This is a genomic window from Pseudomonas sp. KT_2_4, from assembly GCF_041410225.1.
Classification (GTDB): Bacteria; Pseudomonadota; Gammaproteobacteria; order Pseudomonadales; family Pseudomonadaceae; genus Aquipseudomonas; species Aquipseudomonas paracarnis.
In genome coordinates, this window is the sequence record NZ_CP166962.1 from 1436205 (window position 1) to 1493875 (window position 57671).

At 60.2% G+C, this 57671-nt stretch carries 46 protein-coding genes and 1 pseudogene (2 of these 47 cut by a window edge); 29 read left to right on the forward strand and 18 right to left on the reverse strand.

The window, feature by feature from the left end; translation table 11 throughout:
• The 4 genes in view from AB9N64_RS06345 to AB9N64_RS06360 are tightly spaced (each overlapping or abutting the next) and all read left to right on the forward strand, a layout consistent with a single transcriptional unit that may run on beyond the window.
• Window positions 1-512 carry the 3' portion of a monovalent cation/H+ antiporter subunit D gene (locus AB9N64_RS06345; protein ID WP_014718933.1) on the forward strand. Its footprint begins 1171 nt before the window's first position, so 512 of the gene's 1683 nt are visible here — the last part of the coding sequence; its start codon lies off the left edge, out of view; the stop codon is at window positions 510-512.
• On the forward strand, window positions 509-997 hold the full coding sequence (locus AB9N64_RS06350; protein ID WP_014718934.1) for a Na+/H+ antiporter subunit E: 489 nt from the start codon (window positions 509-511) through the stop codon (window positions 995-997). The genes AB9N64_RS06345 and AB9N64_RS06350 overlap by 4 nt, the downstream gene beginning before the upstream one ends.
• Window positions 994-1272 carry a K+/H+ antiporter subunit F gene (locus AB9N64_RS06355; RefSeq protein ID WP_003192168.1) on the forward strand — a complete coding sequence of 93 codons (279 nt, stop codon included), beginning with the start codon at window positions 994-996 and terminating at the stop codon, window positions 1270-1272. The genes AB9N64_RS06350 and AB9N64_RS06355 overlap by 4 nt, the downstream gene beginning before the upstream one ends.
• Entirely contained in the window at window positions 1269-1607 is a 339-nt protein-coding gene (locus AB9N64_RS06360; RefSeq protein ID WP_020302326.1) for a Na+/H+ antiporter subunit G, read from the forward strand. The genes AB9N64_RS06355 and AB9N64_RS06360 overlap by 4 nt, the downstream gene beginning before the upstream one ends.
• Window positions 1608-1681: 74 nt before the next feature.
• Here the strand turns inward: AB9N64_RS06360 and AB9N64_RS06365 are convergent, their stop codons facing one another.
• Window positions 1682-2518, reverse strand: a complete 837-nt coding sequence (locus AB9N64_RS06365) for an IS3 family transposase (RefSeq protein WP_371360384.1) — start codon at window positions 2516-2518, stop codon at window positions 1682-1684.
• The gene (locus AB9N64_RS06370) at window positions 2515-2817 is read right to left on the reverse strand and encodes a transposase (RefSeq protein ID WP_014717988.1); all 303 of its coding nucleotides are present in this window, start codon (window positions 2815-2817) and stop codon (window positions 2515-2517) included. The genes AB9N64_RS06365 and AB9N64_RS06370 overlap by 4 nt, the downstream gene beginning before the upstream one ends.
• Window positions 2818-3105: 288 nt before the next feature.
• Here AB9N64_RS06370 and AB9N64_RS06375 point away from each other — a divergent pair, with 288 nt between their 5' ends.
• Both AB9N64_RS06375 and AB9N64_RS06380 read left to right on the forward strand, forming a co-directional pair.
• Entirely contained in the window at window positions 3106-4113 is a 1008-nt protein-coding gene (locus AB9N64_RS06375) for a hypothetical protein (protein ID WP_019819429.1), read from the forward strand.
• 452 nt (window positions 4114-4565) lie between these two features.
• Window positions 4566-5927 carry a toxin-antitoxin system YwqK family antitoxin gene (locus AB9N64_RS06380; protein WP_014718937.1) on the forward strand — a complete coding sequence of 454 codons (1362 nt, stop codon included), beginning with the start codon at window positions 4566-4568 and terminating at the stop codon, window positions 5925-5927.
• Between the two features lie 112 nt (window positions 5928-6039).
• Here AB9N64_RS06380 and cysS read toward each other — a convergent pair whose 3' ends face one another.
• A complete protein-coding gene (gene cysS / locus AB9N64_RS06385; RefSeq protein ID WP_032902823.1) occupies window positions 6040-7422 on the reverse strand; it encodes a cysteine--tRNA ligase in 1383 nt (460 codons plus the stop codon).
• A gap of 15 nt (window positions 7423-7437) precedes the next feature.
• Window positions 7438-9138, reverse strand: coding sequence for a glutamine--tRNA ligase/YqeY domain fusion protein (locus AB9N64_RS06390; protein ID WP_014718939.1), 1701 nt, complete (start codon window positions 9136-9138; stop codon window positions 7438-7440).
• 237 nt (window positions 9139-9375) lie between these two features.
• On the opposite strand from AB9N64_RS06390, the gene AB9N64_RS06395 reads away from it, so the two are divergent.
• Both AB9N64_RS06395 and lpxH read left to right on the forward strand, forming a co-directional pair.
• Entirely contained in the window at window positions 9376-9882 is a 507-nt protein-coding gene (locus tag AB9N64_RS06395) for a peptidylprolyl isomerase (RefSeq protein ID WP_371360058.1), read from the forward strand.
• Window positions 9879-10628, forward strand: a complete 750-nt coding sequence (lpxH, locus tag AB9N64_RS06400) for a UDP-2,3-diacylglucosamine diphosphatase (protein ID WP_060767014.1) — start codon at window positions 9879-9881, stop codon at window positions 10626-10628. Before AB9N64_RS06395 ends, lpxH begins: the two co-directional genes overlap by 4 nt.
• Before the next feature lie 133 nt (window positions 10629-10761).
• Here the strand turns inward: lpxH and AB9N64_RS06405 are convergent, their stop codons facing one another.
• Genes AB9N64_RS06405 through AB9N64_RS06420 form a run of 4 tightly spaced genes read right to left on the reverse strand, consistent with a single transcriptional unit; the run spans window position 10762 to window position 15427 of the window.
• Window positions 10762-12291 (reverse strand): DHA2 family efflux MFS transporter permease subunit, encoded by a 1530-nt coding sequence (locus AB9N64_RS06405; protein ID WP_020302329.1) that lies wholly within the window; start codon window positions 12289-12291, stop codon window positions 10762-10764.
• Complete coding sequence (locus AB9N64_RS06410) at window positions 12291-13490, reverse strand: efflux RND transporter periplasmic adaptor subunit (RefSeq protein WP_014718943.1); 1200 nt, start codon at window positions 13488-13490, stop codon at window positions 12291-12293. Before AB9N64_RS06410 ends, AB9N64_RS06405 begins: the two co-directional genes overlap by 1 nt.
• A 15-nt stretch (window positions 13491-13505) precedes the next feature.
• On the reverse strand, window positions 13506-14957 hold the full coding sequence (locus AB9N64_RS06415) for an efflux transporter outer membrane subunit (protein ID WP_020302330.1): 1452 nt from the start codon (window positions 14955-14957) through the stop codon (window positions 13506-13508).
• The gene (locus tag AB9N64_RS06420; protein WP_014718945.1) at window positions 14954-15427 is read right to left on the reverse strand and encodes a MarR family winged helix-turn-helix transcriptional regulator; all 474 of its coding nucleotides are present in this window, start codon (window positions 15425-15427) and stop codon (window positions 14954-14956) included. Before AB9N64_RS06420 ends, AB9N64_RS06415 begins: the two co-directional genes overlap by 4 nt.
• Window positions 15428-15612: 185 nt before the next feature.
• Between AB9N64_RS06420 and AB9N64_RS06425 the strand changes: the two genes are divergently transcribed.
• The 8 genes from AB9N64_RS06425 (at window position 15613) to AB9N64_RS06460 (ending at window position 28591) form a co-directional block, all read left to right on the forward strand.
• A complete protein-coding gene (locus AB9N64_RS06425) occupies window positions 15613-16581 on the forward strand; it encodes a fimbrial protein (RefSeq protein WP_137271345.1) in 969 nt (322 codons plus the stop codon).
• A gap of 54 nt (window positions 16582-16635) precedes the next feature.
• Complete coding sequence (locus AB9N64_RS06430) at window positions 16636-19422, forward strand: ATP-binding protein (protein WP_371360059.1); 2787 nt, start codon at window positions 16636-16638, stop codon at window positions 19420-19422.
• The gene (locus AB9N64_RS06435; protein ID WP_137271347.1) at window positions 19409-20596 is read left to right on the forward strand and encodes an EAL domain-containing protein; all 1188 of its coding nucleotides are present in this window, start codon (window positions 19409-19411) and stop codon (window positions 20594-20596) included. The genes AB9N64_RS06430 and AB9N64_RS06435 overlap by 14 nt, the downstream gene beginning before the upstream one ends.
• 86 nt (window positions 20597-20682) lie before the next feature.
• Window positions 20683-23835: a hybrid sensor histidine kinase/response regulator gene (locus AB9N64_RS06440; protein WP_137271348.1), complete on the forward strand. Its 3153-nt coding sequence runs from the start codon at window positions 20683-20685 to the stop codon at window positions 23833-23835.
• A 22-nt stretch (window positions 23836-23857) separates the two neighbouring features.
• Window positions 23858-24505: a response regulator gene (locus AB9N64_RS06445; RefSeq protein ID WP_137271349.1), complete on the forward strand. Its 648-nt coding sequence runs from the start codon at window positions 23858-23860 to the stop codon at window positions 24503-24505.
• A gap of 110 nt (window positions 24506-24615) precedes the next feature.
• A complete protein-coding gene (locus AB9N64_RS06450; protein WP_137271350.1) occupies window positions 24616-25203 on the forward strand; it encodes a fimbrial protein in 588 nt (195 codons plus the stop codon).
• Window positions 25204-25275: 72 nt separating this feature from the next.
• Window positions 25276-26025: a molecular chaperone gene (locus AB9N64_RS06455; RefSeq protein WP_137271351.1), complete on the forward strand. Its 750-nt coding sequence runs from the start codon at window positions 25276-25278 to the stop codon at window positions 26023-26025.
• Between the two features lie 85 nt (window positions 26026-26110).
• The gene (locus AB9N64_RS06460; protein WP_371360060.1) at window positions 26111-28591 is read left to right on the forward strand and encodes a fimbria/pilus outer membrane usher protein; all 2481 of its coding nucleotides are present in this window, start codon (window positions 26111-26113) and stop codon (window positions 28589-28591) included.
• Window positions 28592-29001: 410 nt separating this feature from the next.
• Here AB9N64_RS06460 and AB9N64_RS06465 read toward each other — a convergent pair whose 3' ends face one another.
• The 3 genes from AB9N64_RS06465 to AB9N64_RS06475 all read right to left on the reverse strand — a co-directional run bounded on the left by AB9N64_RS06465 (window position 29002) and on the right by AB9N64_RS06475 (window position 35130).
• Window positions 29002-32688, reverse strand: a complete 3687-nt coding sequence (locus AB9N64_RS06465; RefSeq protein WP_371360061.1) for a translocation/assembly module TamB domain-containing protein — start codon at window positions 32686-32688, stop codon at window positions 29002-29004.
• Entirely contained in the window at window positions 32688-34415 is a 1728-nt protein-coding gene (locus AB9N64_RS06470) for an autotransporter assembly complex family protein (RefSeq protein ID WP_333959430.1), read from the reverse strand. The genes AB9N64_RS06465 and AB9N64_RS06470 overlap by 1 nt, the downstream gene beginning before the upstream one ends.
• A gap of 64 nt (window positions 34416-34479) precedes the next feature.
• Window positions 34480-35130, reverse strand: a complete 651-nt coding sequence (locus AB9N64_RS06475) for an N-acetyltransferase (RefSeq protein ID WP_014718948.1) — start codon at window positions 35128-35130, stop codon at window positions 34480-34482.
• A 166-nt stretch (window positions 35131-35296) separates the two neighbouring features.
• On the opposite strand from AB9N64_RS06475, the gene xthA reads away from it, so the two are divergent.
• Together xthA and AB9N64_RS06485 are read left to right on the forward strand one after the other, a co-directional pair.
• A complete protein-coding gene (gene xthA / locus AB9N64_RS06480) occupies window positions 35297-36109 on the forward strand; it encodes an exodeoxyribonuclease III (RefSeq protein ID WP_333959431.1) in 813 nt (270 codons plus the stop codon).
• 197 nt (window positions 36110-36306) lie between these two features.
• Window positions 36307-37638, forward strand: coding sequence for a substrate-binding domain-containing protein (locus AB9N64_RS06485; RefSeq protein ID WP_371360062.1), 1332 nt, complete (start codon window positions 36307-36309; stop codon window positions 37636-37638).
• Between the two features lie 137 nt (window positions 37639-37775).
• Here the strand turns inward: AB9N64_RS06485 and AB9N64_RS06490 are convergent, their stop codons facing one another.
• On the reverse strand, window positions 37776-39005 hold the full coding sequence (locus tag AB9N64_RS06490; RefSeq protein WP_014718951.1) for an acyl-CoA dehydrogenase: 1230 nt from the start codon (window positions 39003-39005) through the stop codon (window positions 37776-37778).
• A gap of 151 nt (window positions 39006-39156) precedes the next feature.
• Between AB9N64_RS06490 and AB9N64_RS06495 the strand changes: the two genes are divergently transcribed.
• Genes AB9N64_RS06495 through AB9N64_RS06505 form a run of 3 tightly spaced genes read left to right on the forward strand, consistent with a single transcriptional unit; the run spans window position 39157 to window position 41451 of the window.
• Complete coding sequence (locus AB9N64_RS06495) at window positions 39157-40086, forward strand: LysR family transcriptional regulator (protein WP_014718952.1); 930 nt, start codon at window positions 39157-39159, stop codon at window positions 40084-40086.
• A gap of 53 nt (window positions 40087-40139) precedes the next feature.
• A complete protein-coding gene (locus tag AB9N64_RS06500) occupies window positions 40140-40532 on the forward strand; it encodes a MerR family DNA-binding transcriptional regulator (protein ID WP_003192195.1) in 393 nt (130 codons plus the stop codon).
• A 16-nt stretch (window positions 40533-40548) separates the two neighbouring features.
• The gene (locus tag AB9N64_RS06505) at window positions 40549-41451 is read left to right on the forward strand and encodes a hydroxymethylglutaryl-CoA lyase (RefSeq protein WP_014718953.1); all 903 of its coding nucleotides are present in this window, start codon (window positions 40549-40551) and stop codon (window positions 41449-41451) included.
• Window positions 41452-42092: 641 nt separating this feature from the next.
• Here the strand turns inward: AB9N64_RS06505 and AB9N64_RS06510 are convergent.
• Window positions 42093-43724: an AMP-binding protein gene (locus AB9N64_RS06510; RefSeq protein ID WP_019819446.1), complete on the reverse strand. Its 1632-nt coding sequence runs from the start codon at window positions 43722-43724 to the stop codon at window positions 42093-42095.
• A gap of 150 nt (window positions 43725-43874) precedes the next feature.
• On the opposite strand from AB9N64_RS06510, the gene AB9N64_RS06515 reads away from it, so the two are divergent.
• From AB9N64_RS06515 to AB9N64_RS06530, 4 genes are all read left to right on the forward strand, one after another.
• On the forward strand, window positions 43875-45038 hold the full coding sequence (locus AB9N64_RS06515; protein ID WP_371360063.1) for an isovaleryl-CoA dehydrogenase: 1164 nt from the start codon (window positions 43875-43877) through the stop codon (window positions 45036-45038).
• Window positions 45039-45050: 12 nt separating this feature from the next.
• Window positions 45051-46658, forward strand: a complete 1608-nt coding sequence (locus AB9N64_RS06520; protein WP_333959433.1) for a carboxyl transferase domain-containing protein — start codon at window positions 45051-45053, stop codon at window positions 46656-46658.
• Between the two features lie 132 nt (window positions 46659-46790).
• The gene (locus AB9N64_RS06525) at window positions 46791-47597 is read left to right on the forward strand and encodes a gamma-carboxygeranoyl-CoA hydratase (RefSeq protein WP_014718957.1); all 807 of its coding nucleotides are present in this window, start codon (window positions 46791-46793) and stop codon (window positions 47595-47597) included.
• Window positions 47594-49519, forward strand: coding sequence for a biotin carboxylase N-terminal domain-containing protein (locus AB9N64_RS06530; protein WP_371360064.1), 1926 nt, complete (start codon window positions 47594-47596; stop codon window positions 49517-49519). Before AB9N64_RS06525 ends, AB9N64_RS06530 begins: the two co-directional genes overlap by 4 nt.
• Here AB9N64_RS06530 and AB9N64_RS06535 read toward each other — a convergent pair.
• Window positions 49516-50151, reverse strand: a complete 636-nt coding sequence (locus AB9N64_RS06535) for a LexA family transcriptional regulator (protein ID WP_073453423.1) — start codon at window positions 50149-50151, stop codon at window positions 49516-49518. The genes AB9N64_RS06530 and AB9N64_RS06535 overlap by 4 nt on opposite strands.
• 187 nt (window positions 50152-50338) lie before the next feature.
• Between AB9N64_RS06535 and AB9N64_RS06540 the strand changes: the two genes are divergently transcribed.
• The gene (locus tag AB9N64_RS06540) at window positions 50339-50632 is read left to right on the forward strand and encodes a DUF6124 family protein (RefSeq protein ID WP_014718960.1); all 294 of its coding nucleotides are present in this window, start codon (window positions 50339-50341) and stop codon (window positions 50630-50632) included.
• A gap of 465 nt (window positions 50633-51097) precedes the next feature.
• Window positions 51098-52250 (forward strand): annotated as a pseudogene (locus AB9N64_RS06545) (M14-type cytosolic carboxypeptidase).
• Window positions 52251-52301: 51 nt separating this feature from the next.
• Here AB9N64_RS06545 and AB9N64_RS06550 read toward each other — a convergent pair.
• Both AB9N64_RS06550 and AB9N64_RS06555 read right to left on the reverse strand, forming a co-directional pair.
• Entirely contained in the window at window positions 52302-52841 is a 540-nt protein-coding gene (locus AB9N64_RS06550; RefSeq protein ID WP_003192209.1) for a cytochrome b, read from the reverse strand.
• Entirely contained in the window at window positions 52838-53920 is a 1083-nt protein-coding gene (locus AB9N64_RS06555; RefSeq protein ID WP_014718962.1) for a catalase family peroxidase, read from the reverse strand. The genes AB9N64_RS06550 and AB9N64_RS06555 overlap by 4 nt, the downstream gene beginning before the upstream one ends.
• A gap of 167 nt (window positions 53921-54087) precedes the next feature.
• On the opposite strand from AB9N64_RS06555, the gene AB9N64_RS06560 reads away from it, so the two are divergent.
• Entirely contained in the window at window positions 54088-54594 is a 507-nt protein-coding gene (locus AB9N64_RS06560; protein WP_014718963.1) for a sigma-70 family RNA polymerase sigma factor, read from the forward strand.
• Window positions 54591-55328, forward strand: coding sequence for an anti-sigma factor (locus tag AB9N64_RS06565; RefSeq protein WP_014718964.1), 738 nt, complete (start codon window positions 54591-54593; stop codon window positions 55326-55328). The genes AB9N64_RS06560 and AB9N64_RS06565 overlap by 4 nt, the downstream gene beginning before the upstream one ends.
• On the opposite strand, the gene AB9N64_RS06570 is transcribed toward AB9N64_RS06565, so the two are convergent.
• Window positions 55325-56245: a spore coat U domain-containing protein gene (locus AB9N64_RS06570; protein WP_014718965.1), complete on the reverse strand. Its 921-nt coding sequence runs from the start codon at window positions 56243-56245 to the stop codon at window positions 55325-55327. The two genes, AB9N64_RS06565 and AB9N64_RS06570, sit on opposite strands and share 4 nt — an antisense overlap.
• 77 nt (window positions 56246-56322) lie before the next feature.
• Window positions 56323-57671, reverse strand: the 3' portion of a protein-coding gene (locus AB9N64_RS06575; protein ID WP_168224557.1) for a fimbria/pilus outer membrane usher protein. Its footprint extends 1000 nt past the window's final position; only the last 1349 of its 2349 coding nucleotides appear in the window; the start codon falls outside the window, past its right edge; its stop codon occupies window positions 56323-56325.

Genomic DNA, 57671 nt, shown 5'->3' on the forward strand with positions numbered 1-57671 from the left:
ACGATGAGCAAAAAGCGGTGATCGGCCAGGTCATCCCTTGGACCATGGCCTTCCTGGGCCTGAGCTTTATCGCCTGCGCGCTGTTGATTATCGGCATGCCGCCGCTGTCCGGGTTTATCGGCAAGCTCAGCCTGTTGAGTGCGCTGATCAATCCACTGGGCCTGGGCAACGCCGTGGACGAGTCCATCCGCCCGGCGGCCTGGGGCCTGGTCGCGCTGCTGATTCTCTCTGGCCTGGCCTCGCTCATCGCTTTCGCCCGCCTCGGCATCCAGCGCTTCTGGACCCCGGAAGAACGCCCATCACCGCTGCTGCGCCGCTACGAGTGTGTGCCGATCTTCCTGCTGCTGGGGTTGAGCATCGCGCTGACCTTCAAGGCCGAGGCGCTGATGCGCTACACCCAGGCCACCGCCCAAAGCCTGAACAACCCGGAACACTACGTGATGGCAGTGCTCGCGACCCGCCCAGTGCCCAGCCCTGAAGCCAAGGCCGCCGCCCTGGAGGTGCAGCCATGAAACGTCTGTTCCCGGCTCCCTGGCTGTCGTTGGCGTTGTGGGTATTATGGCTGGTGCTGAACTTGTCGATCAGCCCCGGCAACCTGCTGCTGGGCGCACTGTTGGGCTTTCTTGCGCCGCTGATGATGGCGCCGCTGCGCCCGCTGCCGATCCGCATCCGTCGCCCTGGGGTGATCATCCGCCTGTTTTTCCGGGTCGGCCTTGACGTGATCATCTCCAACCTGCACGTCGCCTGGGGCGTACTCACTTGCGGCTCACGCCCACCGCGCTCGCGCTTTATCAAGATCCCCCTGGACCTGCGCGACGCCAACGGCCTGGCGGTGCTGGCGATGATCACCAGCGTGACCCCCGGCACCGTCTGGTCGGAACTGGCCCTGGACCGCAGCATCCTGCTGCTGCACGTTTTCGACCTGGATGACGAAGCCTCGTTTATCCAGCAATTCAAGCACGCCTACGAACGGCCCCTGATGGAGATCTTCGAATGAGCGCCCTGCTCGCCAATGCGATCCTGTTCAGCCTGTTCCTGTTCTCCCTGGCCATGGTGCTGACCCTGGTGCGCCTGTTCAAAGGCCCCTCGGCCCAGGACCGGGTACTGGCGCTGGACTACCTGTACATCCTGGCGATGCTGATGATGCTGACCCTGGGTATTCGCTATGCCAGCGACACTTACTTTGAAGCAGCGCTATTGATCGCGCTGTTCGGCTTCGTCGGCTCGTTCGCCCTGGCCAAATTCCTGCTGCGTGGGGAGGTGATTGAATGATGCCGTTATGGGTTGAGATTATCGTGGCGGCGTTGCTGTTGCTCAGCAGCCTGTTTGCCTTGATTGGCGCGATTGGCTTGCTGCGGATGAAAGAATTTTTCCAACGCATGCACCCGCCGGCACTGGCCTCGACGCTGGGGGCGTGGAGCGTGGCGTTGGCGTCGATCATCTATTTTTCGGTGCTCAAGTCCGGACCGGTATTGCATGGCTGGTTGATTCCGATTTTGCTCGCGATCACCGTGCCGGTCACCACACTGCTGCTGGCGCGAACGGCCCTGTTCCGCAAACGCATGGCCGGTGATGACGTCCCCGCCGAAGTCAGCAGCCGCCGCTGATTCTTCAGGCGAATTCAGTAAAAATGTGGGAGCTGGCTTGAACTGGTCAAGTAATCTTGGACACCGATTAAGGTTCACGCCACCAACCTTTCCTTCGCGACCGGCGACCGGTAGTCGTTGTAGCTGTGAGGCCTGCTGATGTTGTAGCGCGAGACATAGCGCTGCACGTCTGCCCGGGCCTCATGTTCCAGTTTGTAGCCCGTTTCAGGAACCCACTCTGATTTCAAACTACCAAAGAAACGCTCCATGGGGGCGTTGTCCCAGCACTCGCCTTTACGGCTCATACTTTGTCTAAATCCGTGTTTCATAAGCTCGTTTCGGAATTTATGACTGGTGTACTGACAACCTTGGTCTGAATGAAACAACACATCCTGGGGGCGGCCGCGTAGCTCAACCGCCATGCGTAGCGCTTCGCAGGTCAGATTGGCATCAGAAATCATCGAGAACGACCAACCCACGATCCTCCGAGCGTACAAATCCAGAACGGCGGCGAAGTACATCCATCGCTTGCCGACCTTGATGTAAGTTACGTCGCCACACCACACCTGGTTAACCGCCGTTACATCAAATTTTCGCTTGAGCACGTGCGGCGCAACCAATGCCTCAACGCCCGGCGACTTGTACTTATGGCGCCTGCGCTGACGACTAGCGATGCCAGCTTCGCGCATCAAACTGCGAGCCATATAACGTCCGATACGATGCCCTTTGGCTTTTAGCTCCTTGGACAAAGTACGTGCGCCGGCCGACTCTCTGGACGCCCTGTGGTGCTTGACCAGCGCGGCTTTGAGCTTGTCCCGTTCAGGATTTGCTCTGCCTTGGCGCTGGCGCCAGGCGTAGAAACTACTACGGTTGATCCCAAACGCCCGGCAACACCTTTTAACGCCGTATTGCTCGTCCAGCTCATCGATCAGCGTGAATGATCTTTGGCGTCCAAAAGCAGGAGAGCACTGGCCTTTTTTAGGATTTCAATGTCCAGGTCTTTCTCCCTGAGTAGGGCTTTGAGCCTCTGGATTTCTCGCTGATCAGCGGTAATTGCCTTGGCCCCTACCGGGGTCGAACCCAGGCGTTCTTTCTGCACTTGATCGACCCAGCGGCGTAGAGCAGTGGGGCCGATATCTAGGCTGGCACAGACCTCAGTAACCGGCTGGCCTTCATCCAGCACCATGCTGGCAGCCTTGAGCTTGAACTCACTCGAATAAGATTTACGCATATCCAAACACCTCAGATTTGGGCGCTATCATAACGCCCGATTGAAGTGTCCAAAATCATTAGGCCAGTTCAGCTTGCCTGCGATAGCGGTTTATCAGTTACAGCATCATTGACTGAAACTGCGCCATCGCAGGCAAGCCAGCTCCCACATTTGGTTTGGCGCCAGGCAAAAGAGCGGATACGCGCCACCAATTGCGCCAACTTAGCATCATCCCGCTACGCGCCACATCGGGAAGCGCCCGCTCGATCCAGCACTAAACCTTTCCCGTATAACATGAGAGAACAATAAATGTACTCGATCGACTTGGCACTGATGAAGCCCGGAGATATCGTTTTCACCACCGAAACAAGCCTCACAAGCAAGACAATAAGAAACTTTACCGGGGGCAACTATTCGCACGTCATGCTTTGCGTAGGTTATGGCAGCTGTATACATGCGGATAAAAAAGGGGGCGTTCATTCTTTTAATGCGCAGAGATTGCTTGTTGAACACCCGAATCAAATCGCCCTAAAACGATACAACCCGCATCTTTCACCTGAGACTTCGAAAATCATTGAGCAATATGCTCGATTAAAAATTGGCACAGTATATTCTATATGGGAGGCCGTGAAGGCGGCGCCCTTTTTCAAGAAGGAATGGCTTGGGCACTTAAAAGTCGAACTTGAAAAGCCTTCAAGTCTTCAATTTTGCTCAAGGCTGGTAGCGCAAGCCTACAGCCATGCGGGCCTGAAGCTATCGGCCACTCCATCCAGTTGCACTCCGGTCGAAATCTTCAACTCTCCAAGGCTCGAACTGGTTGAAAACGCAGTTATCCGAGTCCCTGAAGAGCTGGTAGCACTTGTAAACGACGAATCAAAGAACAAAATTAAGATACATACAGACACAATCAAAAGACTACTCGAAAGCGTTAGAAAACTATACGGAGACTCCATCCAAACTTTGCATGACCTCGAAGCCTTAGCCATTACCACTGAGGGTGCAGACGATATAATTTCCGACTTAACAATCAAATCTGGCTACTTAGAACTATGGAAGATTGACATCAAAGAAAACCCTTGGCGATACAGTCAAATCGAATTTGAAAAGTGGGCGACCGATAAACAGAATAGAACAGAGATCGCCCAAAACGAATTAGGCATGGCACAGCATCAGCTAAGCCGCCACTTAGAGTCTCTTCATATAACACGCGAAAACTATAAAAATTACCCAAACAAAACGCTCGGACAACTAATAGCACTATACGAAACCCTAGTAATGCTCGCAGTGAAGAAGACAGAATTATTCTCTCACTATTGAACGCATGCATCACACCTACAACAAGCCAAGTCTTCAATATTTATATTCAAAAACGCCCCGAACCAGTCGGGGCGTTTTTTTTTATTCAACGTGCAGCTTTCAACGGTCAGTCAGCCAACCGTCACGTCGTCCCACCCTTGCCGTCTTCCAACCCACACCATTGCGGTCAGTTGGGTAGACCCACCCCCTTTTACCGTCAGCTATTGAACACCCGCAAGCACTAACAACGTAAAGCACCGTGACATACTTCCCAAAGAAACATCCTACGTCCGCGCCAGAAACCCTCGCTTCTTTGTAGACAACGATTGACCCATAGTCTTCTCTTTGGTGCCCGATACTCCATTGAGCGTTTCTAGCGGGCACACCTTCCACTCAAACGTAAATCGAAGTCACGAACAGCCACCACCCAAAACTTTACCCTCTCTATACAAGTCAATTAATGGAAAATCGGGATGCAATTCGAATATAAGAAATTCTTAGTGACACTAGCACTCATCTCGAATGCAATATACGCTCAAGCCGAACAGACTCACCTATCGACAATTCTAAATATAAAAATGAATGCAACCTATCTCGACATAGATACAGAAACCCCGGACTCTTTCGGCGTAAAGCTCATGGCGGCAGTTCGTCTGACGCTTTCGACAGAACACAGTTGTGGCACTTCAAAACTGCATATCACACCGGACTCCATCGGCGTTCCTGTCGAACGTTTCCTAGCAGAAGTTAAGAAAATCAAAAAATACGCTGATGATGGAGCCGCACTATTTATCACCCATCAGGATTGTGATCGAAAAATACCAATGGCAACCAAATTCGCTACCTGCACGGGTGAAACATGCAGATCACTCACAGATGTGCTAATTGATGGAAAAATGTACTTAGACGAGAATTACCGACCCGTTCCAGCTGCGCGCAGTCTTTTTTTCATAGAGCAACCCCAAACTTATGACAAAACGCTAAAAGCCTGGAAAGTATATATCTACGATAAAAAAACCAAGAAGATTGCGGCTGATGGATTCGTCGACAATGAAGACTATGCTGCGAGCAAATTCATCCATAAATTTCGCACCTTTCATAGCAACGGCATGGTTTCGAGTTCTATTGAAATGAGTGCGCAGGGGCAACGTGAAGGAAAAAGTATTGTTCGCCACAAAAACGGAAAAATTGAAAAATCCATAAATTACAATAACGGAATTATCACTGACGGCGAGTACATAACTTACGACCCGACAGGAAAAATCAAGATCCGTGAGCATTATGCAAATGGAGTGCTAAATGGCCCAAGAGTCAAACTGTACGCTAACGGAAATCCTGAATCCATGGAAAAATATTTAGATGGCAGTCGCTCAGGAATATCAAATTATTACTATGAAGACGGCACACTAAAAAATATACAAGATTATGACCGCGGGCAGTTGGATGGCTGGGACGTCAAATACTTCGCAAACGGCCAGACCGAATCACAAACACTCTATACAAATCAGCACATTAGAATAAGCCACGAATGGAACATTGACGGTATAAAAGTCAGCCAATGGGAACAAGACGAAAATCATAACCGCCAAGGCGACGACATAGAATGGTATGACAACGGACAAAAAAGAAAGCACTCAATTTATAAAGACGGAAAACTACATGGAAAGATGCAAGGTTGGTCTGAGGATGGAACTCAACTTTATTCTACCGAATACGCACACGGCGAGAGAAACGGACAATCACGGCAGTGGGGCCGAGACGGGACGTTGATAGAAGACTGCCAATACCAAGCAGGAAAAATTTCAGAGCCGTGTTCGGTGAGAACTCCGCTCTGACTATGAAGGTCTTGGACAGGAATAGAGGTTTAATTCGAAAAACTTAGCAATATGCAAAAAAACGCCCCGAACCAGTCGGGGCGTTTTTCATTCAGCGTGCAGCTTTCAACGGTCAGTCAGCCAACCGCCACGTCGTCCCACCCTTGCCGTCTTCCAACACCACACCCATCGCGGTCAGTTGGTCGCGGATACGGTCGGATTCCGCCCAGTCTTTATTGGTGCGAGCCGCCAGACGCGCCTGGATCAGTGCATCTACCTCAGCGGCATCCACACGCCCTTCGGCACCCGCTTGCAGGAAGTCATCGGCTTCCATCTGCAACACGCCCAGCACGCTGGCCAGTTCTTTAAGGCGCGCCGCCAGGCCCGCCGCTGCGTCGATATCGGTCTCGCGCAAGCGGTTGATCTCGCGCACCATCTCGAACAGCACGGCGCAGGCTTCCGGGGTGCCGAAGTCGTCGTTCATCACTTCGGTGAAACGTGCCACGAAGGCTTCGCCGCCTGCAGGTGCCACCGCGGGCAGGCCTTTCAACGCGTGATAGAAACGCTCCAAAGCGCCCTTGGCGTCCTTGAGGTTGTCTTCGGAGTAGTTGATGGCGCTGCGGTAGTGGCTCGACACCAGCAGGTAACGCACCACTTCCGGGTGGTACTTTTCCAGCACGTCGCGGATGGTGAAGAAGTTGTTCAAGGACTTGGACATCTTCTCGCCATTGATGCGGATCATGCCGCAGTGCATCCAGGCATTGGCGTAGGTCTTGCCGGTGGCGGCTTCGCTCTGGGCGATTTCGTTTTCGTGGTGCGGGAACTCAAGGTCGCTGCCGCCGCCATGAATGTCGAAGGTCTCGCCCAGGCAGCAGGTGGACATCACCGAGCATTCGATGTGCCAGCCCGGACGCCCGGCGCCCCACGGCGACTCCCAGCTCGGCTCGCCCGGCTTGGTACCTTTCCACAGTACGAAGTCGAGCGGGTCCTGCTTGGCTTCGTCGACTTCGATCCGCGCGCCGATGCGCAGGTCTTCGATCTTCTTGCGCGACAGCTTGCCGTAGCCCATGAACTTGGCGACGCGGTAGTACACGTCGCCGTTGCCTGGGGCGTAGGCGTAGCCCTTGTCGATCAAGGTCTGGATCATCGCGTGCATGCCAGGGATGTGGTCCGTGGCACGCGGTTCCATGTCCGGCTTGAGGATGTTGAGGCGCGCCTCGTCCTCGTGCATGGCGGCGATCATGCGCTCGGTCAGCGCATCGAACGACTCGCCGTTTTCGTTGGCACGGTTGATGATCTTGTCGTCGATGTCGGTGATGTTGCGCACGTACGTCAAGTCATAGCCACTGAAACGCAACCAGCGGGTCACCAGGTCGAAGGCAACCATGCTGCGGCCGTGGCCGATGTGGCAGTAGTCGTACACGGTCATGCCGCACACGTACATGCGCACCTTGTTGCCATCCAGCGGCTTGAAGACTTCTTTGGTCTTGCTGAGCGTGTTGTAGATCGTTAGCACGATGTTTCCCTTAAATCACTGGCCCCACGAATCTCGCAAGGTCACGGTACGGTTGAATACCGGAGTGCCTGGTTTCGAGTCCTTGATATCTGCGCAGAAGTAGCCTTCGCGCTCGAACTGGAAACGGTCTTCCGGCTGTGCGTCGCCAAGCGATGGCTCGGCACGACAACCAGTGAGTACTTGCAGGGAGTCAGGGTTGATGTTGTCGAGGAAACTCGCGCTGTCTTCCGCCTTCTCAGGGTTCGGCGAGCGGAACAGACGATCGTACAGGCGCACTTCGCACTCGATGCTGGCAGCGGCCGGTACCCAGTGGACCACACCCTTGACCTTGCGGCCTTCAGGGTTCTTGCCCAGGGTGTCCGGATCGTACGAGCAACGCAGTTCAACGATGTTGCCATCGGCGTCCTTGATCGCTTCGTCCGCACGGATCACGTAGCTGCCGCGCAGGCGCACTTCGCCATTCGGCTCCAGGCGCTTGTAGCCCTTGGGCGGCTCTTCCATGAAGTCGTCACGGTCGATGTAGATTTCGCGGGCGAATGGCAATTTGCGCACGCCCAGCTCTTCTTTCTGCGGGTGGCGCGGCAGTTCGAGGTTCTCGACCTGGCCTTCCGGGTAGTTGGTGATCACGACTTTCAACGGACGCAGCACGCACATGGCGCGCGGTGCATTGGCATCCAGGTCCTGACGGATGCTGAATTCGAGCATGCCGAAATCGACCACGCCGTCGGAGCGGTTGGTGCCGACCATGTCGCAGAAGTTGCGGATCGACGCCGGGGTGTAGCCACGGCGACGGAAGCCCGACAGTGTGGACATGCGCGGGTCGTCCCAGCCATGCACGTGTTTTTCATCCACCAGTTGCTTGAGCTTGCGCTTGCTGGTGATGGTGTAGTTCAGGTTCAGGCGGCTGAACTCGTACTGACGCGGGTGCGCCGGAACCGGCAGACTGTCCAGGAACCATTCGTACAGCGGGCGATGGCTTTCGAACTCCAGGGTGCAGATGGAGTGGGTGATGCCTTCGATGGCGTCCGACTGACCGTGGGTGAAGTCGTAGTTGGGGTAGATGCACCACTTGTCACCGGTCTGGTGGTGATGGGCATGGCGGATGCGGTACATGATCGGGTCACGCAGGTTCATGTTCGGCGAGGCCATGTCGATCTTGGCGCGCAGCACGCGGGCGCCGTCCGGGAATTCGCCGGCGCGCATACGGTTGAACCAGTCCAGGTTCTCTTCTACCGAACGGTCGCGGAACGGGCTGTTCTTGCCCGGCTCGGTCAGCGTGCCACGGTATTCCTTGGCCTGCTCCGGGGTCAGGTCGTCCACATAAGCCTTGCCGGCCTTGATCAGCTCGACGGCCCAGTCGAACAACTGGTCGAAATACTTGGAGGCATAGCGCACTTCACCGGACCATTCGAAGCCCAGCCACTTGATGTCGCTTTCGATGGCGTCGATGTATTCCTGGTCTTCCTTGGCCGGGTTGGTGTCGTCGAAACGCAGGTGCGTGACGCCACCGAACTCCTGGGCCAGGCCGAAGTTCACACAGATCGACTTGGCGTGGCCGATGTGCAGGTAGCCGTTGGGCTCTGGCGGGAAACGGGTGACGATCTGCGTGTGCTTGCCCGAATCCAGGTCCGCCTGGATGATCGGGCGCAGGAAATTGACCGGGACGGCAGGTCCGGCCTTGGTATTCGAGGTAGGGTCGACAGTGGGCTTGCTCATAGGATCCTTGAACAGACAGGTGCATGGCCAGGTGGGGCCAGATAAAACAAAGGGCTCATAATAGCCGAAGCAGTCAAGACACATACAGAGCGCGGCCAATTAATTGCCCGGGCGGTAAAAAACCACCTCGAAATTCCCGCAGGGCACGCTAAACTGCGCGCCTTGGCCGTCGTTTAGCCAGACAGGTAAGGTGCCCAGGCGCCCACACCCACGAATTCCCTGAAAAGAGTAGTGAACATGACTCAAGTCAAACTGACCACCAACCACGGTGACATCGTCATCGAGCTGAACGCCGAGAAAGCGCCGATCACCGTCGCCAACTTCATTGAATACGTGAAAGCCGGCCACTACGAAAACACCGTTTTCCACCGTGTCATCGGCAACTTCATGATCCAGGGCGGCGGTTTCGAGCCTGGCATGAAAGAGAAGAAAGACAAGCGTCCAAGCATCCAGAACGAAGCGAACAACGGCCTTTCCAACGACAAGTACACCGTCGCCATGGCCCGTACCATGGAGCCGCATTCGGCCTCCGCGCAGTTCTTCATCAACGTCGCCGACAACGCCTTCCTGAACCACAGCGGCAAGAACGTGCAGGGTTGGGGCTACGCGGTGTTCGGTAAAGTCACCCAAGGCACTGACGTTGTCGACAAGATCAAAGGCGTATCCACCACCTCCAAGGCCGGTCACCAGGACGTTCCAGCCGAAGACGTGATCGTCGAGAAAGCCGAGATCATCGAAGCGTGATATTGCTGATTTCAGACTTGCATCTGGAAGAGGAACGCCCGGACATTACCCGGGCGTTTCTGGATCTGCTCCATGGCCGCGCCCGTGGTGCCCAGGCGCTGTACATTCTGGGGGACTTCTTCGAAGCCTGGATTGGCGACGATGGCATGACCCCCTTCCAACGTTCCATCTGTGAGGCTCTGCGTGAGCTGAGCGACAGCGGCACCCCGATTTTCATCATGCACGGCAACCGCGATTTCCTGATCGGCAAGGCGTTCTGCAAAGCGGCAGGCGCTACCTTGCTCAAGGACCCGACGGTCGTGCAGTTGTATGGCGAGCCTGTGCTGTTGATGCACGGCGACAGCCTCTGCACCCGCGACCTCGGCTATATGAAGCTGCGGCGCATCCTGCGTAACCCGATTGTGCTGTTTATCCTGCGCCACCTGCCCTTGGGCACCCGCCACAAACTGGCGCGCAAGTTGCGCAGTGAGAGCAGTGCTCAAGTGCGCATGAAGGCCAACGACATTGTCGATGTCACCCCTGAAGAAGTGCCACGGGTGATGCAGCAGTTCGGCGTGCGCACCCTGGTCCACGGCCATACCCACCGCCCCGCCATCCATAAGTTGCAGATCGGCGACCAGGCGGCCAAGCGCATTGTGCTGGGGGACTGGGACAAGCAAGGCTGGGCGTTGCAGGTGGAGGAGCAAGGCTTTCAACTGGCGGCGTTTGATTTCGTCAACCCGCAGCTCGCGCTGCCTGGCGCCTGAACCTCTGACACAACACCGATCAACCTGTGGGAGCTGGCTTGCCTGCGATAGCATCACCTCGGTGCATCTGATACACCGAGGTGTCTGCATCGCAGGCAAGCCAGCTCCCACAGGAACCGCGCTGACCTTATGATCAGTGCCCCGAAGCCGCAGGCCCGGCCTTCGCCGTAAACGGCGGCTTGGCCAGCCACACCAGCAACATCAAGCCCATGAACATCCACCCTAGCAACGTGAAGTAATCCACGGTGGACATCATGTACGCCTGGCTGGTGAGAATCTGGTCCAGTTGGGTATAGGCCTTCTGCCCTGCCCCACCCAGCGCCTGCAACGCATCGCGGGTGGTCGAGTCGTAGACGGTCATGTTCTCGCTCATGTAGGCATGGTGCTGGTCGGCCCGGCGGATCCAGATCCAGGTGGTCAGCGATGCCGCAAAGCTGCCGCCCAAGGTACGCAGGAAGGTCGCCAGCCCCGCGCCGTCGGCAATCTGGTGCGGCGGCAGGTCGGACATCAGGATGCTCAAGGTCGGCATGAAGAACAGCGCCACGCCGATGCCCATGAACAGCTGCACCATGGCGATGTGGGTAAAGTCCACTTCGTTGGTGAAACCGGCGCGCATGAAGCAGCTCAAGCCAATCGCCAGGAATGCCAGGCCCGCCAGCAGGCGCAGGTCGAACTTGTGCGCGTACTTGCCCACGAATGGCGACATCAGCACCGGCAAAATGCCGATCGGCGCCACCGCCAGCCCGGCCCAGGTGGCGGTGTAGCCCATCTGGGTTTGCAGCCACTGCGGCAGGATCAGGTTGATGCCGAAAAAGCCCGCATAACCGAGGATCAACACGATGGTGCCGATCCGGAAATTACGGTGTGCGAACAGCCGCAGGTTGACCACCGGGTGCTTGTCGGTCATCTCCCAGATCACGAACACCGCCAGGGCAATCACCGAAATGGCCGCACCGATGATGATGAAGTTGGACTCGAACCAGTCCAGGTCATTGCCCTTGTCGAGGATGATCTGCAAGGCACCCACCCCGACGATCAGACTCAACAACCCGACGTAATCCATCGGCTGGTAGCTGGTGACCACCGGGCGTTTCTTCAACTGCGAGCGCACCACCATCACCGCGAAGATACCGATGGGCACGTTGATGAAAAAGATCCACGGCCAACTGTAGCTGTCGGTGATCCAGCCGCCGAGGATGGGACCTGCAATCGGCGCCACCACCGTGACCATCGCCAATAACGCCAGGGCCATGCCGCGCTTGGCCGGTGGGTAGACCGCAATCAGCAAGGTCTGGGTCATCGGGTACAGCGGCCCTGCCACCAAACCTTGCAGAACCCGAAAGCCGATCAACTCAGGCATCGAGGTGGAAATACCGCACAGGAACGACGCCAGCACAAACAGCAGGGTCGCCCACAAAAACAGCTTCACCTCGCCAAAGCGCCGGCTCAACCAACCGGTGAGCGGCAAGGCGATGGCGTTGCTCACCGCAAACGAGGTGATCACCCAGGTGCCCTGCTCCGAACTCACCCCCAGGTTGCCGGAGATAGTCGGCAACGCCACGTTGGCGATGGTAGTGTCGAGCACCTGCATGAAGGTCGCCAGCGACAGGCCAATGGTGGCCATCAACAGGCTGGGTGGCGTGAACGAGGCGTTATTGCTCATCAGCGTTGCGCAGCCTTGGGAGCGGCGACGCTATTGTCATGGATCAACTGGTTGATCATGGCATCGGCCTCGGCCAATTGGCGGTCATATACGTTGGTGGTGAACGAGGCTTTTTGCGGCGCCTGTTGCGCCAGCACCGGGCCGCTCTGGTCGTGTAGGTCTACATTCACCACGGTGCTCAAGCCCACGCGCAGCGGGTGTTTGGCCAGCTCTTCGGCGTTGATATGGATGCGCACCGGTACCCGCTGCACGATCTTGATCCAGTTGCCGGTGGCGTTCTGTGCAGGCAACAAGGCGAACGCGCTGCCGGTGCCGGCGCCGAGGCTGTCGACGGTGCCGCTGTACTTGACGTCGCTGCCGTAGATGTCCGACTCGATATCCACCGGCTGGCCGATGCGCATATCCCGCAGTTGGGTTTCCTTGAAGTTGGCGTCGATCCACAGCTGGTCCAGCGGGATCACCGCCATCAGCGCGGTGCCCGGTTGGACGCGCTGGCCCAGTTGCACGGTGCGCTTGGCCACATAGCCGGTGACCGGCGCGATCAAGGTGCTGCGGGCATTGGTCAGGTACGCCTGGCGCAGTTGCGCGGCGGCCGCTTGCACATCGGGATGGGACGAAATCACCGTGTCATCCACCAGGGCATTGGTGGTTTTGAGTTGTTGCTCAAGGTTGGTCAAGGCGTTCTTGGCAGCGGTCAGGCTGTCGCGAGCGTGAGACAGTTCTTCCTGGGAAATCGCGCCGCCCTGGGCCAGGGTTTTACGGCGGTTGTAGTTGTCCTGGGCGGTTTGCACATCGGCTTTCTGCGCATTGACTTGGGCTTTCATGCCATCGACGTTGCTGTACAAACCGCGCACTTGGCGTACGGTGCGGGCCAGGTTGGCCTGGGCACTCTGCAGGCCGACGGCGGCGTCGTTGGGGTCGAAGTTGATCAGCACCTGGCCTTCATGGACCAGGTCACCATCGTCGGCGCCGATGCTGACCACGGTGCCGGTGACCAGCGGGGTGATTTCCACCACGTTGCCGTTCACATAGGCGTCATCGGTGCTTTCATTGAAGCGCCCGTAGAACTCATACCAGGCCCACACGCCCACCACACTGAGGATGACGATCAGCGCCAGGCCGATCAGCATCACTTTGCGTTTGCGCGGGTTGGTGTCTTTGGGTTGTTCGGTTGCGTTGGTGCTTTCGGCAGTGGCCATGACAAATACCTCAAATTATTCCGTGCGTGTTGCGGGGGTGGTCGCGGCCACGCTGTTGGCGTGATACCCGCCACCCAGGGCCTGCATCAATTGAATCGACAGGTCGATCTGCGCCGCATTCAGGGTCGCCAGCTGACGCTGGGCCTGTAGCAATTGCTGTTCGATGCTGAGCACATCCAGGTAGTTACCGATGCCTGAGCTGTAGCGTTGCACCCCGGTGTCGTAGGACTGTTGCGCGATGTCGGCCGCGTGTTGCTGGGCCTGGATCTGCCGACCGGTATCGCGCAGTTGGGACAGGCTGTTGCCGATATCACCCAAGGCTTGCACCAGGGTTTTGTTGTACTGGGCCACGGCCAGGTCGTAGTCGGCGTCGCGGGCATCGAGGTCGGCGCGCAGGCGGCCGCCGTCAAAAATCGGCAGCGAAATCGTCGGTGCAATGTTGAAGAAGCGGCTGGCTGAACCGAACATCGCATCGCCCAGCAACGACTCGGCACCGGCGCTCGCGCTCAGGTTGAGGTTGGGGTAGAAGCGGGTCTTGCTGGCATCGATGTTCTTGCTCGCGGCCTCTACGCGCCAGCGTGCGGCGACCAGGTCCGGACGACGGCCGAGCAGCTCGGCAGGCAACACCGCCGGCACGGCCACGGCGCTGGGTTTGAGCACCGCTGGGCGCGCCAACTCGTCACCGCGGTCCGGGCCTTTGCCGAGCAACACAGCCAACGCGATCTTGGCGCTTTGCAGTTGTTTTTCCGCATCAATCAGTTGCGACTGAGAACTGGCTTCCAGGCTCTCGGTCTGCTGGAACTGGTACTCGCTGTCGATACCGGAACTCAGGCGGCGCTTGCTCAGGTCGAGCATCTGGCGGGTACGCTTGAGGTCATCGACGGCCAGGTCACGCACGATATGCGCCTGGCCGAGGTCGCTGTAGGCCTTGGCCACGTTCGCGGCCAGAGTCAGGCGCGCGGCCTGCTGGTCGACTTCGGCAGCACGGGCCTCGCCCAACGCGGCTTCCCAGGCGGCGCGCTGGCCGCCCCAGAGGTCGAAGTTGTAATTGAAGCTGGCGCCGATGTTGCGCACCGTCGAATAGGCATCGCCCTGCCCGCGTGGGTCCTGATCCTTGGCCAGGCGCGAACGGCTCACGCCGGCGCTGGCATCCACGGTCGGCATACGCGCGGCGTTGGCGGCATAGGCGGCGGCTTCGGCCTGATGCGCACGGGCGTCGGCGACTTGCATGTCGGGGCTGTTTTGCAGGGCTTCCTGGATCAGGCCGTCAAGCTGAGGGTCGCCCAGGCTTTTCCACCAGTCAGCGGCCGGCCAGGCGGCGCTCGACAGCGTCACCCCGCTCAGGGACTTGCCGGTGTGCAGGGTGTTGGCGTCGAGGCGCTGGCCTTGGGTGTCGAGGCCGCTGTAATTGGCGCAACCGGCCAACGTCATCGCCGCCAGCACCAGGCTGAGTGCGCGAGTGTTCATGATCGACCTACCCGCTGGATCGTGATGGGGTCACCCGCAGCGATCAGCATTTTTTTCAGGATGCGCTCCAGGGTTTCCAGCTCGCCCGGCTCAAGCACGCCGGCCAACTGGTTGAGCGCCTTGGCGCCAATATGCGGGAGCATGTCCGCCAGGCGCTGGCCTTCGGCGGTCAGCACCAACTGCACTTGGCGGCGATCCAGCTCGGAACGCTTGCGGCTGAGCAAGTCTTTTTGCTCCAGCCGGTCGAGCATGCGCGTCATCGAACCGCTGTCCAGGGACAGGTTGCGGCACAGCTCCGCCGGGGTGTCGACGCCGAACTGGGCCATGATGATCAACACCTTGAACTGCGCCGCGGTAATGCCGTGGGGTTCCATATGGGTGTCGATGATGCGGTCCTTGAGGATCGCGGCGCGGCCCAGCAACAGGCCGAGGTGGCAGTTGTGGAAGTTGTCAGGGGTGAAGTGAGGCATCGAAAGTCACCTTATTACTGCCTAGGCAGTGAATGTGTGACGGGATGTTACTGCTTAGGCAGCGAATGTCAAATGGAATAATTAGGTTGCTTGGTAGTTGGTGGGTTCTAAGGATTGCCTGATGGGCAGCGTTGCCTCGGCTGTTTAACGTACAACGCTTCCAGACCAACACGTAAAGCCCGCCCATGAAGCGTTTAAAACCAAGTTTCCCCCTGCTTTGCTTCATCACCACGATGATGCTAGGGTGCTCAGCGATCGCCCAGGCAGCGAATTGTGTCGCCATTGACTCCAAAGTTGACAACCTCAACTTCGGCGCAAGCCTGGCAAACAATACGCTGACCATTGCCGCCGACACGCCTAATGGCACCGTGGTCTATCAAGATACCGTGCAAAGTCTCAGTAATGTTTGGTCGTGCAAAGACACGTCCTTGTATGGCATTTTCGCCAATCCCAAGCTGAGCCCCACAACCAGCGGGCAAAAATGGTTTCCCCTTGGCAAATCAGGTCTCTCCTACAGCATCTGGATAGGCTCCCTGAACCGCTATGAACACGGTTTAACCGCCATAGGGCCGGCCAACGCCTACGGCGTCGGCCCAGGGGAGGTCAGGCTGGAAATCGCCAAAACCGGCCCGCTGGCGGAAAAAGTCAATATTGATGCAGGCTACCTGGGCAGCCTCCAAGGCGGAGAACTGGTTCTCAAAAATTTCAACCTGATGAACCCCATCGTATTGAATGCGGCCTCCTGCCAGACACCCGCCGTCCCGGTTGCCATGGGCGACGACTATCAGCTCCAGGATTTTGACCAGGCCGGTGCCACACCGCGCAAGGTGCGCTTCAACATCGGCCTGAACCAATGCCAGACCGGCATCAAGAAAGTCACCTATTCGCTCAAGGCCACCACCCCCGTCATCGACGCCGCCAAAGGCATCGTCGCACTCAATAACACTTCCACCGCTACCGGCATTGGCCTGCAACTGATGAATGAAACTGGGCAGCCCATCGCATTGGACACCGCCTACCCATTCAACGCCTTCACCACCACCGGCACCACTTTCAAGATCCCCCTGTCGGCGGCGTATTACCGCTTGCCCAACGGCAACCTCAAGGCCGGCAGCGCCAACACCGAAGTCACCTTTATCGTGAACTACCTGTAACACTCTAAGGATCGTCTGATTTTCCCTACACCCGGCCAGCCCTAGAGTGCCGGGATGAGATTAAAAGACTACCTCCACCAGATCAGCCCGGTCCTTTCCAGCCACAACGCCGTACGCCGGCTGTTGCGCATTTTTGCATTGGTGCTGCTGGTCGGCATCCTGGGCGGTGTGTATAGCTTTCTGCTGTTTACCTTCAACAATGAGATCTCCCAGCGGCGCAGTTATATGAGCAGCGCCATCGCCGAGGCCCATACGTTTTTCACTACCCGTGAGGCGTTGCTGGGGAGCCTGAGCCTGTCGGCCACGCGCAAGGTCGAAGCGAACGATTCTGTGTCTGATGAAGAGATTCGTCTGCTGTTGGGCCAGACACCGGGCAAACAATGGAACATCTGGCTGACCCAGCGCATGCGTGATTTTTTAAAAGCCAAGCAGCTCAACCTGCTGTATGTCGGCACCGAGGGCCAAGTGCTGCGGTTGTACAACGCCATATCGGTGAGCAGAAAGTTCCCCCAGGCCATGCTCGATCAACTGGACGCGCTCAAACGCAGCAAAACCTTGCAGGAACTCTGGCTGACCCATGCCTGGGATGGGCACTCCCAGCTGTATATTTTTATTCGTCTGGACGAGCGCGACGTGAACTCCGGCTGGCTCGGCCTGGAAATGGACGACCGCGAAGTCTCCAGCGCCTTGAACGACCACAGCGCCGGCGAATTCACCATGTTCAACGCCCAGGGCATGGCGCTGTTCAGCAATAGCCAGAAACCACCGCCTGGGCAGAATCTGCCACTGCTGCGGCAACAGGACTTCTTCGGTTTTGTCGGGGCCGGCTGGTTGCCCGAGCAACTAGTATTGCGCAAGCAACTGAAATCTTCGGATTGGCAGCTCACCTACTCCATCGATCTGCGCGCTGTGCTGTGGGCGCTATGGCCGCAACTGTTAGGCGCATTGGCGTTCTGCCTGCTGAGTATCAGCCTGGTGTGCGTGCTGATCCGGCGCCTGGAACACCGCTTCATCACCCCGGCACTGCACCGTATCCAGGCACTGGTGGAAAGCGAGCTGTTTAGCCGCGATGTGATCCAGACCGCGCCCGTGGCGCTGTGCGTGCTACGCCGCAGCGACGGCCAGGTGGTGCTGGAAAACACCCTCGCCCGCCAATGGCTGGGCCAGTGCGGCGAGCAATTGGGCCCGGGCTGGATTCGCGATGCCTTTGATGCCAGCACCCCGCACCTCACCGATTACTTCGAAACCGCCGACGGCCGCCATCTGTACCTGAGCTGCGCCCCCACCCGCTACAAAGGCGAGGACGTGTTGCTGTGTGCATTCAGCGACATCAGCGCACGCACGCAAATCGAAGCGGCGCTGGAGCAGGCGCGCCAGTCGGCGGACGCGGCCAATGAAGCGAAAACCTTGTTTCTTGCCACCATGAGCCATGAAATTCGCACTCCGCTGTATGGCGTGCTCGGCACCCTCGAATTGCTCGCTCGCACCCGCCTGGATAGCCAGCAGAAGAGTTACCTGCGCGCTATCGAAGGATCGTCCGCGACCTTACTGCAATTGATCTGCGACGTACTCGACGTGTCGAAAATCGAAGCCGGGCAACTGGCCCTGGAGTTAAGCGAGTTCTGCGTACCGGCCCTGGTACAGGAAGTGGTGCAGGGTTATGCAGCAGCGGCGCAGAGCAAAGGCTTGCAGCTATACGCCTGCCTGGACCCGCAGCTGCCGGAACGCTTGAAGGGCGATGTCAGCCGCGTGCGGCAGATCCTCAATAACCTGCTGAGTAATGCGGTCAAGTTCACCGATTCCGGGCGCGTGGTATTGCGGGTCAAGCTGCTCAGCCGTGAAGGCGAGCGGGTATGCCTGCAATGGCAGGTCTCGGACACCGGCAAAGGCATTGCCCATGAGGACCAGGCGTATATTTTCGAGCCGTTCTACCAGACACAAGGCAACACTAACGTGGTGGCCGGCACCGGCCTGGGCTTGCCGATCTGCCTGCGCTTGACTCACCTGATGAACGGCACCTTGCGCATGGTCAGCGAGCCGGGCCTGGGCAGCAGTTTTTCCCTGACCGTACCGCTGGAGCAGCTGCGTGAGCAGGTATCGGCGGCAACACCAACGGCACTTGCAGCGGAAATTGTGTATGTGGTCTCCCCCGTCCGTGAACTGGCCGAAAGCTTCAGCGGCTGGTTGCGCCGTTGGGGAGCGCGGCCGCATATCGGCGTACCTGTTGGCATGGCGCCAGGCGTGCTGCTCGAGTTGCACCCTGGCGCCTGCGAATCGGTGCTGCCATGGGAAGGGCCACGCGTCACCGCCAGCGGCGAGGCGGCCCACGAGCCACAGTCCACCATCACTGGCTGGAAGGTCAACCTGAACGATTTGAACGCAATCGAGCAGGCGCTTCGCCAAGCCCAAGGCGGCCAGCTTATCCCGCCGGAGGAACCCGCAGAGCTGCACACGTTGCGTCCATTGGGGCTGCACATCCTGGTGGCCGAAGATAACGTCATTAATCAGTTGATCCTGCGCGACCAGCTTGAAGAACTCGGCTGCAGCGTGACATTGACCCGCGACGGTGAAGAAGCGCTGTCGCACTGGCACGACGGCGGCTTTGACCTTGTGCTCACCGACGTCAACATGCCCAAGCTCAACGGCTACGAACTGGCCAAGGCCCTGCGTGGGCTGGGCTGTACAACCCCTATCATCGGCGCCACGGCCAACGCCCTGCGCGGGGAAGACGCCTTGTGCCTGGCCGCCGGCATGAATCACTGCCTGATCAAACCTTTTACGCTGCGAGCCTTGTTTACCGCCCTGGCTCCCTACGAACGAGCCGCTCATGAAGCCCTGTAGCATTTTGATTGTCGAAGACCACCCCTTCCAGCACCTGTATTTGCAGAACCTGTTCAGCACCCTCGGCAACTTTGACCTAGCGTTTGCCAGGGACGGCGAAGCCGCATTGGCCTGCCTGAAAAGCCGCGACTTCGACCTGGTGCTCACTGACCTGCTGATGCCGGGCATGGACGGCGTGCAATTTATCCAAGGCCTGGCCGCGCACCCTTCGCGACCGGCGCTGGCCATCATGAGCGCGGCTTCGCGCCGCATGTTGATGGGCGCCAGCCTGGTGGCGAGCAACTTGCAAGTGAAGGTTATCGGGCTGATTTCCAAGCCGGTGAATGCCGCTGCATTGCGCTGCCTGATCGACCAATTGCAGGCACTGCGTCAGACCGCCCCTGCCGAGACCCTGCCCGGCATCGATCGGCGCAGCCTGTTGAGCGCCCTGGACAACGGTGAGTTGCAAGCCTGGTTCCAACCGAAAAAAGCCCTGAAAAACGGTCGCATCGTCGCGGCCGAAGCACTGGTGCGCTGGGTTCATCCCGAACATGGCACGCTGCTGCCCGGAGTGTTTTTGCCGGCGCTGGTCGCCTTCGACCTCGAAGAGCAGCTGCTGTGGTGCGTACTGGAACAAGCGCTGCTCGCCCAAACCGCCTGGCGCGAACAAGGTTATGACATCCCGGTGTCGATCAACCTGCCGACGCACCTGCTCAATAGTCATGACCTGCCCGACCGCATCCTCGCCTTCGTGCTGGAGCGTCAGGGCTTGCCCGCACGCATCTGCTTCGAATTGATGGAATGCTCCGTACCGGATGACATCAGCAACTTCTACGCCGGCGCCTGCCGATTGCGGATCAAGGGGTTCGGGTTGTCCCAGGACGATTTTGGCAAGGGTTACAGCTCATACATGAACCTGGTCTCGGCACCTTTTACCGAATTGAAGATCGATCGCGGCCTGGTACAGGGCTGCAATACCAACGAAGAGTTGGCCCAGGCGCTGACCAGCATCGTCAGCCTTGGCCGCCAACTGGGCCTGACTGTAGTGGCCGAAGGTGTAGAAACCGCGCAAGAACTTGCGCTGTTGCGTAAGATCGACTGCACTCAGGTACAAGGCTTCCTGATCTCCCACGCCGTGTCCTCGGATCAGTTCCAGCAGTTGCTCACCCATGACGGGCCGGCGAATGCTTATTGACCCGCAGGAGCGTGTGGCCGAACGTCACTCGCTGCAGAGGTCCTTGTGTCCAACGTCAGTCCAATCACCGTCCTTCAGGCGCAATAATGCCACATACCAATGCCCTTCTGGAGAAATTGGCCAGCAGTTCCCTGCGCCTGAATAAAGGCTTGCTCGTCCTGGGCGCCCTGGTGCCGCTGTTGCTTGGCATCAGCTACCTGGGCGTGCTGCGCATGCTCGATGAGCAGAGCGACACCCTGAACTTTCACTTCGCCCGGCTGATGGAAAACATCCATGAACAGGAAGCGTTCCTGCACGATGCCTCGCTGCAAAGCGCTAACAACGAAGTCACCTCTTCGTTTTCGTTGCCCCCCTACGCAAAAAAACCACTGCCCGAAGAGGGGCCCAATATCTACGAAGGTCAAGGCCTGCCCTTTTCGTTGCCGTACAGCGTGAAGATCAATCCGGACAAGGTCGCCGCCAACCAATATGGAGGCGTTTTCGCCCTGGGCAACTACCTGGCCGCCTACTACAGCGCATTCTGGGCAACGGCTCACTATCAGTCGCCCCAGGTGATGCTGCTCAATGGGCCCGACGTGTTTGATGTGACAGTGCCTGCTGCGGGCCGTTTGCGCGGAGCGGGTGCTACACAGATCACCACATTTGTCCAAGTGATGACCCAACTGAACGAACGCCTGCGCGTGCAAAACGTGTCGTCGCCACTCCATCAGGTGCAGTGGGCCCCCTACCCCACTACCCCTGAACACGATGCCTTGCCTACACTGCTCGCTTACGTCGAAATCAGCCTGGCCGGGCGAACCTTGCACATCGAAGGCGCCAGCACTCACGTGGTACTGGGCTCACTGCTGAACCTATCGCAGATCAATAACATCGAGAGGTTGATGGAGTGGTCGATTTACGATGATTTTGTCTTGATCACACCCGCTGGCCAGGTACTGACCGGCGCCCTGAAGCCCGGCCAAGTGCTGACCCAAGGCGTCAATTTCAATCGCGAGGGTTTGGTATTCAAGCTGACCAGCCCTGGTGAACAGCACTGGACAGCGATCTACGTTATCACCTTGAGCAGCTTCCTGAACTACGCGCTATGGCCATTGCTGTGCCTGGTGGCCGTGGTTCTGACGCTGCTCGTCTGCAGTCGATGGGGCAGCCGCTGGTACAACGCGCGGGTGATCCTGCCTGCGCAACGCGCCCACGCCAGCGTCGCCGAAAGCGAGGCGTTCAGCCGCTCGGTCATTGAGACAGCCCCCATCGGCTTGTGCGTGGTTCGCCGCAGCGATTACCGTATCCTCTTGCGAAACCAGCGCGCCCAGCAATGGCCCGATACCGAACCGCTGATGAACCTGCTTGGCGCTCACAACGGACCAGGGCAAGCCGAGCTCGATATCGACGGGCGCCACCTGCATGTCGACTTCGTGCCGACCCGCTACCAGGGCGAGCATGCCTGGCTGTGTGCGCTGCATGATGTGACCCGGCATATCGAAGACGCTGCCGCGTTGGAAGATGCACGCCAAAGCGCCGACTCGGCCAGCCAAGCCAAGAGCCGTTTTCTGGCCACTATGAGCCATGAGATCCGCACGCCCTTGTACGGCGTGCTGGGCACTCTGGAACTGCTTGGCCTGACCGCACTCGCCCCACGCCAGCAGGATTACCTGCATACCATTCAGCGCTCATCCGCCACCCTGTTCCAGTTGATCAGCGATGTGCTGGACGTGTCGAAGATCGAAGCCGGGCAAATGACCCTGGAACTCCAGGATTTCTGCCCGCTGGAACTGACCGAAGACGCAGTCCGCACCTACAGCGCGTTCGCCCAGGCCAAGGGTTTGCACCTGTATGCCTGCATCGATGCAAGGCTGCCGAATCGCCTGCGCGGTGACCCGCTGCGCATTCGCCAGATCCTCAACAATTTGCTGAGCAACGCGATCAAGTTCACCGATAACGGGCGCGTGGCGCTACGAGTGCGGGTGCTGGACGACGCTCAGGTGCAGTGGCAGGTCAGCGACTCGGGCATCGGCATTTCCCAGGCCCAGCAACAGCAATTGTTCGAGCCGTTCTACCAGGTCAACGATGTGAACAGCCAGGCTGGCGCGGGACTTGGCCTTGCCATTTGCAAGTGGCTGTGTGAGTTGATGCATGGCCAGTTGAAGGTCGTCAGCGAGCCAGGCCTGGGCAGCAGTTTTACCCTGCAACTGGCCCTGGAACCTGTGCCAGGCAGCCTGGACGGTTGCCCTGCCTTCGCGCCTGGCTCCCCGCCGGTGTATGTGCGTGCCCAGGTGGCGGAATTGGCACAACACCTGATCGACTGGCTTGCGCGGCTCGGCCTGGACAGCCGCGCCATCACTACGCAAGAGCCGCCACCCGCGGCGCTGCTGGTGGATGTTGCTCCGCTCGGCGACCACCTGCCTTGGCCCGGCCCACACATTGTCGCCACCTCAGGCGGGCCCAACCCGGCGCAATGGTCCGGCACGACTTGGACGGTCGACGCCCACGATGTGCGTGCAATTGCCAACGCAATTTTTCTGGCACTGCACGGCGCCGATGCGCAGAGCCAGCCTGCACGCCCCGAGAAGCCTCGCCACCTCAATTTGCACGTGCTGGTGGCGGAAGACAACGTGATTAACTCGGCGGTGATCAGGGAGCAACTGGAGGCGCTGGGTTGCTCGGTGACAGTTGCCGTCAATGGCGAACAGGCCCTGGCGCAGTGGATGCCGGGGCGTTTCGACCTGGTGCTGACCGACGTGAACATGCCCATCATGAACGGTTACCAATTGACGGCGGCCCTGCGCCAACAGGATAAAGCCCTGCCCATTATCGGCATCACCGCCAACGCCTTGCGCGAAGAAGGCGAACGCTGCGCCGCTGTCGGCATGCAGGCGTGGCTGGTCAAGCCGCTGAGTCTGGCAACCTTACGCGCCCAGTTGGAAAAATACTGCCAAATCGTCCTGCCCGCGACGGCTGAACAACCCACATTGTCGCCGAAAATGCGCGAGCTGTTTGTCACCACCCTGCGTCAGGATGTGCGTACCACCTTGGCAGCGCTGGAGCGTGCCAATGCCAATCAGGTGGCGCAACAACTGCACAGCTTGGCTGGGGCCCTGGGCTCAGTGCAGCTCAAAGCCATGGCTACCGAATTTGTCGAACTCGAATGTCGCCTGACCGGCATGGCCGTCACGCCCGCACTGGACCTGGAAGTGCGGCAGCACGTGGCTCGATTGAATGCTCTGCTCGATACCCTTGAATAATTTCACTCTGGAAAATAAGCCCATGGATACCCTCAACGTTGTCATTGCCGATGATCACCCCATCGTACTGGTGGGGGTACGCGAACTGATCGAGCGTAATGCGCGATTTCGAGTGATGGGCGATGCCACGTGTTCGAATGAACTGGTCGCATTGCTGGAGTCCGAGCCGGTGGACCTGGTCATCACCGACTTCAACATGCCCGGCGACTCACCCTACGGTGACGGCCTCAAATTAGTGGAGTACCTCACACGGCACTTTCCCAAGGTACGGATAGTGGTGCTGACGATGATCTCCAATCCCTTGATCCTCACGCGGCTGCATGAGATGGGGGTGCTGGCCGTGATCCAGAAAAACCAGTTGCACGACGAAATCCAGGCCGTGCTCAAGGCCATTGCACGGGGCAACCCGGTGCGCTCCAACGGGCCACAGCCCACTTCGGTCCTGGATGATGGCGCAGACCTGGATGAGCGATTCACGCGGCTGTCACCCAAGGAGCATGAAATCCTGCGGCTGTTTGTTTCGGGGCAAAGTGTTAACGAGATTGCGCGCGGGCTTAACCGAAGTGCCAAGACCATCAGCACTCAGAAAATATCGGCGATGCGAAAACTTGAAGTAAGCAGTGATCAGGACTTACTGACTTACTGCCTAGAGCGCAACTTGTTCAACTAAAAAAACAACAAACAACTACTTGATCTCTCTCCACTCTAAGGATCGTCTGATTCTCCACTAAGCGCTGGCGCTTTATCGTGTTGCTTCAACCCCAACAATGGAAAAGCAACATGAAAACGTTCTCCCGTGCACTTCTGGCCCTGTCGATTTTCGCCGCTGCAGGCACTGCACTGGCAGCCGACCCTGTTCCGACCAAGGCCGGCAGCGGCACCATCAACTTCACCGGCACCATCAACAACGATGCCTGCTCGGTGGAAGGCGTCGGCGCCAACAAAACCATTTCGGTCAACCTGGGTGAAGTGTCGATCAAGGACATGGGCACTGCCACCGTGCCAAAAGGCAGCGGCACGCTGAGCGCCGAGAACTTCGAGATGAAGATCAACTGCAACGCCGGCACCAAAGTGGCAATGATCTTCGAACCGACCACCGGTAAAGGCACTGGCCTGGTAACCGGCACCAAAGTGCTGAAAGTCATCGACGGCATAGGCTCAGCCAAGAACATCGGTATCGCCTTGTTGGATGCCAACGGTGCCTTGATCGACCTCACCTCCCCAACCACCGCGAAGATCGAAAGCAACTTGCAGGACAGCAACGCCTCGCTGAAATTCTCCGCGGCTTATGTCACCACTGCCGATCCGAAACTGGCCGTGGCCGGTCGTGGCGACGCGACCCTGCCGTTCACCCTGCAATACGAATAACCCGCACGAGCATTACGGGTCCGTGCAGGGCCAATCGGCCCTGCACCTTCATTCATTTGCGCGGTAGTCATCATGTTTTATCGTCAATCATTGTCTTTCTGCGTAGGTCTGTTGGGCGTGCTCGTGGCCAGCCAGGCGACGGCCGGGATTTCGTTGAGCAGCACGCGCCTGGTGTTCGATGGCAAGCATAAGGAAGCTGGTATCACGGTGCGTAACAGCGGTGAAGATGTGCTGATCCAGTCCTGGATCGACACAAACAGCAGCGATGCCACCTCTGTCCCTTTTGCCGTCACCCCACCCTTGGTGCGGGTCAGCAACGATGAGCAGCAACTGTTGCGGGTGATCTATGAGGGCACGGGCATGCCGACCGACCGCGAGTCGGTGGCGTGGCTCAACGTGCAGGAAATCCCCCAGGCGTCCAAGACCCAGAACACCCTGCAGCTTGCCGTGCGCCAGCGCATCAAGGTGTTCTTTCGCCCTGCCGGGCTCAAAGCCGAAGCCTACCTGGCGCCTGCCGCGTTGGAATGGCGCCTGGTCGAACGTGCCGGTAACAGTCTGCTGGTGGTGAATAACCCTGGCCTGTATCACGTGTCCATTGCCGAAATCACACTGACCTCGGGTGCACTCAGCGAGCAGCCATTTGACTCATTGATGATTGCGCCGGGTGAACAGAAAGAGTTTCCCCTGAAACACTTCACGCCGGGTCAGGTACCGAATCTGGCATTTCGCAGTATTAACGACTATGGCGCCCAAGACCGTTATAGCGCGCAACTTTCCAACTCGGCCGATGTGCAGGCCAGTGCAACTAAAGACACCCCTTAATATGTCCGTTTATTCAGCGGTCGAACTTTCGCTGTATTTATCTTCGCTCCGTTAGTTCGTATCGGAGGTGATATAGGGTTCCTGCATGTTTGTTTTCAAGTACCATGGATTGGCACCGCTATCGGCTGCCCTGATCTTCAGTAACGCCTGCCTGGCCGATGGCGAGGAACAATTCAATACTTCGTTCCTGCAGGGCGCAGCCTCTGCCGTCGACGTGCAAGCGCTGCTCGCCAGCAGCAGTGTGCTGCCTGGCAACTATCGGGTTGACCTATACGGCAACGACACCCTGGTGGGCCGCCGCGATATTGACTTTCGCCACAACCCGACCACCGGCAAAACCGAAGCCTGCCTGACCCTCGAGATGGTGCAACAACTGGGGGTCGATGTCGCCAGGCTGCAAGCGACCGGCAAACTGGCCGGCGATGACCCAAACGCCTGCATCAACCTGCCCGCCTTGATCGACCAGGCCAGCGTGCGCTACGACGTGCCGCGCCTGCGCTTGCTGGTCAGCGTACCGCAAAGTGCCATGGAACGTGGCCGACGCGGCTATGTAGACCCCGCCTTGTGGGACGATGGTGTGCCCGCCGCGTTCATCAACTACCAGTTAAGCAGCAGCCGCAACAGCAACCAAGGTGAAACCACGCTCTCCAACAACATTGGCCTGCGCAATGGCATCAACCTGGGCGGCTGGCGGTTGCGCAACGAATCGAACTTCAGCAGCAGCACCGGGCGCCCCAATACGTTCAAAAGCAACCGCAGCTACCTGCAACATGACGTCACGGCGTTGAAGGGCCAGTTCAGCGCCGGGGAAATTTTCTCCGACGCCGACCTGTTCGACAGCGTGCGCTATCGCGGTTTGAAGCTGGCCTCCGACGACGGCATGCGCGCCGACAGCGAGCGCGGTTACGCGCCGATCATTCGCGGCATCGCCCAGTCCAGCGCGACCGTGGAGATTCGCCAGAATAACTACATCCTCTATACAGCCAACGTGCCGCCAGGCCCATTCGAGATCAGCGACATCTACCCCAGCGGTTCCAACGGCGACCTGGAAGTGACGATCATCGAAGCTGATGGCCGACGCCGGGTCACGGTGCAGGCGTTTTCCAGCCTGCCGATCATGGTGCGCCAGGGCCAGCTCAAATACAGCGTGTCGGCTGGCCAATACAACAGCAACAGTGATGACCAGAAGTCACCGCAGTTCGTCAGCAGCACCCTGGCCTACGGCATCAGCAGCAACCTGTCCGGGATTATCGGCGCCCAGGCGACGGAAAATTTCCAGGCCATGTCCGTCGGCGCTGGCCGCAATACCTCCATCGGTGCGGTGTCTCTGGACGTGACCCACTCAGTCAGCCGCACCTTTGGCCAGGCGGTCACGGGCAACAGCGTACGGGCCTTGTATGCCAAGACGTTTACTGGCACCGACACCAGCTTCACCCTCGCTGCTTATCGCTATTCGACCGAGGGCTACCGTACCCTAAGCGATCACGTTGAGGAGCTGAGCCATGAGGGCCAGAAACGCACGGGCAACTCGAAAACCCGCACCGATGTGACTATCAACCAGAGCCTTGGCCGCAACCAGCAATATGGCACTATTTACGTGAACGCTAGTGACCAGCGTTACTGGGGGCGCGGGGGATCGCAAAGCCTGTCGGCGGGCTACAGCAACTATTGGGGCGAGGTGAGTTACAACCTTGGCGCAACCTACACCAAGGATGTCGGCAACTATGGGCCGGCGAACAACGACACGCTGGTCAACCTGTCGCTGTCCTTCCCTCTGGGCTCAAAACCCCGCGCGCCGCGAGCCTTTGTCTCCGCGAGCACGCAGAAAGCCAGCGACACCACGCAAGTGGGCATCAACGGCTACCTGTCGGAAGACAGCGACACCTATTACTCGGTGCAAGGCGGTAACAGCAGCACAGGCGGCAGCACCGGCTCGGCCAACCTCAGCACTCGCACCTCGGTGATGGACATCAGTGCCGGTTACAGCCAGGGGCGCGGGTATAACTCGCAGAACCTTAACCTGGCTGGTTCCGTGGTGGGCCACGCGGGCGGGATTAACCTGGGGCAAACCGTGGGCGAGACCTTTGCGCTGGCACAGGTGGAGGGTGTGGAAGGGGCGAAAATCGGCAGCTTTTCCGGCGCCAAGACCGGCAGCAATGGCTTTGCAGTGGTGCCTAACGCACAGCCTTATCGCGTCAACTGGATCAGCCTGGACACCCGTGACCTGGGCACCGATATCGAGATCGACAACGCCACCCAGCAAGTGGTGCCGCGACGTGGTGCAGTGGTACTGGCGCGCTATGCCAGCAAGACTGGCCGACGTGTGCAGTTTGCCTTGTTCGACACCCAACACCAGCCGATCCCGTTTGGCGCGGCGCTGGAAGACAGCGCGGGCAAGCAGATCGCAATTGCCGACCCTGGTGGCAAGGCGCTGGCGTTGGTTGAGGCCGACACCGACACCCTGGTGATCAGTTGGCAAGGGCAGCGGTGCGAGGCGACTTATGCATTGCCGCAGCGTAATAAGGCGTTGAACTATGAGCGAGTGGAGTTGAGCTGCCGTCCTTAGAGGGGCAGCTATTTAACTGATGCATAAAGAACAGAATGTGGGAGCTGGCTTGCCTGCGATAGCGGTGGTTCAGTTGCAGGCTCAGTGACTGAAACGCCGCCTTCGCGGGCAAGCCCGCTCCCACAGGGATCTGTGCCCGGCGCTGATTCTGCGGGTATTCCATAACCAGTGTGGGAGCTGGCTTGCCTGCGATAGCGGTGGTTCAGTTGCAAGCTCAGTGACTGAAACGCCGCCTTCGCGGGCAAGCCCGCTCCCACAGGGATCTGTGCCCGGCGCTGATTCTGTGGGTATTCCATAACCGGTGTGGGAGCTGGCTTGCCTGCGAATGCGATGGTTCAGTTACAGATTCAGTGACTGGCACGCCGCCTTCGAGGGCAAGCCCCCTCCCACATTTTTTTACAGCGTACCGGTCAGAAATCGCGCTTGTAAAAGATATCCAGGGAGCTGGCCACACCCGTCGCCACTTCCAGGTACACCTTCTTGCTCAGCAAATAGCGCAAGGCAATGGTATTGGCCGGCTCGAACACCCCTACCCCATAACGCAGGCTGAGCTTCTCGTTGATCTTGCCGCTGGCCACCACCGCCGTACTGTTGCCAGTGCCTTGGGTGTCCAGATCAAAGTCCTGAATCCCCAGCTTGTTGGCAATGTCCGAGGTCACCCCCGCGCTGCCCATCAAGCCCAGGCCTAAGGCGGCTTCGGCGAGCATGTTGTTGTCTTCGCCGGTGTTGGTGCGCGAACGGCCCAGCACCAGGTATGACAACGCATCTTCCTGGGCCATGGCCGGCTCGGAAAAGATCTGCGTGGTGGGTTGTTCGGCGCTGCCGCTCAGGCGAATCCCAGCGGTCACGGTGCGCGACGATTCGACCACCACGCGCACAGCTTCGATATCCAGGAACGGTTGGTCCAGCGGCCCGGCAAACAACAGCCGTGCACGGCGCACGTTGAGGCGTTGGCCGTAGGCGCGGTAGCGGCCGTCGTTGAGCCACAGCTCGCCGCGGGTGTCCATGTTGTCGCCGATATGCACATGGCCCTGGACCTTGGCGGTGAGGCCGAAGCCGGCGAAGTTGAGCTGGTCTTCGCCTACCTCCACGTCGATATCCATGGCCATGGCCATCGGCGCTTTGCCCTCTTCGGTCTGGCTGCCAATGATCACGGTGTCGTCGGACACCTTGACCGTCGAAGGCGGCAGTTCGCGCACGGTGATATCGCCACGGGGGATGTGGACTTTGCCGGCAATCGCCAGTTTGTCGTTCTTTAGGCTGATCTTCAGGTCGGGTGCCACCTCCAGCTTGGCGTAGGGTTCCACCGTCACCGGCAGTTGCGAGCCTTTGAGGCTAAGGTCGACCACCAGGGCGCGGCCCCAGTCGATCTGGCCCTTGAGGCTGCCCTGCCCGGCTTTGCCGCTGTGCCAGCCGCCGTTGAGCTGCACGCTTTCGCCGGCGATTTGCGCCTGCAGGTTCAGGCCCTCGAGGCTGATGGGCAGTTCCGGCCCGGAGACTTCGCCGTCCACAAGGTTCAGGTTGCCGTTGACCAGGGGCGCGAGCAAGCCGCCGGAGATACGGCCATTGCCGTTGAGTTTGCCGTTGAGCGTTTCCACCATCGGCACAAAGGGCCGCGCGACGGCGAGGTCCAGGCCGGTGAGGCTGAACGTGCCAGTGATCGGCTTGTTGTTCGGCAACGGGTTGATCTGCGCCTGCAACAACAGCTCGCCGAGCTTGCCGCCACGGAAATTCAGCTGGGTGTCGATGCGCTTGGGGTTGAGAGTGGTTTCCAGTTTCAGGGTGTCGTAGGGGAAATCCAGCCACTGGCCCTTGTCGCGCACGCGCAGGGTGCCGCCACTGGCGTCCACCGCGACCACACCTTTTGGGCCGCTCTGGGGCAGGTCCAGTTGCACATCGGCGTTGAGCCTGCCCTGCCAGGCGAAGTCTTTGGGCAAGAACCCCGCGAGGCTGTCGAGGGGGAATTGCTTGAGGTGGTAACGCAACTTCGGCTCGGGCATCAGGCGCTGGTCTTCGCCACACAGGCTGGCGCCGCCGGAGACCCAGCAGTGCGCGCCAAAGGTCAGCTTGCCATCGGCCAGCCGCTCGATTTTTGCCGGGGCTTGCAGCCGCCAGTCCTGGCCACCGGCTTGCACGTCGCCGCTGGCCAGGCGCCCGCGCCAGTTGTCTTTGTCGAGGTTGCCATCCAATGCCAGGGCCAGCTTGACCAGCGGGCCAGTCAGGGCCAGTTGGACCTTCTGGCTCTTGATATCGCCCTGGGCGCTGGCGGTGAGGTTGCCAACTTGCGTCTCGCCGCTTTGAATGCCGCTGGCCTTGAGATCGAGCTTGGCGCGTTGGGCGCTATCGAGGTTGGCGTCCAGGTTGAGGCTTTGCAGGCGGTTGTCGGCAAAGGCCAGTTGCTGGCCCTTGAGGTCGAGCTTGCCTTGAGGGGCTTTCAAGGTGCCGGCCACCTCGACACGCCCGTTGACTTGCCCGCGCAGTTGCGGCCACAGCTGGGCCAGGCGCGCCAGCTTGATGTCGATCTGCCCGGCCAGGCGTTGTTGCAGGCTGCCGCTGCCGTTGATGCGGTTGTCGCCCAGGCGGATGTCCAGGTTGGCGAGGGTCCATTGTTCGCCGGCGCCTTCGGCCTTCGCGGCGAGCACGGCGGTTTGCCCGCGCAGGCGGCCCTTGAGGTCCAGGTCTGCGTTGAGCTTGAGCTGTTCGTTCTTGAACTCGCCTTTGCTGCGCAGCGGTCCGGCCAGGGTGCCGGGCAGCTCTGCGACCCAGTAGGCGGGGTTCAGCGCCGACAGATCCAAGGCGGTGTCCCAGGCAATGCCGTCGGCAAATTGCAGGTTCAGGTGGCCTTCGGCCTTGCCTTGGCCGGCACTCAGTTTCAGCTCAGGCAGGAAGACCTGCTTGAGGTCGCCACTGAAGGGCGTGACCACATTGAACTTGCCCGCCGGGCCGTCGAGGTCAGCCTTGAGATTGCCCAGGTAGTTGCCGTCTTTATAGGAGATTTCACCGTTGAAGGTGCGCAAGGCCACTTGCGGTTCGTCGATGAGCGGATAGAGGCGGTGCCAGGGAAAATCCAGCCAGTCGATCTTGGCGTCCGCGCTGAAGCCTTGCTGCCAGTCCAGGTTGGCACTGAGCTTGAGGCTTTGCTTGTCGCCGGCCGTCAGGTCCAGACCGGCGATCTGCGCGCCCTTGGCGTCAACCTTGCCCTTGAGCAGTAAATCCACCGGGCCTTTTTCGGCCGGTAGCACGGCTTTACCCAGCAATTGGTAACCATTGCTCAGGTCACCTTTGGCGCTCAGGTCCAGTTGGTTGAGTTGCAGGGTATCGGGCAGGTCTGCGCTGGGTTTGAACGATTCGGAGGTGATGTGCACCTGCGCTGGCAGGTTTTCCACCAGGGGTTGCAGCTCGCCAGTGAGCTTGGCGGGCAGGTAGCCGCTGCTGTCGGCGTCGAGCTTGAGGGTCTTGAGCAGGTCGCCATCGATCTTGAGCGCAACGCTCCAGGGAACACCGCCTGGGGCGTAGGGCAGGCTGAGGTTGCCGGTGGCGTTCAGCGGCCAGTCGCCGGTGGGTTGCAGCAGGCCGGCGAGGTCCAGCACTAGGTCGTCGCGTTGTAAATGTACCGAGTCGATCTGCATACCGGCGCCAGTCCAATGCGCCGCCAGTTGCAGGCCCTTGAGTTCTTCGCTGCCGTTGAACAGCAGGCGACCGATGCGCACATCGCCCAACTGGATCGCAACCGGCAGCTTGAGCTCAGGCAACTGGATCGGCCCGCTGCTGCTTTCGTCGGTACTGGGCGCAAATTCCAGGCTGACCTGTTCCACATCCAATTGGTCGATGCAAAGGGTCATGCGAAGCAGGCAGCCGGGCGACCAGTCAAACTTTGGCGCATTCAACTCGACGCGGCTGCCATCCTGCTGCCACAGCAGATGGTCGGCGCTCCACTGCCCGCCCAGGCGGCCATGAAAACTCTCCACGCTCAAGCCCGGCACCTGGCCCAGCACCCAGCGGCTGCCCGCCTGAGTGCCGAGCACCGTCCATAGCGTCAACAGCAACAGCACGAGGATGGCGACCAGCGCCAGCCCCGCTATTTTCAAACCACGCATCACAGCTCAGGCCCCATGGAAAAGTGCAAGCGAACGCCGCCCGGATCTTCGAGGGCATGGGCCAGGTCGAGGCGAATCGGCCCCACCGGGGAGACCCAGCGCACGCCGACGCCCACGCCGGTTTTCAGGCTCGGCAGGTCGAGGTTGTTGAACGAGTTGCCTTGGTCGATAAAAGTCGCGATACGCCATTTGTCGGTGATGGAGTATTGATACTCGGCACTCAGGGCCACCATGTAGCGACCACCGATGCGATCGCCGCGATCGTTCTCTGGCGACAGGGTCTGGTACTCGTAACCGCGCACGCTCTGGTCACCACCGGCAAAGAAGCGCAACGACGGCGGCACGGATTTGTAGCCGTTGGTGGCACTGCCGCCAAATTGTGCACGCCCCAGAAAGCGGTGGTTGTCCCACAAGGTGGTCAGGCCTTTGACGGTGGCCGTGCCGTAAAGCAGGTTGGTGTCAGACCCCAGCCCCTCTTTGGCGACCTTGGTGTCGAACATCAGGCGGTAGCCATGGTGCGGGTCGATGCGGTTGTCACTGCGCAGGTAGGAATAACTCACGCCCGGCATCAGCAGGTTACTGAGGCCTGAGTCATTACCCAGGCGGTATTCTTCGCGTTGGTACTTGAGGGAGATCACCCGCGTCCAGCCACTGGGCAACTTGCTGTGCCATTCGGGGCCGATGGTGAGCAACTTGCTCAAGGTGTCGGTGTTGGCGATCTCTTCATTCTGGTAGCCGCCGGCAAAGCGCAGTTTGTCGGTGAGCGGCGGGTCGAGCGGGATGTCGTACCACAGCCCGACGTTCTGCCGCGGCGCCGACAGTTCGGCTTCCCAGCCATAACTGTGGCCCTGGGGGTTGACCCAATGGCGCGTCCAGTTGGCTTTGCCCCGTGGGCCGACGTCGGTGGAGTAACCCAGGCCCAGGCCCATGGTGCGCGGCTTGCGGGTGTCCAGTTGCACCGCCACCGGGATCACGTCATCGGTGGCGGCGGTGGGGCTGGCGTCGACGCGCACGCCTTCAAAGAAGCCGCTGGCTTGCAGGTTCTGATTGAGTTCGGCGACCAGTTCGGAGTCATAGGGCGTGCCGGGTTTGAACGGCACCATGCGCTGCAACAGCTCTTCATCAAAGGGCGTGTCGCCCGTAAAGCTGACCTTGCCCATGCTGTAGCGCGGGCCGCTGTCGTAAATGAGTTCGATGTCGGCCACGCCCGCTTGAGGGTCTACGGCAAGTTTCTGGCTGGTGAAGCGCCCGCTGAAAAAACCGTAGCGCGAGGCCTGGTTCTGGATCAGGCGCTTGGCGTCTTCGTAATGGCCGTGGTTGAGCACGGCGCCGGATTTGAGGTCGTCGCTGGCGGGCACGCGAAAGGCCTTGAGGCTCGCAGCCGAGCCATCGACCCGCAGAGTCACGTTGCGCAAATGCACCGGTTCGCCGGGGTCGATGGTGAGGGTCAGGCGCGGGTTCTTGCCGCCCTTCACCTCGCTGGCAATCTGTGGCTGATAGTAGCCCAAGGCCTGCGCGGCTTTGCGCGCCTGCTCCTCGGCGCCACGGCTGAACCGCAGCAAGGCTTCTTCATCACGATCGCCCACACCGCCGATATAGCCTTCGATGTTGGCTTTCAGCGCGTCGTTTGAGGGTTTGATCCGCACGTCCAGTTCGCTTTGCGCCAATGCGCCGCAGCTTGTGAACAGCAGAATCAAGCCGCTGGTAAATCTTCCTGGAAACTTCATAGGCGCGGATGCTACACGAGCGAGGGAGGAACTTTGAACCAGGATTAGTCTGAATAATTCTGTTCTAAGCCGTTGCAGGATGTAACGCCTGGGGATTGGGATGGTAAAACACATGCTCGCGCACCGGCCCTACGGCGACTTCGCCGATTTCCTCATAGCCCTGGCGCTTGTAGAAATCCAGGTAACGGGAGTTGCCGGTGTCGAGCACCACGCCGGATGAATGCGGGTCGTCGGCACACCAATTGTGTACCGCTTCCAGCAACTGCTCACCATGGTGCTTGCCCTGAAACTGCGGGTGAATGCCCAGCAACGGCAGCACATGCACAGACTCGTTGGGCAGGCACGCCATGACGGCATGATGGTATTCCAGGTAACGCCGCGTACCGCGCACGCCCGTGCTCAGCCACATGCGGATTTGCCAGGCCCAGCTTTCGGTGATGCCCAGGCGCCGTTGCGGCGGTGCAATCAGGGCGATGCCGATCAGCCGGTCGTTGACGAACAGGCCGATGGCCGGAAGTTTCTGGAAGAAATGCTGCTTGACCAGTTCGCGCACGGTGGCACGTACTCGCTGCTCATAGCCCGGCCGCTCGGCTTCGAAGATGTAGGCGAAGGTCGGCTCATGGCGATACGCCTGGTACAGCAGGGATCGCGCTTCCCGGGAGTAGCCGCTATTGAGCAGGCGGATTTCGGCAGTGGCCGTCGAAGTGTCTGGCATAACAATCAATCTCCCTGGGCGCCACTCAAACATGGCGTTCTTATGGGTACGAACCTGCACAGCTCCAGTCGTTCCCACCTTAGCAGCGCATTCACCCTACCGCCACGCTGGCCCCCGTCCGACTTGTCGGCTAGCATCGCCCTTTTGCCAGACTGGACTGCCGACCATGAAAATCGTCTCCTTCAATATCAACGGGCTGCGTGCTCGCCCTCATCAGTTGGCGGCGCTGATTGAAAAGCATCAACCGGACGTGATCGGTTTGCAGGAAACCAAGGTCCACGATGATCAGTTCCCGTTGGCTGAAGTGCAGGCCCTGGGTTATCACGTGTACTACCACGGGCAGAAAGGCCATTACGGCGTGGCGCTGCTCTCGCGCCAGCCGGCCTTGAGCATGCACAAAGGTTTTGCCAGCGATGAAGAAGATGCCCAACGCCGGTTTATCTGGGGCACCTTCGCCGATGAAAACGGCCACCCAGTGACCATCATGAACGGCTACTTCCCCCAGGGCGAAAGCCGCGACCACCCAACCAAGTTCCCGGCCAAAAAGCGCTTCTATGCAGACTTGCAGCACTTGCTGGAAACCCAGTTCAGCAATGACCAGGCACTGGTGGTGATGGGCGACGTGAACATTTCCCCAGAGGACTGCGACATCGGCATTGGCGCCGACAACGCCAAGCGCTGGCTGAAAACCGGCAAGTGCAGCTTCCTGCCGGAAGAACGCGAGTGGATGGCACGCTTGAAGAACTGGGGCCTGGTCGACAGCTTCCGCCACCTCAACCCGGACGTGACCGACCGTTTCAGTTGGTTCGATTACCGCAGCCGTGGCTTTGAGGACGAGCCCAAGCGCGGGCTGCGCATCGACGTGATCTTGGCGTCCACCGGGTTGGTGCCACGGGTCAAGGACGCCGGGGTGGATTATGATTTGCGTGGGCTGGAGAAACCGTCGGACCATGCGCCGATCTGGTTGGAACTGAGCTGACAGTTGGCTTGGTGAAGATCTGAATGTGGGAGCGGGCTTGCCCGCGAAGGCGGTGTGTCAGTCACCGCACCTGCTGCTGCACTAACGCTTTCGCAGGCAAGCCAGCTCCCACAGTTGATTTGTGTTGTGTTGGTCATATGACTGCAATCCAACTGACTTAATCTCCCGGCACTCCCTTGGCTTGAGAAGGTGCCGGCATGATGCTGCGCGTTCTGTTCCTGTGTTTTGCAATCGCACTCCCCGCCGTGGCGGCCCCTCTGTCCATTCCCGACCAAGGCCCGGCCCTGCGCATCCAGGGCTCCAACACCATCGGCGCGGCACTCGGCCCGGCGCTGGTCAAAGGCTTGATGGAGTATCAGGGCTTGCAGGATGTGCGTGCTGAACCGGGTGCCGGGGTGAATGAGCAGCGCGTGGTCGGCAAGACACGCCAAGGCCAGACGGTCACGATCGAGGTCGCGGCCCACGGTTCCAGCACCGGCTTTGCGGCGCTGAAAAACAACCGCGCCGACCTCGCCGCAGCGTCCCGCCCGATCAAAGACAGCGAGCTGGTGGACCTCGATCCCCTGGGGGACTTGAAAAGCCCAGGCGCCGAGCATGTGATCGCCATTGATGGCCTGGCAATCATCGTCAACCCGCGCAACCCGCTCAATAGCCTCAACACCGAGCAATTGGCGCAGATCTTCAACGGCGAGGTCAGCACCTGGGAGGCGCTGGGAGGTACAGGCGGGCCCATTCATTTATATGCCCGGGATGATCAATCCGGCACCTTCGACACCTTCCGCGAACTGGTGCTGAGCCGCCGCGGCAAACCGCTTGCACCCTCGGCCAAGCGCTTTGAATCCAGCGAACAGCTGTCCGATGCGGTGAGCCAGGACCCCCAGGGCATCGGTTTTATCGGCCTGCCCTCTGTGCGCCAGGCCAAGGCGGTGGCGATTGTCGACGGCGACTCGCAACCGATGTTGCCGCTGACCAGCCTGATCGCCACCGAGGATTACCCGCTGTCACGTCGGCTGTTCTTCTACTTGCCGCCCTCTTCCCGCAACCCATGGGCCAAGGCGTTGGTGGAGTTTTCCCAAGGCAGCAAGGGCCAGGCGATTGTGGCTGCCAATGGCTTCATCGCCCAGCAGGTGCAAGCGATCGGTGTCGCGCCGCGCCCGCCGATGCCCGACGATTACCAGGCCATCGCCCGAGACGCTCAGCGCCTGACGGTGAATTTTCGCTTCGACGAGGGCAGCGCCAGCCTCGACAATAAAGCGCGCCAGGATGTGCAGCGGGTGGTCGCCTATATCAGAAGCCACGGCAAGCTGAATAAACAGGTGACGCTGGTGGGGTTTGGCGATACCAAGAATGATCCGCAACGTGCGGCGCTGCTATCGAAGTTGCGGGCGATGGCAGTGCGCCGAGAGCTGGTCAAGAGCGGCGTGGTGCTCAAGGATATTCGCGGGTTTGGCGCGCAGATGCCGGTGGCGGCCAATACTGCGGATGAAGGCCGGATCAAGAATCGGCGAGTGGAGGTTTGGGTGTACTGAAGATCGTTGAAGATCGTTCCCACGCTCCGCGTGGGAATGCCGCTCTGGACGCTCCGCGTCCGCTCTTGAGAGGGACGCAGAGCGTCACGGGAGGCGTTCCCACGCAGAGCGTGGGAACGCTCATCGGCGACGCGGTGTTACTGCCCGCCGCGCATCAATTCCCGCGGCACATATTTGCCAATCTCGAACTTGCCAATCGCCGCACGGTGCACTTCGTCCGGGCCGTCGGCCAGGCGCAGGGTGCGTTGCATGGCGTACATATAGGCCAGCGGAAAATCATTGGACACCCCGGCGCCGCCGTGCATCTGGATCGCGCGGTCGATGACCTTCAAGGCCACATTCGGCGCCACCACCTTGATCTGGGCGATTTCGCTTTTCGCCACTTTGTTACCCACGGTGTCCATCATGTACGCCGCTTTCAAGGTCAACAGGCGCGCCATGTCAATTTCCATGCGTGAGTCGGCGATCTTGTCGATATTGCCGCCCAATCGCGCCAAGGGCTTGCCGAAGGCGGTGCGACTGACCGAGCGCTTGCACATCAATTCCAATGCGCGTTCGGCCATGCCGACCGAACGCATGCAGTGGTGAATGCGGCCTGGGCCAAGGCGGCCCTGGGCGATCTCGAAGCCACGGCCTTCGCCCAGCAACACGTTTTCATAAGGCACGCGCACATTGTCGAACAGCACTTCGGCATGGCCGTGGGGCGCATCGTCGTAACCGAATACCGGCAGCGGCCGCAGGATTTTCACACCTGGGGTATCGACCGGCACCAGGATCATCGAGTGCTGCTGGTGACGCGGTGCATCGGGGTTGCTCAGGCCCATGAAGATCAGGATCTTGCAGCGCGGGTCGCAGGCGCCGGAGGTCCACCACTTCTTGCCGTTGATCACCCACTCGTCGCCCTGGCGTTCGGCGCGGGCGGCCATGTTGGTGGCGTCCGAGGACGCCACGTCCGGTTCGGTCATGGCAAAAGCCGAGCGAATCTCGCCGCGCAGCAAGGGTTCGAGCCAACGCTGCTTCTGTTCTTCGTTGGCGTAGCGCACCAGCACTTCCATATTGCCGGTGTCGGGAGCGGAGCAGTTGAATGGCTCCGGGCCCAGCAACGAGCGGCCCATGATTTCCGCCAAGGGTGCGTATTCCAGGTTGCTCAGGCCGGCGCCCAGTTCGGATTCCGGCAGGAACAGGTTCCACAAGCCCTCGGCCTTCGCCTTGGCCTTGAGCTCTTCCATGATTGCCGTGGGCTGCCAGCGATCACCTTCGCTGACTTGGCGTTCGAACACCGGTTCGGCTGGGTAGACATAAGCGTCCATGAACGCAGTGACGCGTTCACGCAGTTCCTGAACCTTGGGCGAATAGGCGAAATCCATGAGCAGCTCCCTTCTTTGAGAGGTTGTTTAGGTCATGCATTCGATGCTAGAACAGCGCTCATAATTTACCTAGCCTATTCTCGCCGTGTATTAACATTCATCACCGATATATGATCGGCGTATGAGCACCTCACAATAAGAGCGCAACGAAATGAATCTGAGCAAGGTCGATCTCAACCTCTTCATCGTCTTTGATGCGATCTACACCGAAGCCAACCTGACCCGCGCCGGGCAGATCGTCGGTATCACCCAGCCGGCGGTGTCCAACGCCCTGGCACGGTTGCGCGAGACCTTCAACGACCCGCTGTTCGTGCGCACCGCCCAAGGCATGGTGCCCACGCCCATGGCGCAGAATATTATCGGCCCGGTGCGCAATGCGTTGTCGTTGTTGCGCGTGTCGGTGCAGGAAAGCCGCATCTTCAACCCGCAGCAGGCGGCCAAGACCTACCGCATCAGCATGACCGACCTGACCGAGGCCGTGATCCTGCCGCTGCTGTTCCAGCGCCTGCGTCGCCTGGCGCCGACCGTGGTGATCGAGAGTTTCCTGTCCAAACGCCGCGAAACCACCAAGGAACTGGCCGCCGGGCGCCTGGATTTTGCCGTGGATGCGCCGCTCAATACCGACCCGCAGGTGCGTCACGTCAAGCTGATGGAAGACCGCTACGTGTGTGCCATGCGCAAGGGCCACCCGATGGCGGGCAAGGATAAATTCACGCTGGATGATTACCTGTCGCTGACCCATATCCATATTTCCAGCCGCCGCAACGGTTTGGGCTATGTGGACCTGGCCTTGGGCAAGATGGGCATTCAGCGCAAGATCGCCCTGCGTTCCCAGCATTACCTGATGGCCTCCCAGGTGCTGCAACAGACCGACATGGTGATGACCGTGCCCGAGCGTTTCGCTCGCCGTCATGAACTGCACTGGTTCCATTTGCCGGTCAACAACGTGCCGCCGGTGGAAACCCATTTGTACTGGCACGAAAGCACCGACCAGGACCCGGCGAACCGCTGGATGCGTGAACAGATGATCGAGTTGTGCCAGCAGGTGACGGCCCAGGAAAAGAAAGCCCAGCAGCCTTGACGTTTACGTCAACCTGCAATTAGCTTAGCGCCAAGACTTCCTTGAGCACCGCCATGAGCACCACCTACAGCATCTCCGACCTCGCCCGCGAGCTCGACATCACCACCCGCGCCATTCGTTTCTATGAAGAACAAGGCCTGCTGGCCCCCGAACGTCGGGGCCAGGAGCGCATTTACTCGGCGCGGGACAAGGTCAGCCTCAAGCTGATCCTGCGTGGCAAGCGCATCGGCTTCTCCCTGGCCGAATGCCGCGAACTGATCGAACTCTACGACCCCACCGGCGGCAACCAGATCCAACTCAACAGCATGCTGGCCAAGATCGCCGAACGCCGTGAACAGCTGGAACAACAACTGCTGGATATCGAACAGATGAAGCTGGAACTGGACACCGCTGAAGAGCGTTGCACCCAGGCCCTGGCGCAGACCATCAGCCAAGCCGGCCATTGAACAGAAGGTAACTGCCATGTCCCTCCCCTCCCACGTACGCCTGGTTGAAGTCGGCCCGCGCGACGGTTTGCAGAACGAAGCCCAGCCCATCAGCGTGGCGGATAAAGTCCGATTGGTAGACGCGTTGAGCGCCGCTGGCTTGAGCTATATCGAAGTCGGTAGTTTTGTCTCGCCCAAATGGGTGCCGCAAATGGCAGGTTCAGCCGAAGTGTTTGCGCAGATCCAGCGCAAGCCCGGCGTGACCTATGGCGCACTGGCACCGAACCTGCGCGGGTTCGAGGATGCGCTGGCGGCCGGGGTCAAGGAAGTCGCGGTGTTTGCGGCGGCGTCCGAGGCGTTCTCCCAGCGCAATATCAATTGTTCCATCAGCGAAAGCCTGGAGCGCTTCGCACCGATCATGGCCGCCGCCAAGCAGCACGGCGTCAGCGTGCGCGGTTATGTGTCCTGTGTGCTGGGTTGCCCCTATGAAGGCGAGATCGCCCCGGAGCAAGTGGCGGCCGTCGCCCGCGAGCTGTATGCCATGGGCTGCTATGAAGTGTCCCTGGGCGACACCATCGGTACCGGCACGGCGGGCGCTACCCGGCGCCTGTTCGAAGTGGTCGGCGCCCAAGTGCCACGGGACAAGCTGGCCGGGCATTTCCATGACACCTACGGGCAGGCCATCGCTAACATCTACGCCAGCCTGCTGGAAGGCATCACGGTGTTCGACAGCTCAATCGCAGGCCTGGGCGGCTGCCCTTACGCCAAAGGCGCCAGCGGTAACGTCGCCACCGAGGACGTGCTGTACCTGCTCAACGGCCTGGGCATCGACACGGGCATCGACCTGGAACGCTTGATTGGCGCCGGCCAGCAGATCAGCCAGGTGCTGGGACGGCCTACGGGTTCCCGCGTGGCGAAGGTGCGTAACGCAGGTGAGTAGCACAGCTGTGAGAATGTGTTACCGCTTCCCGGCATAACGGGTAACGCGGGAACAAAATCCGCCGTGCAAACTGAAAGAAAATACTGACAAAAAACCAACTCGTTGATTTTAAAGGCTTTTAAAAAGTTGGCACGCCTTCTGCTATCTCTATGGCATAACAAGAATAAAAAGCGCCAAACCTAATAAAAATAAGACGAAACGACTCTGACATAACAAAAACAACACGGCAGAGACGCAGCTAACAGATTTTTTTGGAGAAGATGTGCTTCCCAGGGTACGGCATGCCGCAACCCGCAACCGGATAGAGAAAAATAAAACTACCTCAGGTAGCTACCCACTGGTTGGATCGTTTACGAAGAAGCAGGTCAGCGTTCAAAAAAATACGTTTGCTCTTGACCCCGGATGGGGGTCGCCAAAAAAAGCGGTACGGGCCACGGCTACCAAAAACAACAACAGGCCGCCCCTCAATAATAAGAAAAGAGCACGCAACGACAAATTAAAGGGGACCTTCGGGTCCCCTTTGTGCTTTCTGGGTTTCACTATTTGGGTGGCACAGCAGGTTCGCGGGGTATCAGGTAGATGTGGGCCGGCAGTCAGGCCGCCATCGCAGGCAAGCCAGCTCCCACAGGGGTTTGACGTTGTCAGCGCGCTTGCAGCTCCTGGATGGAAATCTCGCGCATCCGAAATTTCTGAATCTTGCCCGTCACCGTCATCGGAAACTCATCCACGATCTTGAAATACCTGGGCGTCTTGAAATGGGCGATGCGGTCCTTGCACCAGCTCAACAACTCCAACTCATTGGCCACCTGACCGGGATGGAACTTGATCCAGGCAACAATCTCTTCGCCATAACGCTCATCCGGGATGCCAACGATCTGCACGTCCGCCACCGCCGGGTGAGTAAAGAAAAACTCTTCCAGCTCCCGCGGGTAAACGTTCTCCCCCCCACGAATGATCATGTCCTTGTTACGCCCGGCAATGCACACGTAACCCTCCTCATCCATGGTCGCCAGGTCACCGGTATGCATCCAGCCGGCATCGTCGATGGCCTCACGAGTGCCTTCAGGGTTGTTCCAGTAACCCAGCATCACGCTGTAGCCCCGGGTGCACAGTTCACCGATCACGCCACGGGCCACGGTGTTACCGGCCTCGTCGACAATCTTGGTTTCCAGTTGCGGTTGGGTGCGGCCCACCGTGGTGACACGCCGTTCGATATCGTCATCTGCGCCGGTCTGCAGCGACACCGGGCTGGTTTCAGTCATGCCATAGGCAATCTGCACCTCTGCCATGTGCAGCTCATGGATGACCCGACGCATCACCTCGATCGGGCATGTCGCCCCGGCCATGATCCCGGTGCGCAGGCTGGACACCTCGAACTCGGCCCGGCGTGGGTGATCGAGCAGCGCGATAAACATAGTCGGCACGCCATATAAGCCGGTGGCTTGTTCTTCGGCGACGGCGCTCAGCGTCAGCAACGGGTCGAAGCCGTCATTGGGGTAGATCATGGTGGTGCCGTGGGTGATACAACCGAGATTGCCCATGACCATGCCGAAGCAGTGGTACAGCGGCACTGGGATCACCAGGCGGTCCCCTGCCGTCAGGCCCAGGCTTTCACCGACCATGTAACCGTTATTGAGGATGTTGTGGTGACTGAGGGTGGCGCCCTTGGGGAAGCCAGTGGTGCCGGAGGTGTACTGGATATTCACGGGTTGATCGAAATGCAGGCTGGCCTGACGGCTTTGCAGTTGCTCGGGCGGCACGCCTGCGCCAAGGGCCGCCAACTGCGACCAGGGCATGAATTCAGGCGGCGGGCTGGGGTCCAGGCTGAGAAGGCCGCGCAGCTCGGGCTTCAGCGCCTGGAGCATGGCGTGGTAATCGGAGCTTTTGAACGAGCCGGCGCACACCAGCCATTGACAGCCGGATTGTTTGAGCACGTAGTCCAATTCGCTGCTGCGATAGGCCGGGTTGATATTGACCAGGATCACCCCGAGCTTGGCGCTTGCCACTTGGCAGATCAGCCACTCGGCACAGTTAGGCGCCCAGATACCCAGGCGGTCACCGGTTTGCATACCCAGGGCGAGGAACGCGCGGGCGTGTAGCTCAACCGTCTCGGCCAGCTGCCGCCAGGTGTAGCGCCGCTGCTGGTGGCGCACCACCAAGGCTTCGCCATCTGGATACTGCGCAACGGTGTGATCGAATGCCTGGCCAATGGTCATGGCCAGCAAGGTCTTGTCCTGGGAGCCACGGCTGTAGCTCGGGTGCAGTTGATCCATAACGACCCCTGTTATCTTTTTTGTAGGTTGACGTATACGTAAACTACGATTGACAGCGCCGTAACGCAAGCTTACGTTAACGTAAAGGTGAGCGCCCTCCTCCCGCGCCCCGCCCACACAACAACAAAGCTCACATTAAGGTGCCTGTCCATGAGTTACCCGTCCCTGAACTTCGCCCTCGGCGAGACCATCGACATGCTGCGCGACCAGGTGCAGTCCTTCGTGGCCAAGGAGATCGCACCGCGCGCGGCCCAGATCGACATCGACAACCTGTTCCCCGCCGACCTGTGGCGCAAGTTCGGCGACATGGGCCTGCTGGGCATCACCGTGCCCGAGGAATACGGCGGTGCCGGCCTGGGTTACCTGGCCCATGTGGTGAGCATGGAAGAAATCAGCCGTGGCTCGGCCTCGGTGGCGTTGTCCTACGGGGCGCACTCCAACCTGTGCGTCAACCAGATCAACCGCAACGGCAACCACGCACAAAAACTCAAGTACCTGCCCAAGCTGATCAGCGGCGAGCACATCGGCGCCCTGGCCATGAGCGAGCCGAATGCCGGTTCCGACGTGGTGTCGATGAAACTGCGCGCCGACAAGCGCGGCGACCATTACGTACTCAATGGCAGCAAGACCTGGATCACCAACGGCCCGGACGCCCATACCTATGTGATCTACGCCAAGACCGACCTGGAAAAAGGCCCCCACGGCATCACCGCCTTCATCGTCGAGCGCGACTGGAAAGGCTTCAGCCGCAGCAATAAATTCGACAAGCTGGGCATGCGCGGCTCCAACACCTGCGAGCTGTTTTTCGACGACGTCGAGGTACCCGAAGAAAACATCCTCGGCGTGCTCAATGGCGGCGTGAAAGTGTTGATGAGCGGCCTGGACTACGAGCGCGTGGTGCTCACCGGAGGGCCTACCGGGATCATGCAGGCATGCATGGACTTGATCGTGCCCTACATCCACGACCGCAAGCAGTTCGGCCAGAGCATCGGCGAATTCCAGTTGATCCAGGGCAAGGTCGCCGACATGTACACCCAACTCAACGCCAGCCGCGCCTACCTCTACGCGGTGGCCCAGGCGTGCGAGCGTGGCGAGACCACGCGCAAGGACGCCGCGGGCGTGATCCTCTACAGCGCCGAGCGCGCCACGCAAATGGCCCTGGATGCGATCCAGATTCTGGGCGGCAATGGCTATATCAACGAATTCCCCGCCGGGCGCCTGTTGCGTGACGCCAAGCTCTACGAAATTGGTGCGGGCACCAGTGAGATTCGGCGGATGTTGATCGGTCGCGAACTGTTCAACGAAACCCGCTGAAGGAGCACGCCCATGGCCACCCTGCACACCCAGCTCAACCCGCGTTCTGCGGAATTTTCCGCCAACCGCGCGGCGATGCTTGAACAGGTCGACGCCCTGCACAGCCTGCTCGCCCATGTCCATCAAGGTGGCGGCGCCAAGGCCCAGGAACGCCACACCTCACGCGGCAAACTGTTACCCCGCGAGCGTATCAACCGTTTGCTCGACCCGGGCTCACCGTTTCTCGAGCTGAGCCAACTGGCCGCCCACCAGGTGTATGGCGAAGACGTCCCGGCTGCCGGGGTGATTGCCGGCATCGGCCGGGTGGAAGGCGTCGAATGCATGATCGTGGCCAACGATGCCACGGTCAAAGGCGGCTCCTATTACCCGCTGACCGTCAAAAAGCACCTGCGCGCCCAGACCATCGCCGAGCAGAACCGCCTGCCGTGCATCTACCTGGTGGACTCCGGCGGCGCCAACCTGCCGCGCCAGGACGAGGTGTTCCCCGACCGCGAGCACTTCGGGCGGATCTTCTTCAACCAGGCCAATATGAGCGCCCAGGGCATTCCCCAGATTGCCGTGGTGATGGGCTCGTGCACCGCCGGCGGCGCCTACGTGCCGGCCATGGCCGACGAAGCGATCATGGTGCGCCAGCAAGCCACCATCTTCCTCGCCGGCCCGCCGCTGGTGAAGGCCGCCACCGGTGAAGTGGTGAGCGCCGAAGACCTGGGCGGTGCCGATGTGCACTGCAAGGTCTCGGGCGTGGCCGACCACTATGCCGACAGCGATGAACACGCCCTGGCGCTGGCGCGGCGCAGCGTGGCCAACCTCAATTGGCGCAAGCAGGGTGAGCTGCTGCAACGCCCGCCGGTGGCGCCGCTGTACAGCAGCGAAGAGTTGTACGGCGTGATCCCGGCGGATGCCAAGCAACCCTTTGATGTGCGCGAAGTCATCGCACGACTGGTGGACGGCTCGGTATTCGATGAGTTCAAGGCCCTGTTCGGCACGACCCTGGTGTGCGGCTTTGCGCACTTGCATGGCTACCCGATAGCGATCCTGGCCAACAACGGCATCCTCTTCGCCGAAGCCGCGCAAAAAGGCGCGCACTTTATCGAACTGGCCTGCCAGCGCGGGATTCCGCTGCTGTTCCTGCAAAACATCACCGGCTTTATGGTCGGCCAGAAGTACGAAGCCGGCGGCATTGCCAAGCACGGCGCCAAGCTGGTCACCGCCGTGGCGTGCGCCAAGGTGCCGAAATTCACCGTGATCATCGGCGGCAGCTTTGGTGCGGGTAACTATGGGATGTGTGGCCGCGCCTATGACCCGCGCTTTTTGTGGATGTGGCCCAACGCACGCATTGGCGTGATGGGGGCCGAGCAGGCCGCCGGGGTGTTGGTGCAGGTCAAGCGCGAACAGGCTGAGCGCGCCAGCAACGGTTTCAGTGCCGAGGAGGAAGACGCGATCAAGCAGCCGATCCTCGACCAGTATGAAACCCAGGGCCACCCCTACTACTCCAGCGCGCGCTTGTGGGATGACGGCGTGATCGACCCGCTGCAGACCCGTGACGTGCTGGCCCTGGCCTTGTCCGCCGCACTGAACGCCCCCATCGAGCCGAGCCGCTTCGGCGTGTTCCGCATGTAGCCTGTAGGAGCGAGCTTGCTCGCGAAGAACCTCAGGGCAACGCGGTCATTCTGAAGCCCCGCGTTATCGTTGACGATCTTCGCGAGCAAGCTCGCTCCTACAGCAGGCCTCTCATATTATGGAGCTCCTTGCATGAGCGACTTCAACACCCTCGAACTGATCACTGACCGCCGTGGCTTTGCCACGCTGTGGCTCAGCCGCGAAGCCAAGAACAACGCGTTCAACGCCCAGATGATCCGCGAGCTGATCCTGGCCCTTGACCGCGTACAAGGCGACCCGTCCCTGCGCTTCCTGGTACTGCGCGGGCGTGGCAAGCACTTCAGCGCCGGTGCCGACCTGGCCTGGATGCAGCAATCGGCCGAGTTGGACTACCACACCAACCTGGACGACGCCCGGGAACTGGCAGAGCTGATGTACAACCTGTCCAAGCTGAAAATCCCCACGTTGGCGGTGGTGCAAGGCGCGGCCTACGGGGGCGCGCTGGGCCTGATCAGCTGCTGTGACATGGCCATCGGTGCCGACGACGCCCAGTTCTGCCTGTCGGAAGTGCGTATCGGCCTGGCGCCGGCGGTGATCAGCCCGTTCGTGGTGCAGGCCATCGGCGAACGCGCTGCCCGTCGTTATGCACTGACAGCCGAGCGGTTCGGCGGCCAGCGCGCACGGGAGATCGGCTTGCTGGCGGACAGTTATCCGGCCGAGAGCCTGGATCAACAGGTGGACCTGTGGGTCACCAACCTGCTGCAAAACAGCCCGGCGGCCATGCGTGCCAGTAAGGATTTGCTGCGCGAAGTGGGCAACGGTGCCCTCACCCCCGCATTGCGACGCTATTGCGAAAATGCCATTGCGCGTATTCGGGTGAGCGCCGAGGGCCAGGAAGGTTTGCGCGCGTTTCTGCAAAAGCGTGCGCCAAGTTGGCAAAATCAGGAGCCACGCTCATGAGCACACTCACCACCGTTCTGGTGGCCAACCGTGGCGAGATCGCCTGCCGGGTCATGCGCACCGCCAAGGCCATGGGGTTGACCACCGTGGCTGTGCACAGCGCCATCGACCGCGATGCCCGCCATAGCCGTGAAGCCGATATCCGCGTCGACCTGGGCGGCAGCAAAGCCACCGACAGTTACCTGCAAATCGACAAGCTGATTGCCGCCGCCCACGCCAGCGGCGCCCAGGCGATTCACCCCGGCTACGGCTTCCTTTCAGAAAACGCCGGCTTCGCCCGTGCCATCGAGGCGGCAGGCCTGATCTTCCTCGGCCCGCCCGCCTCGGCCATCGACGCCATGGGCAGCAAATCCGCGGCCAAGGCCCTGATGGAGACGGCCGGCGTACCCCTTGTGCCGGGTTATCACGGCGAGGCCCAGGACCTGGAGACCTTCCGCGCCGCCTGTGAGCGTATCGGCTACCCGGTGCTGCTCAAGGCCACGGCGGGCGGCGGTGGCAAGGGTATGAAGGTGGTCGAGGACGTCAGCCAACTGGCCGAAGCCCTGGCCTCCGCCCAGCGTGAGGCGCTGTCGTCGTTCGGCAACGGGCAGATGCTGGTGGAGAAATACCTGCTCAAGCCGCGGCATGTCGAGATCCAAGTGTTCGCCGACCAGCAAGGTCATTGCCTGTATCTCAATGAGCGCGACTGCTCGATCCAGCGGCGCCATCAGAAAGTCGTGGAAGAAGCCCCGGCACCCGGCTTGAGTGTCGAGCAGCGCCGGGCCATGGGCGAAGCGGCCGTGCGCGCTGCCCAGGCCATCGGGTATGTGGGCGCAGGTACGGTGGAGTTTTTGCTGGATGCCCGTGGCGAGTTTTTCTTTATGGAGATGAACACGCGGTTGCAAGTGGAGCATCCGGTGACCGAAGCGATTACCGGCCTCGACCTGGTGGCCTGGCAGATCCGGGTGGCCCAGGGTGAGGCGCTACCGATCACGCAAGAACAGGTCGCGTTGAACGGTCATGCAATTGAAGTGCGGTTGTATGCCGAAGACCCGGCCAATGACTTTCTGCCCGCCACCGGGCACCTGGCGCTGTACCGCGAGTCCAGCCAGGGCCCTGGACGCCGCGTGGACAGTGGCGTCGAGCAAGGCGACAGCGTGTCGCCCTTCTACGACCCGATGCTCGGCAAGTTGATTGCCTGGGGTGAAGACCGCGAACAGGCGCGCCTGCGCTTATTGAGCATGCTGGATGAGTTTGCGGTCGGCGGGCTCAAGACCAACCTGGGCTTTTTGCGGCGCATCATCGGGCACCCTGCGTTTGCCGCCGCCGAGTTGGACACCGGGTTTATCCCGCGCTATCACGATGAGCTGTTGCCGACGCCAGGGGCCTTGAGCGATGAGTTCTGGCAGGCGGCGGGCTCGGCGTTTATGCAGAGCTTGCCGGCGGGTGACGGGCCTTGGGCCAATCGCCAGGGCTTTCGTGCGGGCCTGCCTGCCGAGGTGTCGCTGCACCTGAGCTGCAATGGGCAGGATCGGTTGGTGACACTGACCGGGCAACCGTCTCAGTTATGCGGCGAACAGTTGCTGACTGAACATCAGGGCGTGCGCCGTGCTCATCTGGCGGTGCGCAGTGAAGGCAGCCTGTACCTGCGTTGGGACGGCGAGATGCATGCCGTCAGCCTGTTCGACCCGATTGCGGCGGTCGAGGCCAGTCAATCTCATCAGGGCGGCCTCACCGCACCGATGAACGGCAGCATCGTGCGAGTACTTGTGGAGGTGGGCCAAACTGTTGAAGCCGGCGCTCAACTGGTGGTGCTCGAAGCCATGAAGATGGAGCACAGCATCCGGGCGCCCCACGCCGGGGTGGTCAAGGCGCTGTTCTGCCAGGAAGGTGAAATGGTGGCAGAAGGCAGCGCGCTGGTGGAGCTTGAAACGGCAGGCTAGAACTTCGCCGTGGCTTGCACCACCACACCCAGGAGGCGGCAGCCGTCGGTGAGCAGCACCTTGGGGTAAGTGGGGTTGAGCGGCACCAGGTAGTGCTGGCCGCTTTCTTCCTGCAATCGGCGAAAGGTGGCCTGGGGGGTGCCAGCCCATTGGGCCACCACCAGCCTGCCGGGCTCGGGCGCGATGGCCGGGTCAACCAGGATCATCATGCCAGCCGCAATGCTCATGCCCGTGGGGGCGGTCATGGCGTCTCCCGTCACCGGCAGCCAGAATGCCTCGCCTCGGGCGTGGTAATCGGTCAATTCGTAGCGCTCGGTGCTATAAGGCGCACGCTCTTCACGCAGCTCGCAGGCCTGCTTCCAGTCGCTGACCGGGTAGCGGAAATACCGGTTGTAGTGCGCTTCCCGTTCAGGCACTTGCGCGGCCCGTTCACGAATCTCCAGCGCCACCTCCAAATACCCCAACCCCAGTTCGGCCAGCACGCGGTTCATGTCCGCCAGGCTCGGCACGCGGCGTTTATTGAGCCAATGGCCGATGCCGCCCTGGGACATCCCCAGGCGCTGCGCCAGTTCATCCTGCGTGACCTTGCGGTCTTTCATGTTGGCTTTGACCAACGCTATCCAGTTATCCATGGCGCATCACAATACGGCGCCCATTTTTGCGGGCAATAAACAGTTTGTAGTAATCCATAAAACGACAGGAATACGATACGTACTATCATCAAGCCCAAGGATTTCGACACCCACCGGAGTACTGCCACTTATGACGACCCGCACACACCCAACGCCCGACACATCCGAACTGACTGAAGTAAACGACATGTGCAACAGTGGCGCAGCCCAGCGCGCACTGGACTACTACTTGAAAGAAAATCGGTCGACGCCGGATTCGGACGGGGCCATGTTCGCGATCAAATCCGATGTCAGCCAGGAGGAAGCCCTGATACACGCCTCGGACCTGTTGCGCAGTGCAGCGGCAACCGCCTACGAGTCGGCGTGCAGCCATCAGGGCAACCAACGCGACCTGGCGTTTTCAGTGGTGTATTTGATCGATATGGCGAAGGCGATGGTGGAGCGGTCGTTGCAAGCGCCCAGAGCGGCGGCAAACGCGTAGCAGGCATGAAAGAAAAATATTTCTATCCCACGGATAAAAACATTTGACTTGCAAATGATAATGATTATTATTGGGCTCAGCTGATCGCAAGATCAGTCGATAGACCAAGAGACCTTAGGTCGGACTCTTGGAATATCTCCTCATCAGGCTAATCACGGTTTTTGACCCGGCTCTTTGGCCGGGTCTTTTTTTTGCCAGTTTTCCTGGCGTGGCTTCAGGCTAATGAAGACTGTGTGTTGCTTGATGCCGCGCATGGTAGCAAAAGACTATCGCCCAACGAAAGTCGTCCGAGTGCTCTAGCGCGTATCTCTGCGAATTAGCGCTTGAGAATCAATCTCATAGACTCTAAGCTGCGGCGGCGTCAGGGATGACGCCCCCTCCCCCTGCAACAATTTTTGCATCCAGGTTTTACCGAACGCCTGTGTAAGATAGCCGCCACATCACTCATATTCAGGCAACCAGACTATGACCGTGGCCTTGACCTCCATCAAGATCAGCACCGACTTCGACAGCGGCAACATCCAGGTCCTGGATGCCAGCGACGCTTATCAGTTGTTGCTGGCAATCAATCCCGACACCCGCAGCGATCACTACCAATGGTTCCACTTCAAGGCCGAAGGCATGCACGTGGGGCACACCCACACCTTTCGCTTGAGCAACGCAGGGCGCTCGTCCTACAAGCATGCCTGGAGCGGTTACAACGCCGTGGCGTCCTATGACCATATCAACTGGTTCCGGGTACCGACGCGCTTTGATGGCGAGATCCTGCACATCACCCTCCAGACCCGGCAAAAGTACGCCTGGTTTGCCTACTTCGAGCCCTACAGCCGTGAACGTCATGACTGGTTGATCGAGCAAGCCCTGAAGTACGCCGGGGTCACCCTGCTAGCCACCGGCAAGAGCGCTGAAGGCCGCGATATCCAACTGCTGCGCCGTGGCAAAGGGATCGAAGGCCGGCGCAAGGTGTGGATCATCGCCCAGCAGCACCCCGGCGAGCACATGGCCGAGTGGTTTATGGAGGGCGTGATTGAGCGCCTGCAAAAGGACGGCGACGACGAACTGAAAAAAACTGCTGGCCGTCGCAGACCTGTACCTGGTACCGAACATGAACCCGGATGGCGCCTTCCATGGCCACCTGCGCACCAACGCCATGGGCCAGGACCTTAACCGCGCATGGCAAAGCGCCAGCCAGGAACTCAGCCCGGAAGTCCTGTTCGTCCAGCAACAGATGGAAAAATACGGCGTGGATATGTTCCTCGACATCCACGGCGATGAAGAAATCCCCTACGTGTTCACCGCCGCCTGCGAAGGCAACCCCGGCTACACGCCGCGCATCGAAGCCCTGGAAAAACATTTCCGCAGCCATTTGAGCCACCTGACCCGAGACTTCCAGACCACCCACGGCTACACCCGCGACCTGCCTGGCCAAGCCAACATGACCCTGGCCTGCAACGCGGTGGGGGAAAAGTACGACTGCCTGTCCCTGACCCTGGAAATGCCTTTCAAGGACAACGACGACGCACCCAACCTGCGAACTGGCTGGTCAGGCGATCGTTCGAAACAGTTGGGCAAGGACGTCTTGAGCAGCGTCGCTGATATCGTCGGGCGTTTGCGCTAACCCCTGAGGCGAGCTCTGGTGACGAGCGAGCTTGCTCGCCACCAGAAGCTGTCAATCCTTGCTGCCGGTCATGCTTTGCAAGACACCATCGCGGCGGATCAAACCGTGGAATAACGCGGCTGCCAGATGCACCAGCACGGTGAGAAACAGCAGATAGGCCAAATAACCGTGAGCCTTGCGCAACAACGCAAACAACGGCGCATTCGCCCCCAGCAGCGCGGGCAGTTGCAGGTTACTACTGAGCATCACCGGGTCACCGGCCGCTGAAATCATCGCCCAACCCAGCAGCGGCAACACCAGCATCAACGCGTACAACAGCACATGAGAGGCCTTGGCTGCCAGCCTCTGCCACACCGGCAAATCCGCTGGTAACGGCGGCTGACGGGTGGAAAAACGTACCGCCAGGCGCACGATCACCAGTGCCAGAATCGCAATGCCCAGCGGCTTGTGCAGGTGGATCAGCCACTCATGGCGCTCCGACACCGACGCCGCCAGACCCGCGCCGATAAACAGCATGGCGATGATCATCAACGCCATCAGCCAGTGCAACACGCGCGCCAAGGGCGCAAAGAACCGTGGTTGAGCATTCATGGCTTCGACTCCTGTGGGGCGCTGTGCAACGGGCTGACTTCACCGGCGCGGCGCAGGTACGAACTGGCATACGCGGCCGAACGTGCGGCCAGCAAGGGGTCGTTGGAGGCTTGGATACCACTGGGCAGAATCAACGGGTCAAAGTTGATATCGCGGCAATCACCGTCTGCCTGGGGCTGGCTGCTTTGCAACACCAACGTGCCGGCGTTGAGTACCTTGTGCGCGCCGGTCCAAGTCTTGCTTGCGTCGTCCAGCGGGTCGCCGGGGTTGGCCAGGGTCATGTTCAACTGCCAACGCAAGGGCCCAGCAGCCAGGCGTCGCACCAAATCCTGCTCCAGGAAGTCACTGCCAGCAGGTGCGGTATCACCCGCCGCATCCTGGCTCTGGGGCACCACCTCCCAACGCACGGCCTGGCGCGAACCATCGGCAGCCACCAGGTAAAACGCGTTGATGCCGTTATAGGTTTCAGTCGCATAACTGGCCGATGGCCTGGCGGTCTTGACCCAGGCCAAGAATGGCGCTGTCTCCGGGTGTGCGGCAAAAAAAGCCGGCATGCTCGACGGGTTCGGCTTGCCAGTGGCCGGGTCTGGCGCGCCGGCCTTGAGCAACTGGTAGAACGCCTCGGGCGTGCCCACCGGGAACACCGGCATGCTGTTCATCCCTGTACGCCATTGCTGGCCGTTGGCCTGGCTGAACTGCACGGCGAAACTGCGAATCGGCACACTGCTGTCCGGCGCGTAGGGGTTGCCGCTGGGCAAGGCAAACCGGCCGATGATCGGGGTCTTGGCCTCGCTGAACACCTGGGCGCTGGAATAGGCACGGGCCTCGGTACTGCTCTGGAAATAACCCGCCACGCATACGCCCTTGGCATGGTTACGGCGAAAACCCGGATGCACGCCGTTATTGGTTTCCAGGGCATTGACCAAGGTTTTTGGCCGCAGGCGTTGTGGGTCGAGCGTGCCATTGACGTAGGCAAATGCGCCGGCAACAACCGCAACCACGGCACCGATGCCGGCGAGTCGTGCGATCAGGCTCGCAGTGCTCAAGGGAGGACGGGGTGGTGATGAGTGATCTACCATGCAGGAACTCCAGGGCCAGAGGCCTCAGGCTGAAACATAAGGTCGGAGCATTAAGACGAACGCCGATGGGCTCTATTCCCAGGCCCTGGATTTATTTTGCGGGACGGGGAATAACCTTCAACGCCGGACGTCTCTCTAGTCCCAGCGTAGTGATCAGCCAGACACCCATGCATGAACTCGACGAACAGTTACGCGAACTCATCCCCAGGTTGCGGCGTTTTGCCGTGTCCCTGACGCGCAACAGCAGCAGCGCCGATGACCTGGTGCAATCGACCCTGGAGCGCGCGATCGTCGCCTGGGCCGATAAACGTATCGAGGGCGACCTGCGCGCCTGGCTGTTTTCGATCCTCTACCGGCAGTTCCTCGACGCCCACCGCCGCAACCGCCGCTATGCGCGCATGCTCGAATTCTTCACCGGCCGCGATGACGTGCAACCTTCGGTAGAACGCACGGTGCTGGCCCAATCCACCCTGCAAGCCTTCGACCAACTGAACACCGAACAGCGCGCCCTGTTGCTGTGGGTGTCCGTCGAGGGCTTGAGCTACAAGGAAGTGGCCGAGATCCTCAAGGTGCCCATCGGCACCGTAATGTCACGCCTGTCCCGCGCACGCCAAGCGTTGCGTCAGCTCAGCGATGGCGAAATGGCCGGCCCTGCCCTGCGGAGACTCAAATGATCAGCCTGCCCCCCAGCGAACGCGATTTACATGCCTACGTCGATCACCAATTGCCGGACACTGATCGCTGTGTGCTTGAAACCTGGCTGGCCAGCCACCCCGAAGTGGCGGCCCGGGTACAGGCCTGGCAACAAGATGCGCAGTTGCTGCGCGCGTCGTTGAGCGGCGCCCTGCAACAGCCGCACAACCCGGCATTGGACCCGGCGCTGATTCGCCAGCGCATCAAGAAACAGTCCCGTCGGCACTTGGCCACGGCGGCGTTGTTGCTGATCGCCGTGAGCCTCGGCGGGGTTGGCGGTTGGCACGCCCGTGAAGCCACCCAGCCGCCACTGTTGCCGATGACCGACGCCATGCAGGCCTACCGCCTGTTTGCCCAGGACGGCATCATGCCCGCCGACTACAACGCTCAGGACCCTGGCACCATGCAGGCCTGGCTCGACCGTTATTTCAACCAGGCCCATCGCCTGCCCGACCTGAGCCAAGCCGGTTTCAAGCCGGTCAGCGGGCGCCTGCTCACCACCGACCAAGGCGCGGCAGCCATGGTGCTGTACCAGGACGCGCAAGGCCGGCGCATCAGCTTCTATATCCGCCCGCCGGGCCCGAACAACGGTTTCCTGCCTCGCGGCAGCCGCAGTGCCGATGGCTTGCAGGCCGACTACTGGTCGGGCGGCGGCTACAACTACGCGATGGTCAGCCCGGTGGATCAGGCCGCCGCGTTGCAGACGCCATTCTAGAAACCGACGTCCAGCACCACGTTATCCAGATAGGTGCCAGCCGGCGGCGTGGGCTGGTCGGTGTAGACCTTGGCGTTGTAGTTGTACACCTGGCTGCCATTACCCAAGCCGTTGCCGGGATTGACCTCGGCCGTGGAGCTGGCCCGCCGCGCCGCGCCGACACTGCCCCAACGCGTGGTGCCGGCACTTTTGAAAATGTCATAGGCCAGGTAATTGCCGCCGGAAACCATGCGCCGCCGGCCGCCGACACTCACCGGGTTCTGGCCATCGCTCAAGCCCACGGTATAGGCGCTGCCCTTGGTGCAGGCGATGTTGATGGTCTGCCCGCTCACCGCACTAAACCCACTGACCACCGGCGCGCTGCCGAAGCTGATATTCGGGGCGGTGATCTGGCAATCGTTGGTCACGGTCATGCTGACGGTCAGGGACGCCGTGCCGCTGCCAATGTCACGTCCCAGGCAAATGCCGCCAAGGCCGATCCCCGAGCAATAATTCCACACCCAGGCGATGCTCAATGTCTCGGTGTACACCCCGGCGGCGACGTTGCTGCCAGTGATGCTGCTCAGGTACAACGGCACAGTTTTCGCGCCGGGCCCGGCGATCAGGCCGATGCTCTGGGCGATGCCGCCAGCGCCGCCGAAATCGAATTGGCTGCCACGGGTGATGGGATAGCTGGTGCTGTTGTTGCCATAAATCGTGTAGCTGATCACATCACCGGTCGGCCCGACCATACCGGTCTGGGGCGAGGTGATCGTGGCGTAAAAATGGTCGGTGGACACCAGCAGCGATATCAGCGCCGAGGTGCAACTCAACCCTGAGTTGGCCGTAGAGCTGGTTTGCGCGGCGGTGCGCACCGTCATCGAACTGATCGAACCAAAACTGGCCGGCACGGTGGACACCACCGAACACGCCGCCATGGCCTGCCCGCAAAACAACAAACCCACGCCATACAACCCTACGCTGCCCCTCACCTGAACACTCCCTGTTCAATCCCTCATTGGCACACTAATGGCCCGATCAAGGGCACGTCCTGTTGCTGCTCGTCCATATCGAAGGTTGCCTGGCAGGTGCGGCCCTCTCCCAAAGTGACCTGCAAGGTGTTGTGGGCGCTGAGGTTTTCCAGGTACACCAGGCCATCCCAGCCGACCACCGCCTGGGTGTTGCTTTGCTCGTGCACCACCAGGCTGCCCAGCGGCAACTCCTGATGCTGGCGGTCCACCAGGGTGATGCTTGCAGCGAGCACCCGGCGCAGGGGGAATTCCAGCAGGTAGCCACTGCCTCGGCGCACCGACACGCGCTGTTCCACATTGGGGCTTTGCACATTCGCCGGTAGGTTCAACGGGTCGATCTCGTATTTGCCGCGGTAATAGGCACTGCTCCACGGCACCAGCAAATGGCCGTTGCGGTCGGTCTGGCCCACCAGCTGGTTTTCGTAGCGCACCGGAATCCCGGCAAAGCCCTGGGTGCTCACGACCACAAAGGCGTCATTGATGCGGTTGGCGGCAAAGGTTTCGCCGCCCATCCACACCAGTGAGCCGCTGGCATCGGCCCAGCGCGTCATGGCCTCGCTGCTGCCGTACACGCCGGCCTGCAACTGCACCGACTGCAAGCGCCAGGTCAGGTCGGCCTGTCGATAGCTGGGGGCATCGCCCTGGGCATAGCCGAGGTTGTAGCCCACCCCGCCTTCGCTGGGCACCGCGCGGCTGTAGTTGATGCGCTGGCGACTGGCGCCGTCCTTGCTGCGCTCGGTACTCAAGGCCAGGCTGCCGTTGAGGTCGAACGGGATGACCAGTTGCGCCTGCATGGCCCAGTTGCTGTCACCGATTTCGCGGTTGGCTGACAGATAAAAGCTGGTGTTGCGCCACAACGGTTTGCTCCAGCTCAGGTTGAGCAGGCGCGTGCGCGAGTCGTCCGCCGCCTGCACGTCGAAATAACCCAGGCCCAGGCTGCCGAAACGTTGGAGGTTGAGGCTCAGGGTCACCTGCTCGCTGCGCTTGCTGAGGCTGGCGTAAGGGGTATCGACCAGAGTCAGGTCGGCGTAGTCGTCGCGGCGCTCCACCCGTTGGTACATAAAGCTGTAGCGCGTGCTGTTGTACTGGTAACCGAGGCTCAGTTGCTGGCCCGTGCGGCTGTCGAACTGGCTCTGGCTGAGGGCGGTATTGAGCACGCCGAAGTTGCCCAGGCGCAGGTTGCCGCCGAGCCCGCCGAGGGTCAGGTCGCTGGAGGCTTCGGCGTGGCTTTCCAGGGTCAGGTTATCGGAATAGCCGTAGCGGAACGTGCCACTGGCCACGCCCGGCCCGTAGCCGAAGTCCCGCAGGGTGTAGTCACGGCGCAAGGTACCGG

Excerpts from the sequence above, each read along its gene's own strand:
- AB9N64_RS06525 (WP_014718957.1), top strand. The coding sequence starts at position 46,791 with ATGAGCGACTTCAACACCCTCGAACTGATCACTGACCGCCGTGGCTTT.
- AB9N64_RS06445 (WP_137271349.1), top strand. The coding sequence starts at position 23,858 with ATGGATACCCTCAACGTTGTCATTGCCGATGATCACCCCATCGTACTG.
- AB9N64_RS06550 (WP_003192209.1), bottom strand. The coding sequence starts at position 52,841 with ATGAATGCTCAACCACGGTTCTTTGCGCCCTTGGCGCGCGTGTTGCAC.
- AB9N64_RS06535 (WP_073453423.1), bottom strand. The coding sequence starts at position 50,151 with ATGGATAACTGGATAGCGTTGGTCAAAGCCAACATGAAAGACCGCAAG.
- AB9N64_RS06420 (WP_014718945.1), bottom strand. The coding sequence starts at position 15,427 with ATGCCTCACTTCACCCCTGACAACTTCCACAACTGCCACCTCGGCCTG.
- AB9N64_RS06505 (WP_014718953.1), top strand. The coding sequence starts at position 40,549 with ATGTCCCTCCCCTCCCACGTACGCCTGGTTGAAGTCGGCCCGCGCGAC.
- AB9N64_RS06350 (WP_014718934.1), top strand. The coding sequence starts at position 509 with ATGAAACGTCTGTTCCCGGCTCCCTGGCTGTCGTTGGCGTTGTGGGTA.
- AB9N64_RS06430 (WP_371360059.1), top strand. The coding sequence starts at position 16,636 with ATGAGATTAAAAGACTACCTCCACCAGATCAGCCCGGTCCTTTCCAGC.
- AB9N64_RS06425 (WP_137271345.1), top strand. The coding sequence starts at position 15,613 with ATGAAGCGTTTAAAACCAAGTTTCCCCCTGCTTTGCTTCATCACCACG.
- AB9N64_RS06390 (WP_014718939.1), bottom strand. The coding sequence starts at position 9,138 with ATGAGCAAGCCCACTGTCGACCCTACCTCGAATACCAAGGCCGGACCT.
- AB9N64_RS06500 (WP_003192195.1), top strand. The coding sequence starts at position 40,140 with ATGAGCACCACCTACAGCATCTCCGACCTCGCCCGCGAGCTCGACATC.
- AB9N64_RS06470 (WP_333959430.1), bottom strand. The coding sequence starts at position 34,415 with ATGAAGTTTCCAGGAAGATTTACCAGCGGCTTGATTCTGCTGTTCACA.
- AB9N64_RS06485 (WP_371360062.1), top strand. The coding sequence starts at position 36,307 with ATGATGCTGCGCGTTCTGTTCCTGTGTTTTGCAATCGCACTCCCCGCC.
- AB9N64_RS06495 (WP_014718952.1), top strand. The coding sequence starts at position 39,157 with ATGAATCTGAGCAAGGTCGATCTCAACCTCTTCATCGTCTTTGATGCG.
- AB9N64_RS06415 (WP_020302330.1), bottom strand. The coding sequence starts at position 14,957 with ATGAACACTCGCGCACTCAGCCTGGTGCTGGCGGCGATGACGTTGGCC.
- AB9N64_RS06405 (WP_020302329.1), bottom strand. The coding sequence starts at position 12,291 with ATGAGCAATAACGCCTCGTTCACGCCACCCAGCCTGTTGATGGCCACC.
- AB9N64_RS06520 (WP_333959433.1), top strand. The coding sequence starts at position 45,051 with ATGGCCACCCTGCACACCCAGCTCAACCCGCGTTCTGCGGAATTTTCC.
- AB9N64_RS06395 (WP_371360058.1), top strand. The coding sequence starts at position 9,376 with ATGACTCAAGTCAAACTGACCACCAACCACGGTGACATCGTCATCGAG.
- AB9N64_RS06465 (WP_371360061.1), bottom strand. The coding sequence starts at position 32,688 with ATGCGTGGTTTGAAAATAGCGGGGCTGGCGCTGGTCGCCATCCTCGTG.
- AB9N64_RS06440 (WP_137271348.1), top strand. The coding sequence starts at position 20,683 with ATGCCACATACCAATGCCCTTCTGGAGAAATTGGCCAGCAGTTCCCTG.
- AB9N64_RS06560 (WP_014718963.1), top strand. The coding sequence starts at position 54,088 with ATGCATGAACTCGACGAACAGTTACGCGAACTCATCCCCAGGTTGCGG.
- AB9N64_RS06570 (WP_014718965.1), bottom strand. The coding sequence starts at position 56,245 with ATGGCGGCGTGTTCGGTGGTGTCCACCGTGCCGGCCAGTTTTGGTTCG.
- AB9N64_RS06360 (WP_020302326.1), top strand. The coding sequence starts at position 1,269 with ATGATGCCGTTATGGGTTGAGATTATCGTGGCGGCGTTGCTGTTGCTC.
- AB9N64_RS06475 (WP_014718948.1), bottom strand. The coding sequence starts at position 35,130 with ATGCCAGACACTTCGACGGCCACTGCCGAAATCCGCCTGCTCAATAGC.
- AB9N64_RS06565 (WP_014718964.1), top strand. The coding sequence starts at position 54,591 with ATGATCAGCCTGCCCCCCAGCGAACGCGATTTACATGCCTACGTCGAT.
- AB9N64_RS06355 (WP_003192168.1), top strand. The coding sequence starts at position 994 with ATGAGCGCCCTGCTCGCCAATGCGATCCTGTTCAGCCTGTTCCTGTTC.
- AB9N64_RS06450 (WP_137271350.1), top strand. The coding sequence starts at position 24,616 with ATGAAAACGTTCTCCCGTGCACTTCTGGCCCTGTCGATTTTCGCCGCT.
- AB9N64_RS06435 (WP_137271347.1), top strand. The coding sequence starts at position 19,409 with ATGAAGCCCTGTAGCATTTTGATTGTCGAAGACCACCCCTTCCAGCAC.
- AB9N64_RS06370 (WP_014717988.1), bottom strand. The coding sequence starts at position 2,817 with ATGCGTAAATCTTATTCGAGTGAGTTCAAGCTCAAGGCTGCCAGCATG.
- AB9N64_RS06515 (WP_371360063.1), top strand. The coding sequence starts at position 43,875 with ATGAGTTACCCGTCCCTGAACTTCGCCCTCGGCGAGACCATCGACATG.
- AB9N64_RS06380 (WP_014718937.1), top strand. The coding sequence starts at position 4,566 with ATGCAATTCGAATATAAGAAATTCTTAGTGACACTAGCACTCATCTCG.
- AB9N64_RS06530 (WP_371360064.1), top strand. The coding sequence starts at position 47,594 with ATGAGCACACTCACCACCGTTCTGGTGGCCAACCGTGGCGAGATCGCC.
- AB9N64_RS06410 (WP_014718943.1), bottom strand. The coding sequence starts at position 13,490 with ATGGCCACTGCCGAAAGCACCAACGCAACCGAACAACCCAAAGACACC.
- AB9N64_RS06455 (WP_137271351.1), top strand. The coding sequence starts at position 25,276 with ATGTTTTATCGTCAATCATTGTCTTTCTGCGTAGGTCTGTTGGGCGTG.
- AB9N64_RS06490 (WP_014718951.1), bottom strand. The coding sequence starts at position 39,005 with ATGGATTTCGCCTATTCGCCCAAGGTTCAGGAACTGCGTGAACGCGTC.
- AB9N64_RS06460 (WP_371360060.1), top strand. The coding sequence starts at position 26,111 with ATGTTTGTTTTCAAGTACCATGGATTGGCACCGCTATCGGCTGCCCTG.
- AB9N64_RS06510 (WP_019819446.1), bottom strand. The coding sequence starts at position 43,724 with ATGGATCAACTGCACCCGAGCTACAGCCGTGGCTCCCAGGACAAGACC.
- AB9N64_RS06375 (WP_019819429.1), top strand. The coding sequence starts at position 3,106 with ATGTACTCGATCGACTTGGCACTGATGAAGCCCGGAGATATCGTTTTC.
- AB9N64_RS06555 (WP_014718962.1), bottom strand. The coding sequence starts at position 53,920 with ATGGTAGATCACTCATCACCACCCCGTCCTCCCTTGAGCACTGCGAGC.
- AB9N64_RS06540 (WP_014718960.1), top strand. The coding sequence starts at position 50,339 with ATGTGCAACAGTGGCGCAGCCCAGCGCGCACTGGACTACTACTTGAAA.
- xthA (WP_333959431.1), top strand. The coding sequence starts at position 35,297 with ATGAAAATCGTCTCCTTCAATATCAACGGGCTGCGTGCTCGCCCTCAT.